53 protein-coding genes and 1 pseudogene (2 of these 54 cut by a window edge) are annotated in these 57,671 nt (G+C 67.2%); 47 read left to right on the top strand and 7 right to left on the bottom strand.

Annotation, left to right across the window (positions count from 1 at the left end):
• Positions 1 to 75, bottom strand: the 5' end (the start) of a protein-coding gene (locus R4P95_RS09500; RefSeq protein ID WP_213571945.1) for a WS/DGAT/MGAT family O-acyltransferase. The gene continues 1,332 nt to the left of window position 1, outside the view; 75 of the gene's 1,407 nt are visible here — the first part of the coding sequence; its start codon is at positions 73 to 75; the stop codon falls past the left edge of the window.
• A 255-nt stretch (positions 76 to 330) separates the two neighbouring features.
• On the bottom strand, positions 331 to 831 hold the full coding sequence (locus tag R4P95_RS09505; RefSeq protein WP_213571946.1) for a hemerythrin domain-containing protein: 501 nt from the start codon (positions 829 to 831) through the stop codon (positions 331 to 333).
• Between the two features lie 139 nt (positions 832 to 970).
• On the opposite strand from R4P95_RS09505, the gene R4P95_RS09510 reads away from it, so the two are divergent.
• Positions 971 to 2,014 carry an Rv2578c family radical SAM protein gene (locus R4P95_RS09510; RefSeq protein WP_317745007.1) on the top strand — a complete coding sequence of 348 codons (1,044 nt, stop codon included), beginning with the start codon at positions 971 to 973 and terminating at the stop codon, positions 2,012 to 2,014.
• Here R4P95_RS09510 and R4P95_RS09515 read toward each other — a convergent pair.
• Both R4P95_RS09515 and R4P95_RS09520 read right to left on the bottom strand, forming a co-directional pair.
• Positions 2,001 to 2,456 carry a PPOX class F420-dependent oxidoreductase gene (locus R4P95_RS09515; protein WP_213571948.1) on the bottom strand — a complete coding sequence of 152 codons (456 nt, stop codon included), beginning with the start codon at positions 2,454 to 2,456 and terminating at the stop codon, positions 2,001 to 2,003. The two genes, R4P95_RS09510 and R4P95_RS09515, sit on opposite strands and share 14 nt — an antisense overlap.
• A gap of 63 nt (positions 2,457 to 2,519) precedes the next feature.
• Positions 2,520 to 3,449 carry a neutral zinc metallopeptidase gene (locus R4P95_RS09520; RefSeq protein ID WP_317745006.1) on the bottom strand — a complete coding sequence of 310 codons (930 nt, stop codon included), beginning with the start codon at positions 3,447 to 3,449 and terminating at the stop codon, positions 2,520 to 2,522.
• 144 nt (positions 3,450 to 3,593) lie between these two features.
• Between R4P95_RS09520 and aspS the strand changes: the two genes are divergently transcribed.
• The 14 genes from aspS (at position 3,594) to aroB (ending at position 22,300) form a co-directional block, all read left to right on the top strand.
• The gene (gene aspS / locus R4P95_RS09525; protein ID WP_250773434.1) at positions 3,594 to 5,420 is read left to right on the top strand and encodes an aspartate--tRNA ligase; all 1,827 of its coding nucleotides are present in this window, start codon (positions 3,594 to 3,596) and stop codon (positions 5,418 to 5,420) included.
• A gap of 40 nt (positions 5,421 to 5,460) precedes the next feature.
• Entirely contained in the window at positions 5,461 to 6,432 is a 972-nt protein-coding gene (locus tag R4P95_RS09530; protein WP_213571951.1) for a DUF389 domain-containing protein, read from the top strand.
• Positions 6,429 to 9,029 carry a circularly permuted type 2 ATP-grasp protein gene (locus R4P95_RS09535; RefSeq protein WP_317745005.1) on the top strand — a complete coding sequence of 867 codons (2,601 nt, stop codon included), beginning with the start codon at positions 6,429 to 6,431 and terminating at the stop codon, positions 9,027 to 9,029. The genes R4P95_RS09530 and R4P95_RS09535 overlap by 4 nt, the downstream gene beginning before the upstream one ends.
• Positions 9,026 to 9,976 carry a transglutaminase N-terminal domain-containing protein gene (locus tag R4P95_RS09540; RefSeq protein WP_213571953.1) on the top strand — a complete coding sequence of 317 codons (951 nt, stop codon included), beginning with the start codon at positions 9,026 to 9,028 and terminating at the stop codon, positions 9,974 to 9,976. The genes R4P95_RS09535 and R4P95_RS09540 overlap by 4 nt, the downstream gene beginning before the upstream one ends.
• 65 nt (positions 9,977 to 10,041) lie before the next feature.
• Positions 10,042 to 11,217, top strand: coding sequence for a phosphotransferase family protein (locus R4P95_RS09545; protein WP_159922713.1), 1,176 nt, complete (start codon positions 10,042 to 10,044; stop codon positions 11,215 to 11,217).
• A gap of 57 nt (positions 11,218 to 11,274) precedes the next feature.
• Positions 11,275 to 12,708 (top strand): replication-associated recombination protein A, encoded by a 1,434-nt coding sequence (locus R4P95_RS09550; protein WP_159922711.1) that lies wholly within the window; start codon positions 11,275 to 11,277, stop codon positions 12,706 to 12,708.
• 85 nt (positions 12,709 to 12,793) lie between these two features.
• Positions 12,794 to 15,466, top strand: coding sequence for an alanine--tRNA ligase (gene alaS / locus R4P95_RS09555; protein WP_317745004.1), 2,673 nt, complete (start codon positions 12,794 to 12,796; stop codon positions 15,464 to 15,466).
• A gap of 2 nt (positions 15,467 to 15,468) precedes the next feature.
• Positions 15,469 to 16,008: a Holliday junction resolvase RuvX gene (ruvX, locus tag R4P95_RS09560; protein WP_109330305.1), complete on the top strand. Its 540-nt coding sequence runs from the start codon at positions 15,469 to 15,471 to the stop codon at positions 16,006 to 16,008.
• Positions 16,005 to 17,768, top strand: a complete 1,764-nt coding sequence (locus R4P95_RS09565; protein WP_317745003.1) for an endolytic transglycosylase MltG — start codon at positions 16,005 to 16,007, stop codon at positions 17,766 to 17,768. Before ruvX ends, R4P95_RS09565 begins: the two co-directional genes overlap by 4 nt.
• A gap of 1 nt (position 17,769) precedes the next feature.
• Positions 17,770 to 18,585, top strand: a complete 816-nt coding sequence (locus tag R4P95_RS09570) for a shikimate dehydrogenase (protein ID WP_374434552.1) — start codon at positions 17,770 to 17,772, stop codon at positions 18,583 to 18,585.
• Between the two features lie 90 nt (positions 18,586 to 18,675).
• Entirely contained in the window at positions 18,676 to 19,323 is a 648-nt protein-coding gene (locus tag R4P95_RS09575; RefSeq protein ID WP_213571958.1) for an A24 family peptidase, read from the top strand.
• A gap of 76 nt (positions 19,324 to 19,399) precedes the next feature.
• Entirely contained in the window at positions 19,400 to 20,587 is a 1,188-nt protein-coding gene (aroC, locus tag R4P95_RS09580; protein ID WP_317745002.1) for a chorismate synthase, read from the top strand.
• A 38-nt stretch (positions 20,588 to 20,625) separates the two neighbouring features.
• Positions 20,626 to 21,132, top strand: a complete 507-nt coding sequence (locus tag R4P95_RS09585) for a shikimate kinase (RefSeq protein WP_109330295.1) — start codon at positions 20,626 to 20,628, stop codon at positions 21,130 to 21,132.
• A gap of 61 nt (positions 21,133 to 21,193) precedes the next feature.
• Positions 21,194 to 22,300 carry a 3-dehydroquinate synthase gene (gene aroB, locus R4P95_RS09590; protein ID WP_109330293.1) on the top strand — a complete coding sequence of 369 codons (1,107 nt, stop codon included), beginning with the start codon at positions 21,194 to 21,196 and terminating at the stop codon, positions 22,298 to 22,300.
• 106 nt (positions 22,301 to 22,406) lie between these two features.
• Here aroB and R4P95_RS09595 read toward each other — a convergent pair whose 3' ends face one another.
• Positions 22,407 to 23,144 (bottom strand): B-4DMT family transporter, encoded by a 738-nt coding sequence (locus R4P95_RS09595; RefSeq protein ID WP_317745001.1) that lies wholly within the window; start codon positions 23,142 to 23,144, stop codon positions 22,407 to 22,409.
• 160 nt (positions 23,145 to 23,304) lie between these two features.
• On the opposite strand from R4P95_RS09595, the gene R4P95_RS09600 reads away from it, so the two are divergent.
• The 18 genes from R4P95_RS09600 to R4P95_RS09685 all read left to right on the top strand — a co-directional run bounded on the left by R4P95_RS09600 (position 23,305) and on the right by R4P95_RS09685 (position 42,486).
• Entirely contained in the window at positions 23,305 to 24,408 is a 1,104-nt protein-coding gene (locus tag R4P95_RS09600) for an aminopeptidase P family protein (protein ID WP_213571961.1), read from the top strand.
• Between the two features lie 34 nt (positions 24,409 to 24,442).
• Positions 24,443 to 25,006: an elongation factor P gene (efp, locus tag R4P95_RS09605; protein WP_109330289.1), complete on the top strand. Its 564-nt coding sequence runs from the start codon at positions 24,443 to 24,445 to the stop codon at positions 25,004 to 25,006.
• A complete protein-coding gene (nusB, locus tag R4P95_RS09610; protein WP_213571962.1) occupies positions 25,007 to 25,516 on the top strand; it encodes a transcription antitermination factor NusB in 510 nt (169 codons plus the stop codon). It abuts the gene before it with no gap.
• A gap of 163 nt (positions 25,517 to 25,679) precedes the next feature.
• Entirely contained in the window at positions 25,680 to 26,309 is a 630-nt protein-coding gene (gene pyrR, locus R4P95_RS09615; protein WP_213571963.1) for a bifunctional pyr operon transcriptional regulator/uracil phosphoribosyltransferase PyrR, read from the top strand.
• A complete protein-coding gene (locus tag R4P95_RS09620; RefSeq protein WP_159922689.1) occupies positions 26,310 to 27,254 on the top strand; it encodes an aspartate carbamoyltransferase catalytic subunit in 945 nt (314 codons plus the stop codon). It abuts the gene before it with no gap.
• Positions 27,251 to 28,597, top strand: coding sequence for a dihydroorotase (locus R4P95_RS09625; RefSeq protein WP_317745000.1), 1,347 nt, complete (start codon positions 27,251 to 27,253; stop codon positions 28,595 to 28,597). The genes R4P95_RS09620 and R4P95_RS09625 overlap by 4 nt, the downstream gene beginning before the upstream one ends.
• Positions 28,597 to 29,157, top strand: coding sequence for a transporter (locus R4P95_RS09630; RefSeq protein ID WP_317744999.1), 561 nt, complete (start codon positions 28,597 to 28,599; stop codon positions 29,155 to 29,157). Before R4P95_RS09625 ends, R4P95_RS09630 begins: the two co-directional genes overlap by 1 nt.
• Positions 29,154 to 30,314, top strand: a complete 1,161-nt coding sequence (carA, locus tag R4P95_RS09635; protein WP_159922683.1) for a glutamine-hydrolyzing carbamoyl-phosphate synthase small subunit — start codon at positions 29,154 to 29,156, stop codon at positions 30,312 to 30,314. The genes R4P95_RS09630 and carA overlap by 4 nt, the downstream gene beginning before the upstream one ends.
• A complete protein-coding gene (gene carB, locus R4P95_RS09640) occupies positions 30,314 to 33,682 on the top strand; it encodes a carbamoyl-phosphate synthase large subunit (protein WP_317744998.1) in 3,369 nt (1,122 codons plus the stop codon). The genes carA and carB overlap by 1 nt, the downstream gene beginning before the upstream one ends.
• Positions 33,679 to 34,518 carry an orotidine-5'-phosphate decarboxylase gene (pyrF, locus tag R4P95_RS09645; RefSeq protein ID WP_317744997.1) on the top strand — a complete coding sequence of 280 codons (840 nt, stop codon included), beginning with the start codon at positions 33,679 to 33,681 and terminating at the stop codon, positions 34,516 to 34,518. The genes carB and pyrF overlap by 4 nt, the downstream gene beginning before the upstream one ends.
• 126 nt (positions 34,519 to 34,644) lie before the next feature.
• Positions 34,645 to 34,965: an integration host factor, actinobacterial type gene (mihF, locus tag R4P95_RS09650; protein ID WP_005262298.1), complete on the top strand. Its 321-nt coding sequence runs from the start codon at positions 34,645 to 34,647 to the stop codon at positions 34,963 to 34,965.
• Positions 34,966 to 34,973: 8 nt separating this feature from the next.
• Positions 34,974 to 35,588 (top strand): guanylate kinase, encoded by a 615-nt coding sequence (gene gmk, locus R4P95_RS09655; protein WP_109330271.1) that lies wholly within the window; start codon positions 34,974 to 34,976, stop codon positions 35,586 to 35,588.
• Positions 35,589 to 35,637: 49 nt separating this feature from the next.
• Positions 35,638 to 35,943: a DNA-directed RNA polymerase subunit omega gene (gene rpoZ / locus R4P95_RS09660; protein ID WP_213571968.1), complete on the top strand. Its 306-nt coding sequence runs from the start codon at positions 35,638 to 35,640 to the stop codon at positions 35,941 to 35,943.
• Between the two features lie 14 nt (positions 35,944 to 35,957).
• Positions 35,958 to 37,256 carry a bifunctional phosphopantothenoylcysteine decarboxylase/phosphopantothenate--cysteine ligase CoaBC gene (gene coaBC, locus R4P95_RS09665; RefSeq protein ID WP_397517652.1) on the top strand — a complete coding sequence of 433 codons (1,299 nt, stop codon included), beginning with the start codon at positions 35,958 to 35,960 and terminating at the stop codon, positions 37,254 to 37,256.
• Between the two features lie 134 nt (positions 37,257 to 37,390).
• Positions 37,391 to 38,605: a methionine adenosyltransferase gene (gene metK, locus R4P95_RS09670; RefSeq protein ID WP_109330265.1), complete on the top strand. Its 1,215-nt coding sequence runs from the start codon at positions 37,391 to 37,393 to the stop codon at positions 38,603 to 38,605.
• A gap of 100 nt (positions 38,606 to 38,705) precedes the next feature.
• Positions 38,706 to 40,670, top strand: a complete 1,965-nt coding sequence (locus R4P95_RS09675; RefSeq protein WP_397517651.1) for a primosomal protein N' — start codon at positions 38,706 to 38,708, stop codon at positions 40,668 to 40,670.
• Positions 40,671 to 40,756: 86 nt separating this feature from the next.
• Positions 40,757 to 41,413: a PadR family transcriptional regulator gene (locus tag R4P95_RS09680; protein ID WP_213571970.1), complete on the top strand. Its 657-nt coding sequence runs from the start codon at positions 40,757 to 40,759 to the stop codon at positions 41,411 to 41,413.
• Positions 41,414 to 41,508: 95 nt separating this feature from the next.
• Positions 41,509 to 42,486: an esterase/lipase family protein gene (locus R4P95_RS09685; RefSeq protein ID WP_317744995.1), complete on the top strand. Its 978-nt coding sequence runs from the start codon at positions 41,509 to 41,511 to the stop codon at positions 42,484 to 42,486.
• A 34-nt stretch (positions 42,487 to 42,520) separates the two neighbouring features.
• Here the strand turns inward: R4P95_RS09685 and R4P95_RS09690 are convergent.
• Positions 42,521 to 42,688, bottom strand: a pseudogene (locus R4P95_RS09690) (RNA polymerase subunit sigma-24); the annotation flags it as partial.
• Positions 42,689 to 42,861: 173 nt separating this feature from the next.
• Here R4P95_RS09690 and fmt point away from each other — a divergent pair.
• From fmt to R4P95_RS09705, 3 genes are all read left to right on the top strand, one after another.
• A complete protein-coding gene (gene fmt / locus R4P95_RS09695) occupies positions 42,862 to 43,785 on the top strand; it encodes a methionyl-tRNA formyltransferase (protein WP_213571972.1) in 924 nt (307 codons plus the stop codon).
• Positions 43,782 to 45,215 carry an RsmB/NOP family class I SAM-dependent RNA methyltransferase gene (locus tag R4P95_RS09700; protein ID WP_317744994.1) on the top strand — a complete coding sequence of 478 codons (1,434 nt, stop codon included), beginning with the start codon at positions 43,782 to 43,784 and terminating at the stop codon, positions 45,213 to 45,215. The genes fmt and R4P95_RS09700 overlap by 4 nt, the downstream gene beginning before the upstream one ends.
• 112 nt (positions 45,216 to 45,327) lie before the next feature.
• Positions 45,328 to 46,185 carry a mycofactocin-coupled SDR family oxidoreductase gene (locus R4P95_RS09705; protein ID WP_159922667.1) on the top strand — a complete coding sequence of 286 codons (858 nt, stop codon included), beginning with the start codon at positions 45,328 to 45,330 and terminating at the stop codon, positions 46,183 to 46,185.
• A gap of 39 nt (positions 46,186 to 46,224) precedes the next feature.
• Here R4P95_RS09705 and R4P95_RS09710 read toward each other — a convergent pair whose 3' ends face one another.
• The gene (locus R4P95_RS09710; RefSeq protein ID WP_213571974.1) at positions 46,225 to 46,587 is read right to left on the bottom strand and encodes an MmcQ/YjbR family DNA-binding protein; all 363 of its coding nucleotides are present in this window, start codon (positions 46,585 to 46,587) and stop codon (positions 46,225 to 46,227) included.
• Between the two features lie 101 nt (positions 46,588 to 46,688).
• Here R4P95_RS09710 and rpe point away from each other — a divergent pair, with 101 nt between their 5' ends.
• The 11 genes from rpe to gap form a co-directional block, all read left to right on the top strand.
• Complete coding sequence (gene rpe / locus R4P95_RS09715; protein ID WP_109335134.1) at positions 46,689 to 47,372, top strand: ribulose-phosphate 3-epimerase; 684 nt, start codon at positions 46,689 to 46,691, stop codon at positions 47,370 to 47,372.
• A gap of 21 nt (positions 47,373 to 47,393) precedes the next feature.
• Entirely contained in the window at positions 47,394 to 48,449 is a 1,056-nt protein-coding gene (gene ribD, locus R4P95_RS09720) for a bifunctional diaminohydroxyphosphoribosylaminopyrimidine deaminase/5-amino-6-(5-phosphoribosylamino)uracil reductase RibD (RefSeq protein ID WP_317745131.1), read from the top strand.
• Between the two features lie 37 nt (positions 48,450 to 48,486).
• Positions 48,487 to 49,095, top strand: a complete 609-nt coding sequence (locus tag R4P95_RS09725; RefSeq protein ID WP_317744993.1) for a riboflavin synthase — start codon at positions 48,487 to 48,489, stop codon at positions 49,093 to 49,095.
• Between the two features lie 80 nt (positions 49,096 to 49,175).
• Positions 49,176 to 50,429: a bifunctional 3,4-dihydroxy-2-butanone-4-phosphate synthase/GTP cyclohydrolase II gene (locus tag R4P95_RS09730; protein ID WP_109335132.1), complete on the top strand. Its 1,254-nt coding sequence runs from the start codon at positions 49,176 to 49,178 to the stop codon at positions 50,427 to 50,429.
• Positions 50,426 to 50,923: a 6,7-dimethyl-8-ribityllumazine synthase gene (ribH, locus tag R4P95_RS09735; RefSeq protein WP_213571976.1), complete on the top strand. Its 498-nt coding sequence runs from the start codon at positions 50,426 to 50,428 to the stop codon at positions 50,921 to 50,923. Before R4P95_RS09730 ends, ribH begins: the two co-directional genes overlap by 4 nt.
• The gene (locus tag R4P95_RS09740) at positions 50,920 to 51,372 is read left to right on the top strand and encodes a PH domain-containing protein (protein ID WP_109330248.1); all 453 of its coding nucleotides are present in this window, start codon (positions 50,920 to 50,922) and stop codon (positions 51,370 to 51,372) included. The genes ribH and R4P95_RS09740 overlap by 4 nt, the downstream gene beginning before the upstream one ends.
• 65 nt (positions 51,373 to 51,437) lie before the next feature.
• On the top strand, positions 51,438 to 53,645 hold the full coding sequence (gene uvrC / locus R4P95_RS09745; RefSeq protein WP_249353721.1) for an excinuclease ABC subunit UvrC: 2,208 nt from the start codon (positions 51,438 to 51,440) through the stop codon (positions 53,643 to 53,645).
• 44 nt (positions 53,646 to 53,689) lie between these two features.
• Positions 53,690 to 54,556, top strand: coding sequence for an RNase adapter RapZ (gene rapZ, locus R4P95_RS09750; protein WP_213577963.1), 867 nt, complete (start codon positions 53,690 to 53,692; stop codon positions 54,554 to 54,556).
• Entirely contained in the window at positions 54,553 to 55,578 is a 1,026-nt protein-coding gene (locus R4P95_RS09755; protein WP_213571977.1) for a uridine diphosphate-N-acetylglucosamine-binding protein YvcK, read from the top strand. Before rapZ ends, R4P95_RS09755 begins: the two co-directional genes overlap by 4 nt.
• Positions 55,575 to 56,552, top strand: a complete 978-nt coding sequence (gene whiA / locus R4P95_RS09760; RefSeq protein WP_201453625.1) for a DNA-binding protein WhiA — start codon at positions 55,575 to 55,577, stop codon at positions 56,550 to 56,552. The genes R4P95_RS09755 and whiA overlap by 4 nt, the downstream gene beginning before the upstream one ends.
• A 190-nt stretch (positions 56,553 to 56,742) precedes the next feature.
• A protein-coding gene (gene gap / locus R4P95_RS09765) for a type I glyceraldehyde-3-phosphate dehydrogenase (protein WP_109330240.1) crosses the window boundary here: on the top strand, positions 56,743 to 57,671 show its 5' portion. The gene runs 91 nt beyond the window's last position; only the first 929 of its 1,020 coding nucleotides appear in the window; its start codon is at positions 56,743 to 56,745; its stop codon lies off the right edge, out of view.

The following is a 57,671-nucleotide window of genomic DNA, read 5'->3' on the forward strand; positions in this document are numbered from 1 at the left end:
GCCCACATGCATCGGATGCTCCCGCGACTCGCCGAGCAGGAACAGTGAATCGGTCGGCGACATCGGCAGCAGCATGCGGGGTGTCCTTCCTTCCCGAACGGCGGATCCGCACTGCCACTGCGGTGTCTCCGGGCGGGGTGGCTTCGGTTTCCGGTAGCCGGCTTGTTCGGTAACGTTCAGGTGTGGTTTACGTCACAAATCGGCATCCGGATCAGTTCTACAGGAAGGTGCTGTCCGCGCGCTACCCGGCAGACGTCCAGCGGGTCACTGCGAGAGGACGCTCGTGGAGTCGCCGGAGGTCTCCCCATCACTTCAGGTCCACCAGGTGCATCACTTGATGACGGCGTCCACCGTCTTCTTCAACGCCGACGGTTGTGCAGGCGAATGGGGTGCCTTTTCCTTCAATTCCAGCAGTCGCGCACCCATTTCCTGAAGTTGCTTACGCCCCAGCTCTTCCCGCACCTTCGGGAACCACTCCTGCTCCTCTTCCTCGATGTGGTGCTCGACATTCTCGATGAGGACGGTGGTCTTCGCGTCGAATCGTTCGTTGTCGGGCTTCATGGCCGCCAGCTCCGTTACGAGAACGTCGGCGACGTGGTGCTCCTCGAACGACTCCAAGATGTCGTCCTCGAGGTCTGGGGCGAGTTTGCGTACCTCTGGGTACATGCACTCGTTCTCGAGGTAGGTGTGCACGGTCAGCGCCTCGATGATCTGGTCGACGATCCGGCCCTTCTCCGCTTCGGCGTCGGGGCCGGCGCTGCGGAACTCGCGGAAAAGTTTTCGGATTGCCTTGTGGTCGTTGCGCAGGAGGACGATCGCGTCGGTGGACATGGTTACCTCGCAAGGGGTGTGGTCGACGCTCCCGCGAGTACCCCGAGTGGAACATCTTCACGCGCTACCGGACGCCGGCTTCGCCCTTGTCACGCCGGTTGGACTTGACACCCGTTAGAACACATGTTCGCATGTACGCATGAGGTGGGATGGGCAGGCGCTCGATGCGGACGACGGCGCGTTGCCCGGGCTCGAGCGGGCAGGCCTGGTGCGTAGCGTGCAGACGCCCGAGTTCGAAGGCATCACCTTTCACGAAGTGCTCTGCAAGAGTGCGCTCAACAAGACGCCCGAGGAGTCCCAGCTCCCGTTCCGCTACACGGTCAACGCTTTTCGGGGATGTTCGCATTCGTGTCGTTACTGCTTTGCCCGGCCCACCCACGAGTACCTCGACCTCGATGCCGGCCGGGATTTCGACAGTCAGATCGTGGTGAAGACGAATGTCGCGGCGGTGCTCCGAAAAGAACTGAGCCGTAAGTCGTGGAAGCAGGAGCACGTGGCGTTGGGTACCAACACCGACCCGTATCAGCGGGCCGAGGGCCGGTACCGACTCATGCCGGGAATCATCCGGGCACTGACCGAGTCGGCCACACCCTTCTCGATCCTGACGAAGGGAACGCTTCTGCGGCGCGACCTTCCGCTCCTGACACTGGCTGCACAGCAGGTCGCGGTGAGTATCGGCGTGTCGCTGGCCATCCACGACGCCGACCTGCAGAAGTCGATCGAACCTGGCACTCCGTCGCCCAGGGCGCGCCTCGATCTGATCCGGGCGATCACGGATGCGGGCATGACGTGCAATGTGATGGTCGCCCCGGTCATCCCGTTCCTGACGGACTCGGCACGGCACCTCGACGGTTTACTCGAGGCCATCGCGCAGGCAGGAGCGTCGAAAGTCACGGTGCTGCCGATGCACCTGCGGGGAAGTACCAAGGGCTGGTTCATGAACTGGCTCTCCACCGAACATCCCGCACTGATACGGCAGTACCGGCAGTTGTACGGTCGATCTGCCTATGTGCCGGCCGAGTACAAGTCGTGGCTGAAGGCGCGCGTCGACCCGCTCGTCGAGCGTCACGGTCTGGCCGGTCGCGCGCAACATCGTGACGCCGGAGCGGCAGGTCGGGAAGAGGCCGCGCGCCGCGAACTCGTACGAGCCGGCGGTACCGGACCGACTCTCACTCTGTTCTGATCGCAATTCCCTCGGGGTCCTCGTCGGGCGGCAGGTGAACCGTGCGTCTCGGTTCATACCATTCGGTCCCAACGGGTTCGCCGACCATGTTCCAGCTCCAGGAGATCGTCGGCGTAATGCGGGCATACATGCCGGGGCCGACGATGCCCACCCGCTCGATCGGCTGCTCCGCGATACCGTAAACCCGAATGCATCGGGCGATGAACGGTTCGATCGACTCGAGGTCGTCGACCACCAAGGCGACCTTGACGTTGCCCGCGCGGAGGTTGCGGAACTTACGCGTTCTGGTCACGGCCCGCCCGGAACCGCCGATCCAGAAGTATGTCCCGTCGAACTCGAAGGCAAGCGGAACCACGTCGGGCTGCCCGTCGGGGCAGACAGTGGAGAACCGTGCGACGGGTTGTGAGCGGAGGTAGGCGACCTCTTGGTCCGTGAACGACACGGCGTCTCCTTTCGCGTAGCGAGCCTAGTTTCCCTTGCGCGGGAACGCGAGCCGCCGGGAGTCTCAGCGCAGGGCGGGTGGGCTGTTCAGATCGCGGGCGGAGTAGGTGTCGCAGGCATCGACCTGGCCTGTCCGGTACCCGGTGACAAACCATTTCTGTCGTTGCTCGGAGGAGCCGTGCGTCCAACCTTCGGGATTGACCCGGCCGCCCGCGGACTGCTGGATCCGGTCGTCACCCACCGACGAGGCCGCGGACAGCGCGTCCTGGATGTCGGTGTCGGTGAGGGTGTTCAGAAACGGCGGTCCGCCGTTGGGCCCGGGAAGTGTGTCGGCGTAGTGGGCCCACACGCCGGCGTAGCAATCGGCCTGCAATTCGGTGCGGACCGCGGCCGAGTCGGCTCCGCGTGGATCGGTCTGCGCCCGGCCGATGTCGCCCAGCTGATTCTGAATATGGTGTCCCACCTCGTGCGCCACGACGTATTCCTGAGCGAGGGGTCCGGCACTCGACCCGAAGCGATCGACGAGGAGTTGGAAGAAGCTGGTGTCGAAGTACGCCGTCGAGTCTGCCGGGCAGTAGAACGGCCCCACCTCGCTGGTGGCGTTTCCGCACCCGGTGTTCACCGCGCCGGAGAACAGCACCACCTCGGGCGGGATGTAGTCGGTTCCCGTTTGTGCACCGAGTTCCTGCCCCCACACGGAGTCGAGACTGCCGACCGTGAACACCACCCGGCAATCCACGTCGCGGTTGGCGTCCGCACCCGTCTCACAACCTTCGAGGCTGGCACCGGGACTCTGGGCGGACGGGTCGGCGGCACCGCTCAGTCCACCGAGCAGGGATCCGGGGTCGCCGCCGAGCAGCAGAGCGAGAACCAGCACGATCAGGCCCCCGGCTCCGCCGCCCATCGCGAACTTGCCGCCGAGGCCACCTCCTCCGCCGCCGCCCCCGACCGAGACCCGGCCGGAGTCCATGCGGGCGCCCTCGTTGAAGGTCATGTGTCGTCGCTTTCTCTCCGAGTGTCGCGGTACGGGTAGCTCGAGCATTGCACGTGAAGCGGGTATGAGTTTCCGCTCACGCACAGTGTCTCCGTAGGATCGCAGCCAAAGAAGTAGCTTGCCCCACGTTTCGAAAGGAATCCCGTGCTGCGCACACATCTCGCCGGTTCATTGCGAGCCGAGCACGCCCAGCAGACCGTTACCCTCACCGGTTGGGTCGCCAGGCGTCGTGATCACGGCGGGGTGATCTTCATCGACCTGCGTGATGCCTCGGGCGTGTCGCAGGTGGTGTTCCGTGAGGGAGCTGCTGCCGACCAGGCGCATCGACTGCGCGCGGAATACTGCGTGAAGGTCACCGGCATCGTCGAGGTCCGGCCCGAGGGCAACCAGAATTTCGAGATTCCCACGGGGGCCATCGAGGTCAACGTCACCGACCTCGAGGTTCTCAACGAGAGCGCGCCGCTACCGTTCCAGCTCGACGACCAGGCCGGAGAAGAAGCGCGCCTGAAGTACCGCTACCTGGACCTGCGCCGGGAGGGCCCGGGCCACGCCATCCGGCTGCGCTCGAAGGTCAATGCCGCTGCCCGCTCCGTTCTCGCGCACCACGAGTTCGTCGAGGTCGAGACGCCCACGCTGACGCGGTCGACGCCGGAAGGTGCACGCGACTTTCTCGTCCCCGCCCGACTGCAGCCGGGTAGCTTCTACGCGTTGCCGCAGAGCCCGCAGCTGTTCAAGCAGCTGCTGATGGTCGGTGGCATCGAGCGGTACTACCAGATCGCGCGGTGCTACCGCGACGAGGACTTCCGCGCGGATCGTCAGCCGGAGTTCACCCAGCTCGATATCGAGATGAGCTTCGTCAACCAGGACGACGTGATCCTGCTGGCCGAGGAAGTCCTGACCGCACTGTGGAAGCTCGTCGGCCACGAGATCAAGACCCCGATCGCACGGATGACGTACGCCGAGGCGATGCGGCGGTTCGGTTCGGACAAGCCGGACCTGCGTTTCGGTATCGAACTCGTCGAATGCATGGAGTTCTTCAAGGACACCACCTTCCGGGTGTTCCAGGCGGAGTACGTGGGCGCCGTGGTCATGCCCGGTGGTGCCGCCCAGCCCCGGCGTCAGCTCGACGGATGGCAGGAGTGGGCGAAGCAGCGCGGCGCCAAGGGGCTCGCGTACGTGCTCGTCGGCGAGGACGGCGCCCTCACCGGTCCGGTCGCGAAGAACCTCACCGACACCGAACGCGCCGGGCTCTGCGACCACGTCGGCGCGAAGCCCGGAGACTGCATCTTCTTCGCAGCGGGAGCCACCAAGCCGATGCGTGCGCTGCTCGGCGCGGCGCGGGGAGAGATCGCCCGCAAGCAGAACCTGATCGACCCCGACGCCTGGGCCTTCGTGTGGGTCGTGGACGCGCCGCTGTTCGAACCGACCGCCGACGCGACCGCCAGCGGCGACGTCGCCCTCGGCTACAGCGCGTGGACGGCGGTACACCACGCCTTCACCTCGCCGAAGCCCGAATCGATCGACACGTTCGACACCGACCCCGGTTCGGCACTCGCGTACGCATACGACATCGTCTGCAACGGAAACGAGATCGGCGGCGGCAGTATCCGTATTCACCGCAAGGACATTCAGGAACGAGTGTTCAAGGTGATGGGAATCTCGCACGAGGAGGCCGAGGAGAAGTTCGGCTTCCTCCTCGACGCGTTCGCGTTCGGTGCACCGCCGCACGGTGGCATCGCGTTCGGCTGGGACCGCATCACGGCCCTGCTCGCCGGAGTCGACTCGATCCGTGAGGTGATCGCATTCCCGAAGTCGGGCGGCGGCGTCGATCCCCTGACGGAGGCTCCCGCCCCGATCACCGCGCAGCAGCGCAAGGAGTCGGGTGTGGACGCCAAGCCGGAGCCGAAGGGCGGCGCCGGCGCACAGGCCGGCGCAGCGCCGGTGGCGAAGGACGCGGTCGCCGGCACCTAGATCGATCGACGGGGACCGACGCGGACACCAGGGGGACGCCATGCTGCATCTACGGGTGATCTGCCCCGCCGAGCACACCGACGATGTTCTCGGTGTGCTCGCCGCGGAGCCCGGGGCCACCCACGTGGTGGTCCTGCGCGGTGCGGCGATCGACCCGGCCGGTGACGTGGTCCAAGCAGATGTGGCCCGCGAGGCGGCCAACGAGGTGATCGACGCGCTCGAAGCGCTGGACATCCAGCACACGGGCGCGATCACCTTGGGACCGGTCGAGACGGTCCTGTCCACGGCCGCACGGAAGGCAGAGAAAGCGGCTCCCGGCGATCCGGCCGACAGCGTCGTGTGGGAGGAACTTGTCAGCCGCACCCGTGAGGAGTCGACCCTCAACGGAACCTTCCTCGCCTTCTTGACGATCGCGTGTCTGCTCGCGTCGGTAGGAGTCGTGACCGACTCACCGATCACGATCGTCGGTGCCATGGTGGTGGGACCGGAGTTCGGTCCGTTGGCAGCACTCGCCGTGGCTCTGGCACGGCGCAAACCCGGTCTCGCACGACGCTCCTTGTTCGCGCTGCTCCTCGGCTTTCCCTTCGCCATGGCTGCCACCTTGGTTGCCACGCTGGTGATGGAACGGATCGGGTGGATGGCTCTCGACAGCCTCGACGCCCAGGATCAGGTCGACTACATCTACAAGGTCGGACCCCTGTCGCTGGTGGTCGCCGTCCTCGCGGGGGCAGCCGGGATGCTCGCGCTCGTGTCCGCGAAGTCCGCGGCACTCGTCGGTGTCTTCATCTCGGTCACCACCGTGCCGGCGGCGGGTTTCGCCGTCGTCGCCGTGACGGTCGGCGAGTGGCGCATCGCCGCACTGTCCGCACTGCAACTGGGCATCAACATGGTCGGAATCGTGGTGGCCGGGGTGCTGGTCCTCGCGCTGCGGTTGCGAGCCGGTAACGGAGCCGATCGCCTGCTCGCCGAGGCACGGAAAGACCGCGTCCACCAAGTCCGGAGACTCCGGTGACCGCGGCGCCGCACCGAGGCCAGGAAAACGACGAACTGTTCGACGCCGACGGGAAGGTCCGTGCGCCGTGGTCCGAACTGGGTGACGGCGTCCTCGGCGCGGACAGCGGCTCCGTGCGCCGGTTGCAGTCCCGCATCCGGCTCCTCGTCGACAACCACGGCATCACCTACAAGCCCCTCGACGGATCGGACCTCGCCACCGGCCCGTCTCGGTGGGAGATCGACGCGATACCGCTTCTCCTCGCGGCCGACGAATGGGAGCACCTCGAAGCGGGATTCCTCCAGCGTTCGCGGCTTCTCGATGCCGTCCTCGCCGACCTGTACGGGCCGATGACGCTCCTGCGGAGTGGTGCCGTGCCCGCCCGCCTCGTGTTCGGTCATCCCGGATATCTTCGGCCTGCGCACGGCATGTCGATCCCGGGTCGGCACCAGTTGTTCTTCCACGGTCTCGACGTCGGCCGCGGCACGGACGGCAATTTCCACGCTGTTCGCGACCACACCCAGTCTCCGGGCGGGGCCGGCTACGCGATGGCGAACCGCCGAGTGATCGCCCGAGCGGTTCCGGGTATCTACGAGACCGTGGGCCCCCGGCCGTTGTCCTCGTTCGCCCAGTCGATGCGGCTCGCGGCAATCGACGCGGCGCCCGCCGGCTCGGAAGACCCGCTCGTGGTCGTGCTCAGTCCGCACACCAGGTCGGGTGCCGCGTTCGACCAGGCCTACCTGGCGACCGTCCTCGGGTTCCCACTCGTGGAGAGCGCCGACCTGGTGGTCCGTGAGGGCCGCGTCTGGATGCGGTCACTGGGCCGGTTGGAACAGGTCGACGTCATCATCCGGCGGGTCGACGCCGAACTCGCCGACCCCCTCGATCTGCGCCCCGGCTCCCGGTCCGGCGTCGTCGGCCTCGTCGAGGTGCTGCGTCGGGGAGCAGTGACCGTTGTGAACACCCTCGGCAGCGGAGTCCTGGAGAATCCGGCACTCACCCGCCTACTGCCGGCACTCTCGCGGCAACTGCTCGACGAGGATCTGTTGTTGCCGTCCGTGCCGACGTTCTGGGGAGGTGACCGCTCCGAACTCACGCACCTCCTGGCCAACGTTTCATCGATGGTGCTCCGCGCGGTCCGCGGCGGGCCGCCCGTCGTCCCCTCCGCACTCGATGATGTCCGGCGCGCGGAGTTTCTCGAACAGGTACGCGCGGATCCCGGCAACTGGGTGGGGCAGATCATCCCCGACTCGTCGTATGCGCCGTCGGCCGGCGCCGGGGGAGAGGTCACTCTCTCACCCGTCGGCGTCCGGTTGTTCTCCGTGGCTCAACGGGTGGGCTACGTACCCATGTCCGGCGGCCTGGGAACGACCCTGATTCCGGGTGCCGAGCGCTGGGATCGCCGGCATGCGGGAGCCAAGGACGTCTGGGTGCGCTTCGCGCCGCGGCTCGGCCCGGCAGATACCGGTGAGGGCGCAGCCCGTGACGTCGAGTCGCTGCCCACCTACGCAGCAACCTCGTCCGATCTGCTGGCCTCGCCCCGCGCGCTGTCCGAACTCTTCTCGATAGGGCGATGCGCGGAGCGGGCCGAGGGTTCGGCACGGCTGATGATCGCCGTGGGGGAGAAGTACCGCGACTATCGGCTCCGCCCGTGGCTGCCGGGAGCCGGGTGTCTTCCCATTCTCCTCGACGCCGTCCTCACCGTCGCGGAGCAGGGAAATGCACCGGGGGAAGGGGGTGCGCCGGCACGGTCGGTGAACGCTCCCGACGGAACTGCGGGCTCCGATCCCACTGCGGATCTCCAGCAAGTGCGGGCGGAACTGCGGTCTCTCACCGTCGATCCCGACCGCGACGGATCACTCGCTCGAGCCGTCCGGGACGTGGAGCATGCCGCGCGGGCGGTACGCGGCCAGTTGTCGAACGACATCTGGGCCGTGCTGAGCACCGTGGAACGCGCTCTCGGTGAGGTCTCCGACGAGTCGATCGACGATGGCTCCCGGCTTTTCGAGGCGCAATCCGCAGTGCTCGGCGGCATGCTGGCGCTGTCCGGTGTCTCAGCGGAATCGCTGGTCCGCGACACCGGCTGGCACATCATGGACATCGGCAAGCGGATCGAACGGGCCTCTACCCTCACCACCCTGGTGGCGTCCACGATGGGGCGGAAGCGTGATCCCGCGACCGAACGAGCGTTGATCGAATCACTTCTGATCGCCACCGAGAGCTCGGTGGTGTACCGCCGGCGGAATCGAAGTATCCGCCCTGCCGCGGTGGCCGAGTTGCTGCTGTTCGACATCGGCAACCCCCGCTCGCTCGTCTTCCAGCTCGAGGCGCTGCGGACCGATCTGGCGGCCTTACCCGACGCCTCCGGATCCTCGCCGGCGGAGCGGCTCGCCGAGGACATGCTCAACACAGTTCGACGTGTCGACCCTGCCCGGCTCCAGCGCATCGACGACACCGGAGTACGCACCGAAGTGGGCGAACTGACCACCGAGATCGTCGGACTTCTCGGCCGGTTGTCCGAGGTCATGTCGAAGGGGCCGTTGTCGTTGCCTGGCGGTATGCAACCGCTGTGGGGTAGCACGGCCTCGTGGACGGTCGCGGGGGAAGTTCCCGCATGATCGACCCGTCGCCCCCGGCTGATTCGACCAGCGAGCGCCCCGTACTCCGGCGATACCGGATCACCCACCGCACTACCTACACCTATTCGGAGCCGGTGTCGTCGTCCTACGGCCGCTGCTACCTGCTTCCGCGCGACACCGAGGATCAGCGCTGTGTCCGATCGGCCGTCGACATCTCGCCCGCGCCCGCCGATCGGTCGGTGGGTGTAGACGTGTATGGCAATCGCGACCTCTACTTCCAGGTGAGCGCAGCGCACGAGGAGCTGATCGTCACCGCCGAGTCCGAAGTCGAGGTGTACGGGCCGGAACCGCACCGGCTCGTCAGTGCACCCGCGAACTCGCGGTGGGAGCTGTCCCGGCCGGTGGGGACGGACGGGGCGTTGGCGCAGGACTTCGTGCTGGACGTGCAGCCGGCCGAGATCAGTGACGGCGTGCGCGACTACGCGGCCGTGAGCTTCCCGCCGGAACGTCCGCTCCTCGACGCTGTCCTCGACCTCACCAGCCGCATCCACCGCGATTTCCAGTACAGATCGGGGTCGACGTCCGTGTCCACCCGGGTCACCGAGGTGCTCGAGAAGCGGTCCGGGGTATGCCAGGATTTCGCTCGGCTCGCCATCGCCTGTCTGCGCTCACACGGGCTCGCCGCCCGGTATGTGTCGGGATATCTGGAAACGCAGCCGCCGCCCGGTCAGGAAAGACTGATCGGGGTCGACGCCACCCACGCGTGGGCCGCCGTGTGGATGCCCGGCGACCGTTGGCTGGCTTTCGACCCGACCAACGATCAACTCGTCGACGAGCGCTACACGCTGGTGGCGTGGGGCCGGGACTACGCGGATGTGCCGCCGCTGCGCGGAGTCATATACACCGAGGCACGAAACAGCACCATTGCGGTGTCGGTTGACGTGGCACCCCTCCATCCGCTCGCGCCCGATCAGCCGAAATGCTGAAATTCACCGAGGCTTCCGGCGGAGGACTCGATGATCCGTGTCACTAGCAGGTAAGTTGGACCGCGATGACTGCAATACTGGCCGACCCCGTTTCCGAGGTAGTTGCCGCAGCCGAGAAGCTGCTCACGCGTCGTACCGGGGCACCCGTGACACTGGTAGACCCCGTCGACCTCGGCGGTAGTGGTCGTACCATCGTGCTCCGCGTACGCGTGGCCGAGAATCCGTTCTCCCTTCCGCGGACGTTGGTGATCAAGCAACTGCGTGAGGACGTCGGCGTGTCCGGCTCACGGACGGTCGATCCCGACGACCTGTCGGGCGACAGCAGTAGCGCGTTCCTCCGTGAAGCCGTGTCGTATCAATTCGCCACTGCACTGGCGACCGACAGCAGGCCGGGCGCCGAACTGCTCGCCTCCGACCTCGAGGCGCGACTCCTCGTTCTCAGCGACCTCGGTGACGCCTCGCCGATCAGTGCCCTGCTCGAGCATTCCGACGCCGATACGGTCACCAACACTTTGATGGCCATGGCACAGGCGCTGGGCCGTATGCACGCGGCCACGGTGGGACGCGAAGAGGACTTCACCGCCCTCCTTCGCCGCGCCGAGGTGGCGCACTGTGACGACACCGTCGCCGAGCAGGTTCACCGCGCGGTTCCCGAGGTGCCCCGCCTTCTCTCCCGGATCCTGGGTGTCGACGTGTCCGCGGACATGACGGCGCAGGTGGCGCGCGCCGCGAAGCTGTTCGACAGTGGCCGATTCCGGGCGTTCAGCCCCTCGGACCTGTGCCCGGACAACATCATGGTCAACGACGAGGGTGTTCGTTTCCTGGACTACGAGTGGGGTGGCTTCCGCGACGCGATGCTCGACATCGCGTATGCACTGGTCTCCTTCCCCGGTTGCCTCTGCACCGTGGAACTGTCCGACGAGCGGACGCAGGCCATGATCGAGGCCTGGCGCGCCGAGGTCGTGGGGATGTGGCCCGCGCTCGCCGACGACAACGTGCTGGCCACCCGCATGGTCGAAGCGCAGCTCATTTGGGTGTGGGTCAGCACGTATCTGTTCCTTCCGGAGAATCACAGTCGCATCGCCGCCGTGCGCGAGCATCACCTGTCGGTTCCGCGGTCCGAAGCCCTGACGCAGCGCTGGGACAGGTTGGCCCGAAGCGCCGACCACGCCGGGAACACGGTGGTCGCCCACCACGCCCGCCTCGTTGCCGACAAGCTTCGAGGTTTGTCTGTCGGGTGACGCCGACCGGCAGACCGGAGTGGGTTTCCGCGACGCGTTCCGAGTAGCGTCGAACTTGTGAGCGATCTTTTCGGTTCGGAGTTGGGCGAGGACGAGTCGGCCGGACTGTTCGAGACTGTGCGGCCCGAGGTGGAACCCGCGCCGAAATCCGGTCCCGGACACGTGGCTGTCAACCCTCACGCACCACTCGCGGTGCGGATGCGCCCGCGCACTCTCGGTGAGGTGGTCGGACAGCAGCACCTCCTGGGGCCCGGAGCGCCGCTACGGCGTCTGGTCGAGGGTTCCGGAGCAGCGTCGGTGCTGCTGTACGGCCCTCCCGGTACCGGCAAGACAACCTTGGCCTCACTCATCTCGGGGGCGACGGGCCGCCGATTCGAGGCGTTGTCCGCGCTGTCCGCGGGTGTGAAGGAAGTGCGCGGCGTCATCGAACTCGCGCGGCGGCGCCTCCTCGCGGGGGAACAGACGGTGTTGTTCATCGACGAGGTACACCGGTTCTCGAAAACCCAGCAGGACGCCCTGCTCGCTGCCGTGGAGAACCGGATCGTGCTCCTCGTTGCCGCGACCACCGAAAACCCGTCCTTCTCGGTCGTGTCACCTCTGCTGTCCCGGTCGTTGGTGCTGCAACTGCAGTCGTTGACGCCCGGCGATATCGAGGAACTCCTCGAGCGGGCGCGCACCGACGAGCGTGGATTCGGCGGTGAGATCGAGATCGCGGGCGATGCCTTGGATCATCTGGTCCGATTGGCGGCGGGCGATGCGCGTCGAGCGCTGACGGCGCTCGAGGCGGCCGCAGGGGCTGCCCTCGACCAGGCAGGCGATGCGGATCGGCCGATTCTGCTCGACCTCGCCACGGTAGAGGCCAGCGTCGACAAGGCGGCGGTCCGCTACGACCGCGACGGTGACCAGCACTACGACGTCATCAGTGCCTTCATCAAATCGATCCGTGGCTCCGACGTCGATGCCGCACTGCATTACCTCGCGCGGATGCTGACCGCGGGGGAAGACCCGCGCTTCATCGCGCGTCGGCTGGTGGTCCACGCGAGTGAAGACATCGGGATGGCCGATCCGACCGCACTGCAGACTGCCACCGCGGCCGCCCAGGCCGTGCAGCTGATCGGCATGCCCGAGGCACGCCTTGCGCTCGCCCAGGCGACCATCCACCTCGCCACCGCACCGAAGTCGGGGGCGGTGATCGCTGCGCTCGGAGCGGCGATGGCCGATGTCGCCGCGGGCAACGCAGGCCTGGTGCCCCCGCATCTGCGCGACGGGCACTACGCGGGTGCGGCGAAACTCGGCAACGCCGTCGGATATCGCTATCCCCACGACCACCCGGACGGCGTGCTGCCCCAGCAATATCCGCCGGACGAACTGGTCGGCGTCGACTACTACCAACCCACCACGCACGGTGGTGAGCGCGACATTGCGGCCCGGGTCGACAAGTTGCGTGCCATCGTCCGTGGCAAGACCCGTCCGGGTGGCCGGTTAAGCTGATTGTTGCCGAACTGCCGGGCTCCCGTGTGCCCGGCAGGACAGCACCCCGCAGTTGCCCTCGAGACAGACAATAAGGATCACTGACGTGCAGACCCACGAGATTCGCCGGCGCTTCCTCGACCATTTCGTCAAGGCAGGCCACACCGAGGTAGCCAGCGCCTCGCTGATTCTCGACGATCCGAACCTGCTGTTCGTCAACGCGGGAATGGTCCAGTTCGTGCCGTTCTTCCTGGGCCAGCAGACGCCGCCGTACTCGACGGCGACCAGTGTGCAGAAATGTGTGCGCACCCTCGACATCGAAAACGTGGGCATCACGACCCGGCACAACACGTTCTTCCAGATGGCCGGGAACTTCTCCTTCGGCGACTACTTCAAGCGGGAAGCGATCAAGCACGCCTGGGCGTTGCTGACCGGCAGCGTCGACGACGGCGGCTACGGATTCGATCCCGAGCGGATCTGGGTCACCGTCTACCTCGACGACGACGAGGCCCGCGACATCTGGCGCGACGAGGTCGGCGTTCCCGAGGCGCGGATCCAGCGCCGAGGCATGGCAGACAACTACTGGTCCATGGGCATCCCCGGGCCGTGCGGGCCCTGCTCGGAGATCTACTACGACCGCGGCCCCGAGTTTGGCAAGGAAGGCGGCCCGGAGGCCGACGAAGACCGCTACATCGAGATCTGGAATCTCGTGTTCATGCAGAACGAGCGCGGACTCGGCATCAGCAAGGACAATTTCGAGATCCTCGGCCCGCTGCCGAAGCAGAACATCGACACGGGCATGGGAGTCGAGCGCGTCGCGTTCCTGCTGCAGGGTGTCGACAATGTGTATGAAACCGACCTCGTGCGCCCCGTGATCGCGAAGGCCGAGGAGTTGTCGGGCCGCAGGTACGGCGTCAATCACGACGACGACGTCCGGTTCCGGGTGATCGCCGATCACGCGCGTACGGCGGCCATGCTCATCGCGGACGGTGTGAATCCGGGCAACGACGGACGCGGGTACGTGCTGCGCCGACTGCTGCGGCGCATCGTGCGTTCGGCGAAGTTGCTCGGTGCCGACAAGCCGAGCATGCGTGAGTTCATCACCGTCGTACGCGACACGATGGCCCCCTCGTACCCGGTCCTCGACAGCGACTTCGGCCGCATCGAGACGGTCGCGGTCGGCGAGGAGACCGCGTTCCTCAAGACCCTCACCTCGGGGTCCAAGTTGTTCGAGGGTGCCGCCGAGTCCGTGAAGGCTTCCGGGAAGTCGGTCATCGGCGGCGATCAAGCCTTTGCGCTGCACGACACCTACGGCTTCCCCATCGACCTCACCCTCGAGATGGCGGCCGAGGCTGGATTGTCGGTCGACGAAGAGGGATTCCGCACGCTGATGGCGGAGCAGCGTCAGCGTGCCAAGGACGACGCCCAGGCACGCAAGCACGCGCACGCCGACCTGACCGTCTACAAGGAACTTCTCGACCGCGGTCCCACCGAGTTCACCGGTTTCCACGAACTGGTGTCCGAGGCGCGTGTCCTCGCCCTGATCTCCAACGGGCAGCGCGTTCCCGTCGCCGCCACCGGCCAGGACGTCGAGGTCATTCTCGACCGCAGCCCGCTGTACGCGGAAGCGGGCGGCCAGATCGCAGACCTGGGCGCGTTGACCGGGCCGGGACTGCGGGTGAAGGTCAACGACGTCCAGAAAATCGCGAAGAAGCTGTGGGTCCACAAGGTCACCGTCCAGGAAGGCGAGATCACCGAAGGCGACGTCGTTCTGGCGCAGGTCGATGCCGGGTGGCGTAAGGGTGCCACCCAGGGTCACTCCGGTACGCACATGGTCCACGCCGCCCTCCGACAGGTTCTGGGGCCCAACGCCGTTCAGGCCGGTTCCTTGAACAAGCCCGGATATCTGCGGTTCGACTTCTCGTGGCAGGGTGCGCTAACCGAGTCGCAGAAGCAGGACATCGAGGTCGTGGCGAACGAGGCCGTGGCCGCCGACTACGCGGTCAACACGTTCGTCACCGACCTCGACAAGGCAAAGGCGATGGGCGCCATGGCCTTGTTCGGCGAGAACTACGGCGACGAGGTACGTGTCGTGGAGATCGGTGGACCGTTCTCCATGGAGCTGTGTGGCGGAACACACGTGGGAACCTCGGCGCAGATCGGCAACGTGACCCTCCTCGGTGAGCAGTCCGTCGGCTCGGGTGTGCGGCGTGTGGAGGCCTACGTCGGGCTGGACTCGTACCGCTACCTGGCCAAGGAACGGGCGCTGCTCGCCGGACTGTCGTCCTCGCTGAAGGTGCCCTCCGAAGAGGTGCCTGCCCGTGTCGAGGCCTTGGTCGAACGGCTTCGCGTTGCGGAGAAGGAGCTCGAACAGGCTCGGGCACAAGCAGTTCTGGCCTCCGCAGGAACCTACCTCGACAAGGCTCAGCGCGTGGGACCGGTGCTGCTGGTGGCGGACTCGGCTCCCGCCGGTGTCGGTGGCAACGACCTCCGGAGTCTCGTCACCGACATTCGCGGACGGTTCGGCACGCAGCCGGCTGTCGTCGCCCTGTTCGGCGATGCCGACGGCAAGGTTCCGTTCGTTGTCGCCGTCAACAAGGCGGCGCAGGAACTCGGAGTCGCGGCCGGTGACCTCGTGAAGGAGTTCGGCCCCCTGATCGGGGGTCGCGGCGGCGGCAAAGCGGACATGGCCCAGGGGTCCGGCTCGGACAACACCGGCATCGCGGCGGCGCTCGATGCGGTCCGAGGGGCCGTGGCGGACAAGGTAGGGAACCAGTAGCGGTGCATCGCGCGGAACAGGGCGGTCCGGATCGACCGGGCGTCGACGACCCTGGGCGCGGTCGACGCATCGGTATCGACGTGGGGAGCGTCCGGATCGGAGTCGCCTCGAGCGACCCCGACGGGGTTCTCGCCACCCCGGTCGAAACGGTTCCCCGGTCGAAGGAACGCGGCCCCGACGCGCCGGATATCCGGCGCATTGCCGACATAGTCGAGGAATACGAGGCCGTGGAGGTTATCGTCGGTCTGCCGCAGACCTTGCGGGGCGAACGAGGCAAGGCGGCCTCGATCGCTACTGTGTTCGCGAAGCGATTGCGAAGGGCGGTGGATCCGATCCCGGTGCGGATGGCGGACGAGCGTCTGACCACCGTCACCGCCACGCGGGCGCTTCGCGAGAGCGGTGTCAGTGCGAGAAGCCAGCGTACGGTGATCGACCAGGCCGCGGCGGTGGCGATCTTGCAGGGGTGGTTGGACGAGCGGAGCAGGTCGGTGAATGCAGGGGATTCAGTCGGGGACAGGCAGCAACCGGAGGCGGGCCAGTGAGCAATCATCGGCGGCCGGCAGGGGAACAGCCTGGTTTCGACTATCCTCCCCGTGAACCGCGGCGGCACCGCTATCTCGACGAGGACGAACCCGTCGAGTACGAGTCCGGCCCCGAGCGCGCTGATTTCCCGGACCGTGCCGAAGCGGCCGAACTCGGTTACCACCGCACCGGCTACACCGATTCCGCGCTCGATGATCGCGTGTACGGCCACCACCAGCCCGGTCCCGACTACCTCGCGCGCCAGGATGCGGCCCACTCGGAACCTGCGCACCACGAGCCCGTGCATCGCTACCGTGAGGACCCCCTCGACGAGCCCGCCCATGAACACACGTACGACCGGTCCGCGTACGACGAAGCTGCGTATGACCAGGCTGCGTATGACCAGGCTGCGTATGACGAGCGCGCGTATGACGAGCACGAAGTTCACGAAACCGAGTACGACGGCCTTCCGGTCGACGACCATGTCTCCGTCGAGGGGCGACATGACGCACCGTACAACAGAGCCGACGCCGCGTTCGACGAGGCCGAAACACAGGTCATCGCCGCCATTCCCGTCGAGCGTCCCGCCCCGCCGTCGCGCGTGCACGAGCGACGCGAGCAGAAGTCCCGCGGCCGGGCACGCAGGGGCAAGATCCTCGGAGCGCTGGCGGCCGCAGTCGTTCTTGTCGTCTTGGCGGGAATGGTCTTCGTCGGCGGCACGCTCTTTTTCGGTGGCCCGGACGCCCCGGCCGACTACCCGGGTCCGGGCGGACCCGAAGTCGTAGTCCAGGTCCATGCGGGGGACACCGCGGAGGAGATCGCGACCACGCTGGCCGAGCGAGACGTGGTGGCCAGCGGATCGGCCTTCTTCAACGCCGCGGTCCAGAACACTGCGATGAATTCGGTGCAGCCCGGTTTCTACAGTCTCTCGACACAGATCCCTGCCGTGGATGCCGTCCGAGAACTCGTCGATCCGGCGTCGCGTGTGGGCCAGATGATCATTTCGGAGGGCCGTCAGCTCCACGACACCACCGACGTGCAGACGGGTGCAGTGAAGAAGGGGATCTACACCCTCATCTCGGAGGCAAGCTGCCTGGGCGAAGCCGGGCAGGAACGGTGCATCAGCTACGACGAACTCAACAACGCCGGTGCGGGCGACATCGGCGCACTCGGGGTACCGGACTGGGCCAGAGATGCCGTCGCCGGCGTACCCGACCGGGACCGGCAGCTCGAGGGTCTCATCGCCGCCGGCAGCTGGGATTTCGATCCGACGGCCGGTGCTGCCGAGATCCTACGGAAGCTCGTGACCGAGAGCGCGGCGAGCTACGAGGAGACGGGCATCCTCACCGCGGGAAACGTGGTGGGCCTTTCCCCCTACCGGATGCTCATCGCTGCGTCGCTGGTGGAGCGGGAGGCGATGCCCGAAGACTTCGCGAAGGTGGCGCGTGTCATCTTGAACCGCCTGGCAGTCAACCAGGCGCTGCAGTTCGACTCGACGGTCAACTATGCGCTCGACACGACGGAGTTGGCCACCACCGATGCGGATCGGGCGACGGTCACCCCGTGGAATACCTACGCCAGCCCCGGTTTGCCGGCCACCCCGATCTCGTCGCCGAGTATCGCGGCCCTGCAGGCCGTCGAATCCCCGGAGCCGGGGGACTGGATCTATTTCGTGACCGTGGACGCGAAGGGGACGACGCTGTTCACCAAGAGTTATGAGGAGCACTTGTCCAACATCGACCAGGCGCTGAACAACGGGATCCTCGACAGTGGACGGTGACGTGAGGTCGGCACGCAAGGCTGCTGTCCTGGGAAGCCCGATCGCCCACTCGCGGTCTCCGCAGCTGCATCTCGCGGCGTATCGGGCGCTGGGACTGACCGACTGGACCTACGAGCGCATCGAGTGCGACGGGGAACGTCTTCCGGGTCTCGTGTCCGGTCTCGGCCCGGAGTGGGTGGGCCTGTCGGTCACGATGCCGGGCAAGATTGCGGCGCTCGACTTCGCCACCGAGCGGACCGAGCGCGCGGTGACGATCGGCTCCGCCAACACGCTGGTTCGCATTGAGGGCGGATGGCGTGCGGACTGCACCGATGTGGACGGCGTCCGGGGTGCTTTGACCGCGGGCGGGATCGGCACGATTGCCGGAGCCGACGCCGTGGTCGTGGGCGCGGGTGGGACGGCGAGGCCGGCGCTGGTGGCACTCGCCGACATGGGTGTGAAGAGCGTCACCGTGGTGGCCCGGAACGAGGGTCGGGCCGCGGGCGCGCTGGCCTGTGCCGAGGCGATCGGTCTCGAGGTTCGACTCCTCGGCTTCGACAGCCGCGAACTTGCCGCGCGGTGCGCCGGAGCGGCCGCCCTCGTCAGCACCGTGCCGTCCGCCGCAATCATCGACTGTGCGGATGTCCTCGGACAGGCGCCGTTCGTGCTGGACGCGATCTACGACCCGTGGCCGACGCCGTTGGCCGCCGCAGTAGAGGCTGCCGGTGGAACGGTGGTCGGCGGGTTGTCGATGCTTCTCCACCAGGCCTTCGGGCAAGTGGAGCAGTTTACCGGCCGGCCTGCGCCGAGAGAGGCGATGGCGGCCGCATTGGGCTAGTTGTCCACAGGCCCGGTTTTCTCCACAAGCCAGGGAGTTTCTGCACGTCGCCGACGACGAGGCTTGGCGAGCACCGGTCACGCTGTGTCCATGTGGTGGCTCATCTCGGTCGGCGTACTCGCCGGCGCAGGCGCAGGATGGTGCGCGCGGCGTACGGCGACGAGGTTCGTCGGCGGCGCGGCCGTGCGACGCGGATGGTGTGAAAGTTCGTGCGCTGCGGGCGTGGCGGTCGCGGTGTGGTGCGGATCCTCGGGCCGGGAACCGGAACCCGCGTTGGTACCTGCCGCTGTCCTGCTGGGATGGTGGTGCGTCAGCCTCGCCGCTACGGACTGGTGTGCACGCAGATTGCCGAACATCCTGACTCTGCCCGGATTCGCGGTGGTCGTCGTTCTTGCGGGTATTACCGGTCAGGCGCCGGCCGCAGTGATCGGGGGTGTACTGCTCGCGGCGGCGTATCTCCTTCTGTATCTCTGCGCGCCCGGATCGCTGGGGGCGGGTGACGTCAAGCTCGCGCTGGGTGTGGGCGCGCTGGCCGCACTGGGTGGGGGAGGAGCCTGGGTGTGGGCCGCCCTCCTGGCACCGGCGTTCACGGCCGCTGCGGGGTGCGTCGCACTGGTCAGGGCACGTTCGCGGCCTTCGCGCCCGGAGTCGGACGCGGCATCTCCGACGAGTGTTCCCCACGGGCCGGCCATGTGCGCCGCGACCGTCCTCGCGCTGCTGGCCACGCACCTTCCGTGAGCACCGCCTTCGGTCCGCGCCGGGTTGGGAGGACCACCGTCACTGCGGGTCGCGGCGACGTGGAAGGATATTGGTCGTGCTGCGCTGGATAACTGCCGGAGAATCCCATGGTCCCGCCCTCGTTGCGATGCTCGAGGGAATGGTTGCGGGCGTCGAAGTGACGTCCCAGGACATCTCGACTCAACTCGCGCGACGGCGTCTCGGTTACGGGCGCGGCGCACGCATGAAGTTCGAGGCCGACAAGGTCACCATCGTCGGAGGTGTGCGCCACGGTCGGACGCTCGGCGGGCCGATCGCGGTCGAGGTGGGCAACACCGAGTGGCCCAAGTGGGAAACCATCATGTCCGCCGATCCGGTGGATCCCGACCTGCTCGCCGATCAGGCGCGGAACGCACCCCTCACCCGCCCGCGACCCGGGCACGCCGACTACTCCGGCATGCTCAAGTACGGTTTCGACGACGCCCGTCCCGTTCTCGAACGGGCGAGCGCGCGTGAAACCGCGGCGCGCGTCGCGGCTGCGACCTTCGCCCGCAACTTCCTCCGCCAGGTATTCGGCGTCGAGGTGCTCTCACACGTCATTTCCATCGGTGCGTCCGATCCGTACGTCGGTGTCGAGCCGACGGCGTTCGACGTCGCGGCCATCGATGCCAGCCCGGTGCGCGCATTCGACAAGGCGGCCGAAGAATCGATGATCGCCGAGATCGAGGCGGCCAAGCGCGACGGCGACACCCTCGGCGGGGTCGTCGAGGTGGTCGTGCACGGGCTCCCCGTGGGTCTCGGCTCGTTCATCAGTGGCGCGGATCGTCTCGACGCCCGCCTCGCATCGGCGCTCATGGGCATTCAGGCGATCAAGGGTGTCGAGGTCGGCGACGGTTTCGAGACCGCCCGCCGCCGCGGCAGCCAGGCCCACGACGAGATGCGCCCGGGTCCCGATGGCATTCTGCGATCCACCAATCGCGCCGGCGGGCTCGAAGGCGGCATGACCAACGGTGAGGCACTGCGCGTCCGCGCCGCGATGAAGCCGATCTCGACCGTTCCCCGCGCCCTTTCCACCGTCGACATGTCGACGGGTGAAGAAGCCGTCGCGATTCATCAGCGCTCCGACGTATGTGCCGTGCCCGCCGCAGGTGTCGTGGCGGAGGCCATGGTCGCGCTGGTTGTGGCCCAGGCTGCACTCGAGAAGTTCGGCGGCGACTCCATTGCCGAGACGGCCGCGAACTTCGAGCGTTACGCCTCCGGTGTCGCCGCGCGGCTCGCGCGATGACCGCCGCGTCCGCCGTCGAAACGAGGCGGTGACGGGCCGTGGCACCGAAAGCTGTGCTCGTCGGCCCCCCGGGAGCGGGTAAGTCGACCATCGGCCGACGTCTTGCGCAGGCCCTCGACCTGCCGCTGTTCGACACCGATGCGGCGGTCGAGGAGGAAGCGGGGCGCACCATCGCGGAGATCTTCGTCGAAGACGGCGAGCCCGCATTCCGCGCCCTCGAGGAGGAGATCGTCCGCAAGGCGATCGAGAGTTCCGAGGGTATCGTCTCGCTCGGAGGCGGCTCGATACTGTCCGAGCGCACTCGGGCACTCCTGAAGGGCCACACGGTGATCTACCTGGAGATCAGCGTGGGTGAGGGCCTGAAACGGACAGGAACGAGCACTGCACGCCCCCTGCTCGCCGGTGGCGACCCCCGCGAAAAGTACGCCGAGTTGATGCGCAAACGTCGGCCGTTGTATCGCGAGGTGGCGTCCATTCGGATACGAACGGACGGACGTAGCCCAGCGCGGGTGGTGCAGCAGTTGGTCGCGAAGCTTGCCGGATGAGGTGCGACCCCGGCGGAACAGGTGATCCGAGAACATCGGACGAGACGGAGCGGAGCAGACAGTGACCGAACCGGTACGTGTACAGGTGCAGACGGCACACCCCTACCCGGTGATCATCGGGCGCGGTCTGCTCGGTGAGCTGGTGGACGAGCTCGCCGGAACCAGGACGGTGGCGATCTTCCATCAGCCGCCGCTGGCCGAAACGGCGGAGGCAGTGCGAGCGGCACTCGCCGAGAAGGGCATCGACGCTCACCGGATCGAAATTCCGGACGCCGAGGACGGTAAAGATCTGGCCGTGGCCGGCTTTTGCTGGGAGGTGCTCGGCCGGATCGGACTCACCCGCAGTGACGCCGTCGTCTCCCTGGGCGGCGGCGCGGCCACCGACCTCGCCGGATTCGTCGCAGCCACCTGGATGCGCGGAGTGCGGGTGGTCCATGTGCCGACGACCTTGCTCGCCATGGTCGACGCCGCGGTCGGCGGAAAGACAGGAATCAACACCGAGGCGGGCAAGAACCTTGTCGGTTCGTTCCACGAGCCGTCGGCCGTGCTCATCGACCTCGTGACACTGGAGACCGTGCCCCGCAACGAGATCGTCGCCGGGATGGCGGAGGTCATCAAGACCGGATTCATCGCCGACCCCGTGATCCTCGACCTCATCGAGAGTGACCCCGAGGCGGCGCTCGACCCGACCGGGTCCGTGCTGCCGGAACTGATCAAGCGTTCGGTGGAGGTGAAGGCCAAAGTTGTGGCGGCCGATCTCCGCGAATCCGATCTGCGGGAAATCCTCAACTACGGGCACACGCTGGGTCATGCGATCGAGCGGCGCGAGCGCTACCGCTGGCGTCACGGCGCCGCGGTGTCGGTCGGACTGGTGTTCGCGGCCGAGCTCGGCCGTCTGGCCGGCCGGCTCGACGACGAGACCGCCGATCGGCACCGCCGGATCCTCGAACTGGTCGGACTCCCCACGACGTACGACGCGGACGCGTTCGGTCAGCTGGTCGAGGGAATGCAGACCGACAAGAAGAACCGCGCCGGCGTGCTGCGGTTCGTGGTTCTCGACGGACTGGCAAAGCCCGGACGTCTGGAGGGCCCCGACCCGTCCTTGCTCGTCGCGGCGTACTCGGCCGTCGCCCGCGAGGAGACCGCCGGCGGCGCAGTACTTCTCTGACCCAGAAACACGACACTTCTCTGACGCCGAGGCACGCCGCGGCGGAGGCGAGCACCCGCTCACCTCCGCCGCGGCGGCGCCTTCGGACCAGACCGACCCGTGCGGTCTACTCGCCGCGTTTCGGCTCTTCGGGGTTGCGCTTGCCGAGGTCGACGGGTTCCTGCCAGGTGGTGTCCTGCCCCTCGCCGGCATCGAGGTCCGAGGTGTCCTGGCGGTAGTTGTGTACCGGTTCGAAAACCGCGGTGTCGGCATCGGGATCGGCGTAACCGGTCTGGTCGTGCGTTCCGTCCGGATAGTGCTGCCCATAGCCGTTGTCGTCGGCGACAGCAGCGGCTGCCGTACCTCCCGCTGCTGCGCCTACCGCCGATCCGGCGCCCCTCCGGGCATCTCGGTCGCCGCCACGCCCCTGCGATGCCTTCTTGGCGTCACGCCCGGCAAAGAAACGGCCCAGGAAGACGGCCAGCATGGCCGGAACGAAGATGAGCAGGACAGTGAAGGCGGCACCGGAGGTGATTTCGAAGAAGAACGAGTTCTGCGTGACGTTGAGGGAGGGCAACAGATCGGCCAGCCAGCTGCCGACCCCCGCAACGATGCCGCCGAGCAACGCTGCCTTCAGCCACAGCATGGTGAGGTCGGCACCCTGGTCGGGGTCCGGGTTGCGATGCCGGTCCCGGATGCCGTCGATACCCGCCCAGATCAACGCCACCAACACCACGACCAGGAGCGCCACCCACCTCAGGATCGAACCTTGGAGGGGCCACTGTGTGATCGCCGCACCGAGCAACACACGAACCAAAATATGTATCAGGGCCATCCCGAGGCCGCGTACCACCCACGCATTCATGGGCACAGCGTAACGAGAAGGTTTTCCGGCGTGTGGTCTAACCCACAGACGCGCTGTCTGCAACCTGTTCTCACCGCCGATGGTGGTCGATTTCGGCGCCGTCGCGCGGGTCGTGTCCCTCGTCAGCGGGGCGGGTGGCAATGCCGGTACGTTTGCTCTCATGCCTGCTGATCATGGTTCGCGGCGCGCGGCACTGCGCGCGGCGCTCGCCGCCCGCGATCTCGACGCACTTCTCGTGACGGATCTGGTGAACGTGCGGTACCTCACCGGCTTCACCGGGTCCAATGCCGCAGTGCTCGTCGACGCGGCGGACGCCGACGGCGCCGAGGAACGCACGGTGATCTGCACGGACGGGCGCTACCTCACCCAGGTGGCCGAGCAGGTACCCGACCTCCGGGCCGAAATCGCCCGCGCCAGCGCCGCCCACCTCGTCGAGTCGGTCGCCCGCCGGACGGCGTCGTCGCTCGCCTTCGAAAGTCATGTCGTCACGGTGGACGAGTTCGCAGCGTGGTCGCTGCTCGCCCCGGATACGCGTCTGGAACCGGTTCCCGGGCTGGTGGAGGAGCTACGCATGGTGAAGGACGACTATGAAGTGGAGTTGCTCCGGGCCGCGTGCACTGCCGCCGACGCCGCGCTCGCCGACCTTCTCGAGCGTGGCGGACTCCGGCCGGGACGCACCGAGAAAGAGGTGGGGCGCGAGCTCGAGGCTTTGATGCTCGATCACGGTGCCGACGGCATCTCATTCGAGACGATCGTCGCGGCGGGTGCCCATTCCGCAATTCCCCACCACCGTCCCACCTCGGCGGTGCTGCAGCGCGGCGACTTCGTCAAACTGGATTTCGGGGCCGAGGTCGGCGGCTACCACTCGGACATGACGCGCACGTACATCCTCGAACAGGCAGCCGACTGGCAACGGGAGGTGTACGCCCTGGTCGCCCGCTCGCAGGCGGCCGGATGTGCCGCCCTGCGGCCGGGCGCCGAGGTCACCGCCGTCGACGCGGCAGCCCGCAGCGTGATCGAGGAAGCAGGCTACGGAGAGCTGTTCCTGCACGGGCTCGGGCACGGCGTCGGCCTGCAAATCCACGAAGCACCCGGAATCGGCAAGCTGGGCACCGGTACACTTCTGGACGGTGCGGCGGTGACCGTCGAGCCGGGCGTGTATTTCTCCGGGCGCGGAGGCGTGCGGATCGAGGACACGCTCGTGGTTCGGGAGCAGGGTCCGGAGCTACTCACCCTCACCACCAAAGACCTGACTGTCGTGTAGACGGTTTCGACCTTATCGAGGAGACGCGAAGCAAGTGGCTTCCACTAGTGATTTCAAGAACGGCCTGGTCCTGCAGATCGAGGGCCAGCTGTGGACGATTATCGAGTTCCAGCACGTCAAGCCGGGCAAGGGCCCCGCATTCGTGCGAACCAAGCTGAAGAACGTGCTGTCGGGCAAGGTCGTCGACAAGACCTTCAACGCCGGCGTCAAGGTCGAGACTGCCACCGTCGACCGACGCGACATGACGTACCTCTACCACGACGGCAGCGACTACATCTTCATGGACGGTGACACCTACGACCAGATCTCGATCAACGAGGCGACAGTCGGCGACGGTGCACGCTTCATGCTCGAGAACATGGCGGTCCAGGTTGCCGTGCACGAGGACGTCCCGCTTTTCGTCGAACTGCCCGTCACGGTGGAGCTCGAGGTCAAGCACACCGATCCGGGTCTGCAGGGCGACCGCTCCACCGGTGGAACCAAGCCCGCCACCCTCGAGACCGGTGCCGAAATTCAGGTGCCGCTGTTCATCAACACCGGCGACAAGTTGAAGGTCGATTCCCGCGACGGCAACTACCTCGGGCGTGTGAATTCCTGAGTGTCCGGTACCCATAAGAAGCTCGGCGCACGGCACAAGGCCCGTAAGCGCGCCGTCGACTTCCTCTTCGAAGCGGAAGCGCGCGACCTCGACCCGGTCGATCTCGCGACCGAGCGGGCGGACATGTCCGGCAAGGACGAGTCCGTTGCGCCCGTCGCCCCGTACACCGTCACCGTGGTCACCGGCGTGGCCGAAAACCTCGACCGGATCGATGCGGTGATCTCCTCGCACCTGCAGGACTGGACGCTCGAGCGGCTACCGGCGGTGGACCGGGCGATTCTGCGGATCGCCGTGTGGGAGCTGTTCCATGCCACCGATGTCCCGCCGGTCGTGGCGGTGGACGAAGCGGTCGAGTTGGCCAAACAGCTTTCCACCGACGACTCGCCGGGATTCGTCAACGGCGTCCTCGGCCAGGTCGTGCTGGTTGCCCCGCAGGTGCGGTCCGCTGCCGCGGCCACCTCCCGGCGTGCCGAATCAGGAAGCGACGAGCCGGAAGATCCGCGTTCGTAGGTCCATCTGCCTCACTCCGGTCCCGCGGCGTACCTCAGGCCGAGTGGCGCGCGGGAACCGGAGGCCGGGGTCCCGGCCTGGCGCAACTCGGCGCGCTGCTAAGCTGGCCGCGTCAGGCATCCTTTAACGATCCGTCCAGTGAGGCGGAGAAGGAGGTCGTTGTATGCGCGTGCCCGAAGGGTCCCGCCCTGCCGAGGAACCGGCAGACGCAACACCGAAGTCGTCACCGGCAGTCGAGCCCGCGCGTGAGTTGTTGTCCGCAGCGGATGTAGGCCGCACCATTGCGCGTATCGCGCATCAGATCATCGAGAAGACCGCGATCGACGCCGCCGACGGTGAAGCGCCTCGCGTCGTCCTCATCGGGATACCCACCCGCGGCACGACCCTGGCGGCGCGTCTCGCCGCAAAGATCGAAGAATTCTCCGGCGTGCGCCCGCCGGTCGGTTCACTCGACATCACCCTCTACCGCGACGACCTGCGCACCAAGCCGCACCGCCCCCTCGAGCGGACCTCCGTCCCCGAGGGCGGTGTCGACAACGCGCTGGTGGTGCTGGTCGACGACGTGCTGTTTTCAGGTCGCACCGTCCGATCGGCTCTCGACGCCCTGCGTGACCTGGGACGGCCACGCGCAGTTCAGCTCGCGGTCCTCGTCGACCGCGGCCATCGGGAGCTGCCGTTGCGCGCCGACTACGTGGGGAAGAACGTGCCGACCGCCCGAACCGAGGACGTCAAGGTTCTCCTGGGCGAACACGACGGCCGTGACGCGGTCATGATCTCCGGGGGAAAGAGCTAAGTGAAGCACCTGTTGTCGATTGCGGACCTGACCCGAGGATCGGCGGTCGAGCTTCTCGACGAGGCGGAGCGCTTCGAACAGGCCCTCCTCGGGCGCGAGGTCCACAAGCTGCCGACCCTGCGCGGCCGCACCGTCATGACCGTGTTCTTCGAGAACTCGACACGGACCCGGGTGTCCTTCGAGGTCGCGGGCAAGTGGATGAGCGCGGATGTCATCAATGTCAGCGCCTCGAGCTCGTCGGTCTCGAAGGGCGAATCGCTGCGTGATACGGCGATGACGTTGCGTGCCGCGGGCGCCGACGCGCTGATCGTGCGCCATCCGGCTTCGGGCGCCGCTCACCAGATCGCCTCGTGGACGGCCGGCCAGGACGACGGCGGACCGGCGATCATCAACGCGGGGGACGGCACCCATGAGCATCCCACCCAGGCGCTGCTCGACGCACTGACGCTGCGGCAGCGCCTCGGGGACATCGAGGGCAAGCGCATCGCCATCGTGGGCGACATCCTGCACAGCCGGGTGGCCAGGTCCAACGCGCTGCTGCTGTCGATGCTCGGTGCCGAGGTCGTTCTCGTGGCACCGCCCACGCTGCTCCCGGTCGGTGCCTCGTCCTGGCCGGTCACGGTGGCCCACTCGTTCGACGCCGAACTCCCCGGGCTCGATGCGGTCCTGATGTTGCGCGTGCAGGCGGAACGGATGAACGGGGGATTCTTCCCGTCCCAGCGTGAGTACTCGATCAATTACGGACTGTCCGAGAAGCGCCTCGCTCTGCTCCCGGAGCATGCCGTCGTGCTGCACCCGGGCCCGATGCTGCGCGGTATGGAAATCGCCTCCGCAGTCGCGGACTCCCCGAGAGCCGCTGTGCTGCAACAGGTCACCAACGGAGTGCACATGCGTATGGCCGTGCTGTTCCGACTGCTTGTCGGTGCAGAGGAAGTTGCCGGATGAGCAACTCGACAGGAACAGGAGAGACAGTGCTCATCAAGAACGCGTTGCTGTACGGCGAGGGCGAACCCACCGATGTGCTGCTCGACGACGGACTCGTCGCTGCCATCGGCGCGGACGCCGCGAAGTCCGCTGCTGCAGAAACCGAGGTCATCGATGCGGCCGGCCAGATTCTGCTGCCCGGATTCGTCGATTTGCACACACATTTGCGTGAGCCGGGCCGCGAGGACACCGAAACCATCGATTCCGGTTCGGCTGCGGCTGCGCTCGGCGGGTACACGGCAGTGTTCGCCATGGCCAACACCAGCCCCGTCGCCGACTCGGTGGTCGTCACCGACCACGTGTGGCGCCGCGGGCAGGAAGTCGGGCTCGTCGACGTGCATCCGGTCGGGGCCGTCACCGTCGGGCTCGAGGGGAAGCAACTCGCCGAGATGGCGACGATGGCCGCAGGATCCGGCCGGGTCCGGATGTTCTCGGACGACGGTCATTGCGTCTACGACCCACTGCTCATGCGCCGCGCCCTCGAGTACTCGAGCTCGCTCGGTGTGCTCATCGCCCAGCACGCGGAAGAACCCCGGCTGACCGTCGGTGCCGTCGCCCACGAAGGCCCGACCGCGGCCCGGCTGGGCCTGGCCGGCTGGCCTCGTGCAGCCGAGGAATCGATCGTCGCCCGTGATGCGCTGCTCGCCCGGGATGCCGGCGCCCGTGTCCACATCTGCCATGCCTCCACCGCCGGAACGGTCGAGTTGGTGAAATGGGCGCGAGGGCAGGGCATTTCGATCACCGCCGAGGTGACGCCGCATCATTTGCTCCTCGACGACTCACGCCTCGAAACGTATGACGCCGTCAACAAGGTGAACCCGCCGCTGCGCGAAGCCAGTGATGTCGCCGCGTTGCGCGCCGGTCTCGCCGAGGGGGTCATCGACTGCGTCGCCACCGATCACGCCCCGCACGCCGAGCAGGACAAGTGCTGCGAATTCGCCGCGGCTCGTCCCGGCATGCTGGGTCTGGAGACGGCGTTGTCGATCGTCGCGATGACCATGGTCCGGCCGGGCCTCCTCGACTGGCGTGGGGTGGCCCGGGTGATGAGCGAACGTCCCGCAGAGATCGTCGGACTCGACGACCAGGGGCGGCCCATCGCCGTCGGTGAACCGGCCAACCTGGTGCTGGTCGATCCGGATACCGAATGGACGGTGCACGGGCCCGCACTCGCCAGCGTGGCGTCCAACACGCCGTACGAGTCGATGACGCTGCCGGCGCGGGTCACCACCACCATCCTCCGGGGCCGGGTCACCGCGCGGAACGGTGACGTCCGCATTCCCGTACGCGGCGGCGGAGGACAGTGATGGAGAGAATCCTCTGGATCGTCGGCCTGGCCGCCTTCTGGGCGCTGGCGATCTACCTCATGTACGTCGGATGGCGTGGCCGGGCCCGTCGGCAGGCCGACCGCATCGGTCAGCTGCCGTCCGTTCCCGCCCACCTGGGTGCGCAGACGATCGCGCCGGCCACCGGACTCTACGTCGGCAGCACGCTTGCACCCAGCTGGCAGGACCGAATTGCGGTCGGGGACCTCGGGTTCCGGGCCACCGGTGAAATTTCGAGGTACCACTCCGGCATCCGGCTCGAAAGGGACGGCGCCTCGGCGATCTGGATTCCGCAGGACGCGATTCGTGCGGTGCGCACGGAGCGCGGCCTCGCCGGCAAGGTCATGAGCAAGGACGGACTCCTGGTGATCCGATGGGCACTGCCGTCCGGCACCGAGATCGACACCGGATTCCGCAGCGACGACAAGTCCGTCTACCCCGTCTGGGTCAACTCGGGCGAGTCGGGCGGCACCACAGACAGTGAAGATTCAGCGAATGCGGCGAGCTCTGGCGAGGTCGAGCAGAACGGAGAGAACGCATGAGCGGCTATGACACCGACTCGGCAGTACTGGTCCTCGAGGACGGTCGGATCTTTCGCGGCACCACGTTCGGTGCCGTCGGGCAGACACTGGGCGAGGCCGTCTTCAGCACCGGCATGACCGGCTACCAGGAGACACTGACCGACCCCAGCTATCACCGCCAGATCGTGGTGGCCACGGCGCCGCAGATCGGCAACACCGGCTGGAACGACGAAGACGACGAGTCCGTCGGTCCCACCGGCAGCAGTGCGGAAGCGAAAATCTGGGTAGCCGGTTACGTGGTCCGCGATCCTGCGCGCCGCACCTCGAGCTGGCGCGCGACCGGGTCGCTACAGGACGAACTGGTGAAGCAGGGTGTCGTGGGGATCGCCGGCATCGACACCCGCGCCCTCGTGCGTCACCTGCGCACCCGGGGGTCGATGCGGGCCGGAGTGTTCTCCGGAGATGCGCTCGCCGAACCGGAGGTGTTGCTGGAGCGGGTGAAGAGCCAGCCGTCGATGCTCGGCGCCGATCTCGCGGGTGAGGTCAGCACCACCAGCGGGTATGTCGTCGAGCCGACCGGGGGCGAGGCCCGCTTCACGGTCGCCGCGATCGACTTGGGTATCAAGACCAACACCCCGCGCATGTTCGCCGAGCGGGGTATCCGCGTACACGTTCTGCCGTCCGACGCGACGCTCGAGCAGATCCTCGACCTGAAGGCCGACGGCGTGTTCCTCTCGAACGGTCCGGGCGACCCGGCCACCGCGGACGGCGCCGTACATCTCACGAAGGAAGTAATCGGGCAGGGCCTGCCCCTGTTCGGTATCTGCTTCGGCAATCAGATCCTGGGCCGCGCGCTGGGCCTCGGCACCTACAAGATGAAATTCGGTCACCGCGGAATCAACGTCCCGGTGATCGAACACGAAACCGGACGCATCGCGATCACCGCACAGAATCACGGGTTCGCGCTCGAAGGGGAGGCCGGGCAGGAATTCGACACGCCCTTCGGCAGGGCGGTGATCAGCCATACCTGCGCCAACGACGGCGCCGTCGAAGGAGTCCGTCTGCTCGACGGCTCGGCCTTCTCGGTGCAGTATCACCCTGAGGCCGCCGCCGGCCCGCACGATGCTGCTTACCTGTTCGACCGATTCACCAGCCTGCTCGAGGGAGTCAAGAAGTAATGCCACGCCGTTCAGATCTCTCCCACATCCTGGTGATCGGCTCCGGCCCGATCGTCATCGGCCAGGCCTGCGAGTTCGACTACTCCGGTACGCAGGCATGCCGGGTGCTGCGCGAAGAGGGCCTGCGGGTCAGCCTCGTCAACTCGAACCCGGCCACCATCATGACGGACCCCGAGTTCGCCGACTCCACCTACGTGGAGCCGATCACGGCGGAGTTCGTCGAGAAGGTCATCGCTCTCGAGGCCGCGAACGGTCACCCCATCGACGCGGTTCTCGCGACCCTCGGTGGTCAGACCGCGCTCAACACCGCAGTGGCCCTGCACGAGCAGGGGATCCTCGAGAAGTACGACGTCGAACTGATCGGCGCCGACTTCGAAGCGATCCAACGCGGCGAGGACCGCCAGAAATTCAAGGACATCGTCGCCAAGGTCGGTGGCGAGTCGGCCCGGTCCCGGGTCTGCTACACGATGGACGAGGTCCGCGACACGGTGGCCGAACTCGGCTTCCCGGTGGTGGTCCGGCCGTCGTTCACCATGGGTGGCCTGGGGTCCGGCATGGCGTACGACGACGAGGACCTCGCCCGCATCGCCGGTGGCGGACTGGCCGCGTCGCCCACCGCCAACGTGCTCATCGAGGAATCGATCCTCGGGTGGAAGGAATACGAACTCGAGCTCATGCGCGACGGCCGCGACAACGTGGTCATCGTCTGCTCCATCGAGAACGTCGATCCCGTCGGCGTGCACACCGGTGACTCGGTGACCGTCGCTCCCGCGATGACTCTCACCGACCGCGAGTACCAGGCGATGCGCGACCTGTCGATCGACATCCTGCGCGAGGTCGGCGTTGACACCGGTGGTTGCAACATTCAGTTCGCGATGGACCCGGCCGACGGCCGCCTCGTCGTCATCGAGATGAATCCGCGGGTGTCGCGGTCGAGTGCTCTGGCGTCCAAGGCGACGGGCTTCCCGATCGCGAAGATCGCGGCAAAGCTCGCCATCGGCTACACCCTCGACGAGATCGTCAACGACATCACCAAGGAAACCCCGGCGTGCTTCGAACCCACGCTCGACTACGTGGTGGTGAAGGCTCCCCGCTTCGCATTCGAGAAGTTCCCCGGTGCCGACGCGACTCTCACCACCACGATGAAGTCGGTCGGTGAGGCCATGTCGATCGGCCGCAACTTCACCGAGGCGCTCGGTAAGGTCATGCGCTCGCTGGAGACGAAGCAGACAGGATTCTGGACCGGGCCGCAGGTGGCCACCGAGAACCTGGAGACGCTGCTCGCCGAGCTCGCCGTGCCGCACGAGGGCAGGCTGTACGGCATCGAGAAGGCCATGAGTCTCGGTGCCACCCTCGAGCAGTTGTTCGACGCCACGGGAATCGATCCCTGGTTCCTCGACCAGATGTTGCAGATCCACGAGCTCGGTAGCGAGCTGCGCGAGGTCGACGAGGTGGACGAGCGCGTGCTGCGGCGCGTCAAGCACCACGGGTTCTCCGACCGGCAGGTTGCGGCGCTTCGCCCCGAGCTGGGTGACGAAGATTCCGTTCGGGCGCTGCGCGAGCAGTGGAACATCCACCCCGTCTACAAGACCGTGGATACCTGTGCAGCCGAGTTCGAGGCGAAGACGCCGTACCACTACTCCACCTACGAGCTCGATCCGGAGGCCGAGTCGGAGGTGGCTCCGCAGACGGAGCGTCCGAAGGTCCTCATCCTCGGTTCAGGCCCCAACCGCATCGGTCAGGGCATCGAGTTCGACTATTCCTGTGTCCACGCGGCCCTGACGTTGTCCGAGGCCGGTTACGAGACGGTGATGGTCAACTGCAACCCGGAGACCGTCTCCACCGACTACGACACCGCCGACCGGCTGTACTTCGAGCCGCTCACGTTCGAGGACGTGCTCGAGGTGTACCGGGCGGAGTCGCTGTCCGGCACCGTCGCCGGCGTGATCGTGCAGCTCGGCGGACAGACACCGCTGGGTCTGGCGAAACGGCTCAAAGCCGCAGGAGTGCCCATCGTCGGGACCAGCCCCGAGGCCATCGACCTCGCCGAGGACCGTGGCGAATTCGGCAAGGTACTGGTAGAGGCGGGATTGCCGGCGCCCAAGTTCGGAACGGCAACCACGTTCACCGGTGCCCGCGACATCGCCGCCGGTATCGGATACCCGGTGCTCGTGCGACCGTCTTACGTGCTCGGTGGCCGCGGCATGGAAATCGTCTACGACGAGGCCTCGCTCGAGAGCTACATCTCCCGCGCCACCGAAATATCCGACGACCGGCCCGTACTGGTCGACCGGTTCCTGGAAGACGCCATCGAGATCGACGTCGACGCGCTCTGCGACGGGAACGAGGTGTACATCGGGGGAGTGATGGAACACATCGAGGAAGCCGGCATTCACTCCGGCGACTCGGCGTGCGCCCTGCCCCCGATCACCCTCGGTCGCGCTGACCTCGAGAACGTCCGCCGTTCGACGGAGGCGCTCGCGAAGGGTATCGGCGTCAAGGGGTTGCTCAATGTGCAGTACGCCCTCAAGGACGACATCCTGTACGTCCTCGAAGCCAACCCCCGTGCCAGCCGGACCGTGCCGTTCGTGTCGAAGGCCACGGCCGTGCAACTGGCCAAGGCTTGCGCACGCGTCATGCTCGGCGAGACCATCGCGGAGTTGCGGGAAACCGGACTCCTTCCGGCCACCGGTGACGGTGGTTTCACCCCGGCGGACGCACCCGTCGCCGTCAAGGAGGCCGTTCTTCCGTTCAACCGGTTCCGACGCGCCGACGGCACCGGGGTGGACACACTGCTGAGTCCCGAGATGAAGTCGACGGGCGAGGTCATGGGTATCGACGCCGACTTCGGCACCGCGTTCGCCAAGAGCCAGACAGCTGCGTACGGGTCACTCCCCATCTCCGGGTCGGTGTTCGTCTCGGTCGCGAACAAGGACAAGCGGTCGCTGATCTTCCCGGTCAAGCGGCTGGCCGACCTGGGTTTCCGAATTCTCGCGACCGAGGGCACCGCGGCGGTCCTGCGCCGCAACGGCATCGTCTGCGAGGACGTGCACAAGCACTCCGGCGAGCCCCTGGAGGAGGGCGCCCGCACCATCGTCGACCAGATTCGTGACGGTGAGGTCGACATGGTGATCAACACCCCGTACGGCAACTCCGGGCCCCGGGTGGACGGGTACGAGATCCGTAGCGCGGCCGTCGGCGTGAACATCCCCTGCGTCACCACCGTGCAGGGCGCGTCCGCTGCGGTCCAGGGCATCGAGGCCGCGATCCGCGGCGACATCGGCGTTCAGTCGCTGCAGGCGTTGCATGCCCGGCTGCGCTCACCGGCCCCGTTCGAGGGTTCCGACACGGGTTCGCTCACCTCGTGACGGACCGGCACCACGACCTGGCGTGGGGTGCTCGGCTGAGGGCCGCGGTCGAGCACCGCGGCCGCCTGTGCGTCGGCATCGACCCGCACCCGGGGTTGCTCGAGGCGTGGGACCTTCCCGTCGATGCGGAGGGGCTCGAGGCCTTTGCCGAGATCTGCGTGGAGGCCTTCGTCGGTGAGGTGGCCGTCGTGAAGCCCCAGGTGGCGTTCTTCGAAGCGTACGGCTCGGCCGGGTACGCGGTGCTCGAACGCACCATCTGTGTTCTCCGGGAGGCCGGGACGCTCGTCGTCGCGGATGCGAAACGGGGTGACATCGGGTCGACGATGGCCGCCTACGCGCAGTCGTGGCTCGGCCCGGACTCGGCGCTGTCTTCCGATGCGGTGACGGTCTCGCCCTATCTGGGGTTCGGTGCGCTCGAACCGGCCCTCTCGCTGGCGGCGGAGCAGGGCCGCGGGCTGTTCGTGCTTGCTCGCACCTCGAATCCCGAGGGCGGGGAGTTGCAGGGTGCTGACGTTGCCGGGGGCGTGTCGGTGGCACAGTCCGTGGTGAATGCGGCGGCCGAGCACAATGCGGCAGAATCCGACCTGGTCGGGCTGGTCGTCGGTGCGACACGCGGACACGGTCTGGATTTGTCGAATTTTTCTGGACCAATTCTGGCGCCGGGACTGGGTGCCCAGGGTGCCACAGCACGTGACCTTGCGGACATTTTTCCCGATTCCCGGAAGTTGCTGCTGCCGAACAGTTCTCGCGGTATTCTCCGTGAGGGTCCGTCGGTGACGGCCCTGCGTGCGGCCGCTGTGAAGGTTCGTGACGAGGTCGAGTCCGCACTCTCATAGCCCACCGGAATCCGGCTTTGACCTCGGGGGGTGGGTTCGCAATCGGCGCCGGGCGTGAGTACGGTCGCTATCGCTGCTGGTTATCCAGTGGTTTGGACTATTTGCCAACGACGAGACGGAGGAACCGTGGCCCTTCCCCAGTTGACTGATGAGCAGCGCGCTGCTGCTTTGGAGAAGGCAGCTGCTGCCCGTAAAGCCAGGGCTGAGCTCAAGGAGCGCCTGAAGCGTGGCGGCACCGACCTCAAGCAGGTTCTCAAGGACGCCGAGGACGACGAGATCTTGGGCAAGATGAAGGTGTCGGCGTTGCTCGAGGCACTGCCCAAGGTGGGCAAGGTCAAGGCGCAGGAGATCATGACCGAGCTGGAGATCGCTCCGACCCGTCGCCTCCGTGGCCTCGGCGATCGGCAGCGTAAGGCCCTGCTCGCCAGGTTCGACTTCGAGGCCTGAGCGCGACAGTGGTAGCTGACGCTCGAGTGTCAGAAAGAAAGACCGCAGTGCGGAGGGGTCGGCTGGTTGTCCTGGCCGGCCCCTCGGCTGTCGGTAAGTCCAGCGTGGTGCGATTGTTGCGGGAACGGCTGCCGGAGCTCGTCTTCAGCGTGTCCGCGACGACACGTGACCCACGCCCGGGCGAGGTGGACGGTAAGGATTACCGCTTCACCTCTCGCGACGAATTCCAGCGGATGATCGAGTCGGGCGAGCTGCTCGAGTGGGCGGAGATCCACGGTGGCCTCCAGCTGTCGGGGACCCCAGCCGAACCGGTCCGCCGTGCCATCGAGCAGGGAAAACCGGTGCTGGTCGAGGTCGATCTCGCCGGTGCCCGGGCAGTGCGGGCTGCGATGCCGGAGGCGCTTCTGGTCTTCATGGCCCCGCCCAGTTGGGAAGCACTTGTCGAGCGCTTGACCGGCCGGGGCACCGAATCGCCGGAAGTGGTGGAGCGTCGTCTCGCCACCGCGAAGGTCGAGCTCGAGGCTCAGGACGAGTTCGACGAGGTCATCGTCAACGAGGATGTCAGCCGATCGTGCGACGAGTTGGTATCCTTGTTGGTTGGACCCCGGGAACAGTCCGGGTAGACCACTAGTTCTCACATCCACTAGCCAGAACTATTTCAGGAGATACCGAGTGAGCAGCACCCCCGCAGCCGCGTCCGCAACCCCCAGCCATGGCGCCCTGCCTGCCTATGACACACCGCTCGGAATCACGAATCCTCCGATCGACGAGCTGCTCGCACGCACCTCGTCGAAGTACGCGCTGGTCATTTACTCGGCCAAGCGTGCCCGGCAGATCAACGATTACTACAACCAGCTCGGTGACGGCATCCTCGAGTACGTCGGCCCCCTGGTGGAGCCGGGCCTGCAGGAAAAGCCCTTGTCCATCGCGCTGCGTGAGATCCACTCCGATCTGCTCGAGCACACCGAAGGCGAGTGAGCGGAGGAACTGCCGTGCCCGACAAGGCGGCGAGCCCCGGGCTCGAAACGGGTCTCTCCGAATCTGCCCCCTCCGTAGTCGCACGCAAGCGAATCGTCGTCGGTGTCGGCGGCGGTATCGCGGCGTACAAGAGCTGCGCGATCATCCGCGCGTTCACTGAGAGCGGCCACCACGTGCGCGTCATCCCGACGGAGTCCGCCCTCGAGTTCGTGGGCCGGGCGACGTTCGAGGCGCTGTCCGGCAATCCGGTGCACACCGGAGTATTCGCCGACGTTCCGCAGGTGCCGCACGTCCGCCTGGGGCAGGAAGCGGACCTCGTGGTCATCGCGCCTGCCACCGCGGATCTGATGGCCCGTGCCGTCGCCGGGCGGGCCGACGACCTGCTCACCGCGACGTTGCTCACTGCACGATGTCCGGTGGTGTTCGCGCCCGCGATGCATACCGAGATGTGGGAGCATCCCGCCACGGTGTCCAATGTGGCAACCCTGCGCTTGCGTGGGGCCACGGTGATCGAGCCGGCATCCGGTCGCCTGACGGGCAAGGACACCGGCGCCGGCCGACTGCCCGAACCGGATGAGATCGTCGGGCTCGCCTCGTTGCTCCTCGAGCGGCCCGACGCGTTGCCGCGCGATCTCGAAGGGCGTCGGATCCTCGTCTCGGCCGGTGGCACCCGGGAACCGCTCGATCCGGTCCGTTTCCTCGGCAATCGCAGCTCCGGGAAGCAGGGCTATGCCATCGCCCGTCTCGCGGTGCAGCGCGGCGCCGACGTCACGCTGGTGTCCGGATACACCGCAGGCCTCGCTGATCCGGCCGCCGTCGACGTCGTTCACGTGCGCACGGCCGAGGACATGCGTGCTGCCGTCGCCAAACACGCACCCGAGTTCGATGCGGTCGTGATGGCGGCCGCGGTCGCCGACTTCCGTCCGTCCACCACGGTGGCCAGCAAGATCAAGAAGGGCGCCGGAGAGCCCGACGCGATCGCACTGACCAAGAACGAGGACATTCTGGCCGGTCTGGTGCAGTCCCGGGCCGAAGGCGAGATCCCGTCGGCCACCGTGATCGTCGGTTTCGCCGCCGAAACCGGTGACGCGGACGGAGACGTCCTCACCTATGCGCGCGCGAAGCTCGCCCGGAAGGGATGCGACCTCCTGGTCGTCAACGCCGTCGGGGAGGGCAAAGCCTTCGAGGTCGACCACAACGACGGATGGCTACTCGGCGCGGACGGTTCGGAGTCCGCCCTCGAGCACGGCTCGAAGGCACTGATGGCGAGCCGGGTGCTCGATGCCGTCGAGCAACTGTTCCGGGCCCGTTGAGGACGGATCCTCGGTTGTTTCGGTGAGCGTAAAGGTGTCACTCACACCGGGGTGCCGCTAGGGTCGTTCGCGATGGTACATAGCTAAGCTGTTTCCAAGCGCTGTCCAGAAGACAACTGTCGAGAGGGAATTCTGTGAGCCAGTCCGGTAGTCGGCTATTCACCAGTGAGTCTGTGACCGAGGGGCACCCGGACAAGATTTGTGATGCGATCAGCGACTCCATCCTCGACGCCCTCCTCACGGACGACCCACGCGCCCGGGTCGCAGTCGAGACCCTGGTTACCACAGGACAGGTCCACGTCGCCGGCGAGGTGACCACCACCGCCTACGCCGACATACCCAAGATCGTGCGCGACACCGTGCTCGAGATCGGGTACGACTCGTCGGCGAAGGGTTTCGACGGCAATTCCTGCGGCGTCAACGTAGCGATCGGTGCGCAGTCCCCGGAGATCGCGCAGGGCGTCGACCATTCACACGAAGCCCGGACCGGTGGCCTGACCGACGACGACATCGACCGGCAAGGGGCCGGCGACCAGGGACTGATGTTCGGGTTCGCCACCACGGACACCCCGGAACTGATGCCGCTGCCGATCGCGCTGGCTCACCGGCTCTCCCGTCGCCTTACCGAGGTCCGTAAGTCCGGCGTCCTGCCGTACCTGCGACCGGACGGAAAGACGCAGGTCACGATCGAGTACGACGGGGACAAGCCCGTCCGCCTCGACACCGTAGTCATCTCTACGCAGCACGCTGCCGACATCGATCTCGACAACCTCCTCACACCGGATCTGCGGGAGAAGGTTCTCGGATCGGTGCTCGCCGACCTCCGGATGCCGGAGCTCGACACGTCGAACATTCGACTTCTCGTCAATCCGACGGGCAAGTTCGTCCTCGGTGGCCCGATGGGTGATGCCGGGCTGACCGGGCGGAAGATCATCGTCGACACCTATGGCGGTATGGCCCGTCATGGTGGTGGCGCGTTCTCCGGCAAGGACCCGTCGAAGGTGGACCGGTCTGCCGCCTACGCCATGCGCTGGGTGGCCAAGAACGCAGTCGCGGCAGGTCTCGCGGATCGCATCGAGGTTCAGGTGGCGTACGCGATCGGAAAGGCTGCGCCGGTCGGGCTGTTCGTGGAGACATTCGGAACCGAGAAGACCGATCCGGTGCGGATCCAACAGGCGATCACCGAAACCTTCGACCTGCGTCCGGGCGCCATCATCCGCGACCTCGACCTGCTGCGCCCTATCTACGCACAGACTGCCGCGTACGGTCACTTCGGCCGCACCGACATCGATCTTCCCTGGGAGAGCGTCGATCGGGCGGAGAAGCTGCGCGCAGCTGCAGGTCTCTGATCGGTAGCCGCCCTGCTGCGGGCGCCGTCCCGGTGGAGGGCAGGCTGTGACGTCAGCCAAGCTTGCGGCGGAGGTCGATCCGGTGGCGCGGGTGCTGCCGATGCTGCCGCTCCCGCACCTCGACCGCGAGTTCGACTATCTCGTTCCTCGCGAGCTCGACGAGCAGGCTCAACCGGGTGTGCGGGTGCGCATCCGATTTGCGGGGCGTCTCGTGGACGGTTTCGTGGTTTCCCGTACGGCGACCAGCGATCACCAGGGACGCTTCGGCTGGCTCGAACGGGTGATCTCTCCGGAGCGAGTACTCACTCCGGAGATCACCCGGCTCGTGGAACTCGTTGCCGCTCGGTACGCAGGTACCCGAGCGGATGTGCTGCGTCTGGCCGTTCCGCCGCGGCACGCCCGGGCAGAAGCGGAGGGCGCGCCGGAATCCGCTCCGACACCGGAACACGCCGTCGACCGAGAAGCGTGGGCCCAGTACGTTCACGGTGAGGCGTTCCTGTCCGCCCTTGCGGAGCAGCGGAGTCCGCGGGCCGTCTGGCAGGCGCTGCCCGGCGAGGACTGGCCGGCACGGCTGGCCGAACTGTCGGCAATCGCCGCCGGCGCCGACACCAGCACGGTCATCGTGGTGCCCGATCAGCGCGATCTGGATCGGGTGGTTGCGGCTGTAAAGTCCCTGCTGGGCAGTAACCGGGTCGTCGGTCTCGCCGCGGGTCTCGGCCCCGCGCTGCGGTACCGGCGTTGGCTTGCCGCCCTTCGGGGGACCGCCAAAGTGGTCGTGGGCACCCGCAGTTCCGTGTTCGCGCCGACGCCTCGGACAGGTTTGATCGTCATCTGGGACGACGGCGACGACAGTCACTCCGAGCCGCGGGCGCCCTACCCCCACGCTCGCGAGGTGGCGCTCCTGCGGGCGTACGCCGCCGGGAGCGCAATGGTGGTGGCCGGGCATGCCCGCACCGCCGAGGGGCAGGCCCTCGTCGACTCCGGATGGGCACACGACCTGGTCGCGTCCCGCGACGTGGTCCGGGCCCGCGCCCCCAAGATCACCGCCCTCGCTGACAGCGATCATGCGCTCGCCAGAGACCCGGGAGCCCGCGCTGCCCGCCTGCCTGCCATTGCCTTCGCCGCGGCACGCGAGGCGCTCGGTGCAGGCAGGGGAGTGCTGGTCCAGGTGCCCCGCCGTGGGTATGTCCCGAGTCTCGCGTGCGGCAAATGCCGCGCTCCTGCCCGCTGCAGACGGTGCAACGGGCCCTTGGCGCTTCCGTCGGCCGCCGGTCCGGACGGGGCGGGCACACCGGCATGCCGATGGTGCGGGGTCGCGGACGCCGCGCACCGCTGTCACGCCTGCGGCGCCCGAGCGCTGCGGGCCGTGGTGGTAGGAGCAGGCCGGACGGCGGAGGAACTCGGGCGAGCGTTTCCCGGTGTACCGGTCCGGATGTCCGGGGGAAGCGACGTCATCGATGTCGTCGAGCCGGGGCCGGCGCTGGTGGTCTCCACCGTCGGCGCCGAACCGGTGATGACCGGCGGATACGGCGCCGCACTGCTCCTGGACGGCTGGGCGTTGCTCGGACGTCCGGATCTCCGAGCGGCTGAGGAGACCCTGCGGCGCTGGATGACGGCTTCGGCCCTCGTGAAGCCGTTCGGTGACGGTGGCCAGGTGGTCGTTGTCGCCGATTCAGGTATTCCGACAGTGCAAGCACTGGTCCGATGGGATCCGGTCGGTCACGCCCGCGCGCAGTACGAAGAACGGGCAGAAGTCGGGTTTCCGCCGGCGATTCATCTGGCGGCCGTCGACGGCAGCGCAAAGGCTGTCGCGGAGCTCCTGGAACTGGCCGACCTTCCTGATAACGCGGAGTTGTTGGGCCCTGTGGAACTGCCGGAGGGGGCCCGCTTGCCTGTCGCCGGTGATTCGCCGGAGCCGGCCGATGTCGAGCGGATGCTGGTGCGCGTACCCCGTGGTGAGGGAAAACCGTTGGCGGAGGCGCTGTCTGCAGCTCAGGCGGTCCGCAGTGCCCGGCGGGAATCGCATCCGGTGCGAGTCCAGATCGACCCCATCCACATCGGCTGATGCCAATGCACTCATCCCCTATGGTTGCGCGAGGGCTTTTGACGATATATCGTTGATGCATCACCGATAAGCCTGAGGAGGCTGACATGCAGAACTTTGATTTCGGACACCGCGGTTCCCGCAGGGACCGATTCGCGCACCAGCGGACGGGCCGCCCAGAGGGCGCGCACCGTCACGGGCACCGTCGCGGCCCGTTCGGTCCGGACGGAGATCCCGGATTCGGTCCGGGTATGGCGTTCGGCCGAGGCCGGGGCCGCGGTGGCAGGGGGCGACGCGGTGATGTCCGTTCGGCGATCCTCCTGCTGCTCGCGGAGGAACCGATGCACGGGTACGAGCTCATCCAGCAGATCGTCGACCGGAGTGGTGGGGTGTGGAAGCCCAGCCCCGGATCGATTTACCCCGCACTGTCGCAGCTCGAGGACGAGGGGCTCGTTCTCATCGAGAAGGTCGCGGGACGCAAGACCGCTCGTCTGACCGAGGAAGGGAAGGCGTTCGTCGAGGCGAACACCGCAGAGCTCGGCACCCCCTGGGACGACGTCCGCGAGAGTGTCGGCCGGCCGGCCGAAGACCTGCGCGGCCTGATCGGGCAGCTCATGGGCGCGGCAGGGCAGGTTGCCGCTGTGGGAAATGAGGATCAGATCCGGCGAGCCGGAGAAATTCTCACCGAAACCCGGCGTGCGTTGTACCGGCTTCTCGCGGAGGACGAACAGGACTCCGGCGACACGAAGAGCGCCGACTCCTAGCGACACACCGCGCGTAGGGTCCCACTCTCGTCGCGACACCACGGGCACACTCTGGGAAAGTTCACAGGGAATATCCGCGGTGTCGGGGAGAGATCATGAACCTTCGAGGTGTTGTCACGGTCGCTGCTTGTGTTGCCTTGCTGTTTTCCGCCGGGCCGACCACAGCCCAGGCCGAAGACGTTCAGGCGTCGGGACTCGAAGTGCCCGCGGGTGTCGGGGTCCCGCAGAGCGCGCGCAGCGCGGCCGCCGCGTACGCGGAAGCGCATCCGGGCAGCGCTCCCGCCGGATCGAACGATTTCTCCTGTACGCCCGCGCCCGAGCATCCCGAGCCCGTCGTTCTCGCGCATGGCACCGACGCCAGCGCCTACACCGACTGGGCGGCGTTGTCTCCCTTGCTCGCGGCGGACGGATACTGCGTCTTCGCCCTCAATTACGGCGGCAAACCCGGCGCCGACACGTACGGCACCGAAGACATCGTCGACAGTGCCGGAGAATTCGGCCGATTCGTCGCTCAGGTCCGCGAGTCGACGGGTGCGGAAAAAGTCGACGTGGTCGGATACTCGCAAGGAGCGAATGTCAGCAGGTACTACGTGAACAAGCTCGGTGGTGCGCGCTTCGTCGACCAGTGGGTAGGGCTCGCTTCGCCCAGTTACGGCGGTGTGATGTTCGGGCTCGCCCCGATGTTCCAGGCGCTCCCCGGTGGGCCGGACGTGGTCACCGAGCTCACCTCTGTGGCGGTCGGTCAGCAGATGCAGGGGTCGCCGTTCATGACCGAACTGAATGCCGGCGGCGACACGGTTCCCGGTGTCTCCTACACCACCGTCAGCTCGCGCTACGACGAAATGATCCAGCCGTATTCCAACATGGCGCTGCACGGCGACGGGGCGGTGAACCTCGTCATCCAGGACCTGTGTCCGCAGGACGGGTCGGGGCATTTCCGGGCACCGTACGATTCGTTCGCGTTGGATCTCATCCGAACGGCTCTGGACCCCAACGCCATTCCGAATGCGCGATGCGAGTTCGTTCCGATCGGCGCGGACATTCCCCAGGTAGTCGTCGACAGCAACTTCTGAAATCGCAGACGCGAGTGTGGCCTGTCGCCGGGGATCACCGGCGGCCTTGCGCGTTGAGTCGTGCCGCCTGTCGCGTGAGGTGGTCGCGTTCGGCGAGGCTGGACGCCGATCGGGCAGCGTCCGCGTAGAGCCGTGCAGCGGTCACCGGGTCACCATCCCGCTCGTGGAGGTATGCCGCGACGGCGGCGTACCGGGGCAGGCGTGCCGCGACATTTCCTGGAGCCCGCCGGTTTGTCGTGGTTGCGCATCGCAGTGTCATCGTGAGGCGCGCGACTCCCTAGACTGGTCGTCACACCGTCGACCCAAGGGGAGCTTTTTCGTGAGTATCGTTTCGGCCCGCACCGCGGTCCGTCGTCAGCTGTGTGGGTCGCCGACGTGCGCCTAGTCTTCGCCGGTACACCCGAACCCGCTGTGCCGTCTCTCGAGCGACTCATCCGTTCCGCCCGTCACGAGGTGGTCGCCGTGATCACGCGGCCGGACGCGGTGGCCGGGCGAGGGCGGAAGGTAGTCCGATCGCCGATCGGTGCCCTTGCGGACGCGCACGGTATCGAGGTGCTCACGCCCGAGCGACCCTCCGATCCGGAGTTCCTCGCGCGACTGACCGACCTGGCACCCGAGTGTGCTCCCGTCGTCGCCTACGGTGCGTTGCTTCCGCAGAAGGTGCTGGACATTCCGGCCCTCGGCTGGGTCAACCTGCACTTCTCGCTGCTGCCCGCCTGGCGGGGTGCGGCGCCGGTGCAGGCGGCGATCGCCTCCGGCGACGACATGACGGGCGCCAGCGCCTTCCGGCTCGAGGCTGGAATGGACACGGGACCGGTGTACGGGGTCGTGACCGAGCGAATCCGCGCTACCGATACCGCAGGTGACCTTCTCGGCCGATTGGCCGACAGCGGGGCGGTTCTCCTCGAATCCGTTCTCGACGGACTGGCGGACGGCACGATCACCGCGGTTCCGCAGCCAGGGGACGGCGTCTCGTATGCACCCAAGGTGACGGTGGAGGAAGCCCGAATCCGTTGGGACAGAACAGCTGTGGTGATCGATCGGCATGTCCGCTCGGTGACACCCGCACCGGGAGCATGGACGACGATCGGGGACGTTCGCGTCAAGGTCGGCCCGCTCACCCTCACCGACGACAGGCTCGAGCCCGGAGAAATCTCCGTGACCAAGAGCGACTTCCTCGTCGGAACCTCCACGGTGGCAGTCCGGCTGGACCGGATCCAACCTCAAGGAAAAAAACAGATGTCCGCTCTCGACTGGGCGCGGGGCGCACGACTCGACGCGAAGGTACGGGCACAGTGAGCGACTCGAGAAGACCCGCACGCGGCAAGAGGGCAGGAACAGGCGCGAGCAACAATCGGCCGCGCCAGGCGCGTCGGCCCGATGCCGCCCAAGCGGGTCTGGATCAGCCTCGGCTCGCTGCGCGTGACGTGTTGCGGGCAGTGCGTGAACGGGACGCCTACGCGAACCTGGTCCTCCCCGGACTGCTGCGGGAACGGCGACTCGACGGCCGGGACGCCGCGCTGGCCACCGAATTGGCCTACGGTGCGGCGCGAGCGCGGGGACTGCTGGACGCGGTCATCGCGGACTGTGCGGGCCGCCCGATCGAGGAGGTCGACGGCCCGCTGTTGGATGTGCTCCAGCTGGGCGCCTACCAGCTTCTCCGTACGCGGGTGGCCCCGCACGCCGCCGTCGCAACCTCTGTCGACCTCGTCCGCGCAGAGGCGGGTCCGGGCAAGGCCGGGTTCGTCAACGCCGTGTTGCGCAGGGTGTCGGAGCGGTCGGAAGCGGAGTGGGTGGAGCGGTTGGCGCCGTCCGACCCGATCGGGCGGCTGGCCTTCCAGCATGCGCACCCGGCCTGGATCGCGCAGGTGTTCGCGGATGCGCTGGGGCCCGACGCCGGCGAACTCGAGGATGTCCTGATCGCCGACGATTCCCGTCCGGCCGTTCACCTCGTCGCGCGTCCGGGTGAGATTTCGGCGGAAGAACTGGCTCTGGTCACCGGGGGAGAGGTCGGCCGGTACTCGCCGTATGCGGTGTATCTCGACGGTGGCGACCCGGGCCAGCTCGACGCTGTGCGCGAGGGTTTGGCCGGTGTGCAGGACGAGGGTAGTCAGCTGGTGGCCCGAGCACTCGCCCTGGCCCCACTCGAGGGAGCGGACGGCGGGCGCTGGCTCGATCTCTGTGCCGGACCCGGTGGTAAAGCCGCGCTGCTCGGCGCACTCGCAGGTATCGAGGGCGGGCGACTCGATGCGGTGGAGCCGGTGGCGCACCGCGCCGACCTCATTCGTAAGACGACGCGGGAACTCCCGGTCGACGTGCATGTCGCGGACGGGCGCGATCCCGGGCTTGCCGGTGGTTACGACCGGATCCTGGTCGACGCGCCGTGCACCGGTCTCGGTGCCCTGCGGCGCCGCCCCGAGGCACGCTGGCGTCGGCAGCCGTCCGATGTGGCCGGTCTGGCGAAACTGCAGCGGGAACTGCTCGCCTCGGCGCTGGGGTTGGTGCGCCCGGGTGGTGTCGTCGTGTATTCCACGTGTTCTCCGCACCTGTCGGAGACAGTGGCGGTGGTGGCGGATGCGGTACGCCGCTATGGCGCGACAGCGCTCGACACGAGGGCGCTGGTCCCGGGCGTTCCGGGACTCGGTGACGGTACGAGTGTGCAGCTGTGGCCGCACCGCCACGGCACCGACGCGATGTTCCTCGCTGCGCTGCGGAAGCCGATGGAGTGACCGTAATCAGACGCTCGTTCAGATAACTAGAACCTGTTCCCATTCGTGCTAAAACGTGTTCTACTTTTCTCGCGACGAAGGTCGTCTGTCACAAGCGAGTGGAGGACTCACGATGAATCGGGTAGCGGGGAAAGTAGTTCTGATCACCGGCGCAGCACGGGGGCAGGGTCGCAGTCATGCCGTCCACCTCGCCGACGAGGGCGCCGACATCATCGCCTTCGACCTCTGCGAGGACATTGCATCGAACGGGTATCCCCTCGCGACGCCGGCCGATCTGGAAGAGACCGGGAAGCTCGTCGAGAAGGCGGGACGTCGCGTGGTCACGGCGAAGGTCGACGTGCGTGATCGCGCGGCGCTGAAACGGGAACTCGACGCCGCCGTCGCCAGACTCGGGCGGCTCGACGTGGTGGTGGCCAACGCGGGTATCGCCCCACTCGGCAACGATGTGCCGGTCGAAGGATTCGTGGACGCATTCGACGTCGACTTCGTGGGTGTGGTCAACACCATCCACGTCGCTCTGCCGCATCTCGGTGGTGGCGCGTCGATCATCGCCACCGGTTCGGTGGCCGGCCTCGTCCCCCAGACCGGCCTCAACGGTCAGCAGGCTCTCCAGGGGCCGGGCGGAGACGGATACGGTCTGGCCAAGAAGATGCTGCAGACATACACGCATTCGCTGGCGCTCACCCTGGGCCCGAAGTCCATCCGCGTCAACGCCATCCATCCCACCAACTGCAACACGGACATGCTCCAGAGCCCGCCGATGTTCCGCACGTTCCGGCCCGACCTCGAGAACCCGACGGCCGAAGACGCGAAGGTGACGTTCCCCTTCATGCAGGCGATGCCGACGCCGTGGGTGGAGCCCGAGGATATTTCCCACGCGGTGGTATACCTCTCGTCCGACGAGTCGCGGTTCGTCACCGGACAGCAGCTCCGGGTCGACGCGGGAGCGGGTCTCAAGCTGGGGGTCTGAGTCTGCGTACCGGATTTCGCGCCTGCGGCGCACCGCGCCCTACGATCGCCGCGGACTTGGCGATCGGGGACGGTCGGCCTGCTTGCGGAGCTGAGCAGAGGCCTTGATCCGCCAGGCATCCTGCAGAAGCTCGGTGAGTTGGTCGAGGTCGACCTCGGCGAGACGGACCAGAATCGCGCCGTACCCGTCGTAGTGGGGGGTGGTGTAGAAGGCGTTTCCCTCCTCGAGGAGAGCGGCCTTCTCGTCGAGACCGCACACCACCATGAGCCCGCCGTCGGACTCCGTGCGGTGTCTCGCGATCAGCTTGCCCGCCACCTTCAGCGCCGGGGTCCGGTAGGACGTGCTTTCCTCCACTGCGGGAAGTGACCGCCCGATGTCCACCACGTCCGCCCAGGTCGCCATGCCCCCAAGTATGACGGAATCGTGACGGCGGGCGACGACGTTTCTCGCGGGGTCCGACCGTGTGGTCCGAGACGTTTCCGCGTGCGACTAAACTCCGGCGCGTGGCAACCCCGATGATCGCACCGTCCATCCTGTCTGCAGATTTTGCTCGTCTCGCCGAGGAGGCGACCGCGGTCGCCGGTGCCGACTGGCTTCACGTCGACGTGATGGACGCGCATTTCGTCCCGAACCTCACGCTCGGTCTTCCCGTGGTGAAGAGCCTGCTCGCGGCGACGGACATTCCGCTCGACTGCCACCTCATGATCGACGACCCGGGACGCTGGGCACCGCCCTACGCCGAAGCCGGCGCACACAATGTGACCTTCCACGCCGAAGCCACCGACGACCCGCGGTCGGTGGCCCGCGACATTCGGGCGGCCGGCGCGAAAGCCGGACTCAGTGTGAAGCCGGGAACGCCGATCGAGCCCTACCTGGAAATTCTGAAAGATTTCGACACACTTCTCGTCATGAGTGTGGAGCCCGGATTCGGCGGACAGTCCTTCATCCCGGAGGTGTTGTCCAAGGCGAAGGCCGTACGCCGTCTGGTCGACTCGGGCGAGCTGACGCTGATCGTGGAGATCGACGGCGGCATCAACGCCGACACTGTCGAGGCCGCCGCCGAGGCGGGAGTCGACTGCTTCGTCGCCGGGTCCGCCGTCTACGGCGCCTCCGATCCCGCCGAAGCGGTGCAGGCGCTCCGAGCCAGTGCGGCCAAAGCCTCTCCGCACCTGAGCATCTCGCGGTAACGGCCCAGCCGCGCCGTGAACGTGCCCCACGAGAATTCCGCCGCAGACCTCGACGCCGCGATGCTGATCGCCATCGGCGCCGCGGAGTCGGCGCGTGGTTTCACCAGCCCAAACCCCGCGGTCGGTGCTGTCGTGCTCGACGCCGGCGGGCGTATCGCCGGGGTGGGAATGACCCAGCCCCCGGGCGGTCCACACGCCGAGGTCGTGGCGTTGCGGGAGGCGGGTGACGCGGCGCGCGGAGGCACGGTCGTGGTCACTCTGGAACCGTGTAACCACCACGGCCGCACGGGGCCCTGCTCCACCGCGCTGATCGAGGCTGGGGTCGTGGCCGTCCACTATGCGGTGGCCGATCCCAACCCCGAGGCAGCCGGTGGCGCCGAAACTCTCGCGGCCGCCGGCGTCGCCGTCGCCTCCGGACTGCGCGCCCAGGAAGTCGAGCGCGGGCCGCTCCGGGCCTGGCTGCACCGGCAACGCACCGGCCGGCCGCACATCACCTGGAAATACGCGGCGACCCTCGATGGCCGTAGTGCCGCAGCCGATGGAACCAGCAAGTGGATCACCGGTCCCGACGCCCGGGCGCGGGTCCACGCCGACCGCGCGAAGCTCGATGCGATCGTGGTCGGCACGGGGACCGTGCTCGCCGACGACCCCCGGCTGACGGCTCGGCTGCCCGACGGGTCCCTCGCGGCCCACCAACCGCTGCGCGTGGTCGTGGGCCGGAGCGAGCTTCCGCCGCGCGCTCGGGTTCTCGACGACTCGGCGCCCACGCTGCTGCTCCGCACTCACGATGTGAACGACGTCGTCGCCGCCCTCGCCGAGTACACCGACGTTCTGCTCGAAGGCGGGCCCCGGTTGGCGGGTGCCTTCCTTGCCGCAGGCCGGGTCGACCGGATCCAGGCCTACCTCGCTCCGCTGGTACTCGGTGCCGGCAGGCCTGCGGTGTCGGAGGCGGGGGTGTCCACGATCGACGGCGCACTGCGGTTCCACCACGAGTCCGTCGAAACAATCGGCCCCGATTTGTTGTTGAGTTTGATTCCGGCACCGCCGGAGCACCCGGCCTTGTCCAGCAAGCCCTGAATATCACTGTCAGCCCTGAAAACGAGGAGTAGCCACCGTGTTCACCGGAATCGTCGAAGAATTGGGTGAGGTCGTCGCCAAGGAAGAGCTGGCTGACGCCGCACGGTTCACCGTGCGCGGTCCGGTGGTCACTTCCGATGCGTCGCACGGAGACTCGATTGCCGTGAACGGCGTGTGCCTCACCGTCGTGGAAGTGCTCGCCGACGGGTCGTTCACGGCCGACGTCATGCAGGAGACCTTGAACCGGTCGAGTCTGCAGAAGATCGATGTCGGGAGCCGGGTCAACCTCGAGCGGGCGGCAGCGCTGAACAGCAGGCTCGGCGGTCACCTCGTTCAGGGGCACGTCGACGGTACCGGTCACATCATCAGCCGGAGCCCGTCCGACAACTGGGAAGTGGTGCGGATCGCTCTGCCCGACGCGATCTCGAAGTATGTAGTGGAGAAGGGATCGATCACGGTCGACGGGGTATCGCTGACCGTGTCGGCGCTCGGCGGGGAGCGCGGCGACGAGTATTTCGAAATCTCGCTGATCCCCACCACGCTGAACCTGACCACACTGGGAGGGGCGCCGGTCGGCACACCCGTCAATCTGGAGGTCGACGTGATCGCCAAGTATGTGGAGCGCCTGCAAGCCGCCGGCCGCTGAGTCGTACTGTTGAGAAGCATCCGACGGATGCGATTGCTGTATTCGAAGATGCGTAAGTCAAGACTTTGGAGACCGAGCACGTGACCAGGTTCGACAGTATCGAGCGCGCCGTTGCGGATATCGCCGCAGGCAAGGCTGTCGTCGTCGTCGACGACGAAGACCGGGAGAACGAGGGAGACCTCATCTTCGCGGCGGAGAAGGCCACCCCCGAGTTGGTTGCCTTCATGGTTCGATACACCTCCGGCTACCTGTGTGTGCCCCTCGACGGTGCGGACTGCGATCGGCTGGGTCTGCCCCCGATGTACGCCACCAATCAGGACAAGCACGGCACGGCGTACACGGTGACCGTCGACGCCCGTGAGGGCATCGGAACCGGGATCTCCGCATCCGACCGCGCCGCCACCATGCGGTTGCTCGCCGACCCGTCCAGCGGAGCCCAGGACTTCACCCGTCCCGGCCACGTCGTGCCGCTGCGCGCCAAGGAGGGCGGGGTGCTGCGCCGCCCCGGCCACACCGAGGCCGCCGTCGACCTGGCCCGGATGGCCGACCTCCGGCCGGCGGGCGTGATCTGCGAGATCGTCAGCCAGAAGGACGAGGGCCACATGGCCCAGACCGACGAGTTGCGGGTCTTCGCCGACGACCACAATCTCGCGCTGATCTCCATCGCCGATCTCATCGCATGGCGCCGCAAACACGAAAAGCATGTCGAACGGGTCGCGGCCGCACGGATCCCCACCCGGCACGGCGAGTTCACCGCCGTCGGATACCGGAGCATCTACGACGACGTCGAGCACGTCGCGCTCGTCCGCGGCGACCTGCCGGGTCCCGACGGCGACGGCAGCGACGTCCTCGTGCGGGTGCACTCGGAGTGCCTCACCGGTGACGTGTTCGGGTCACTGCGCTGCGACTGCGGTCCCCAGCTCGACGCGGCGCTCGACATGGTGGCGCAGGAAGGTCGCGGCGTGGTGCTCTACATGCGGGGGCACGAAGGTCGTGGCATCGGACTGATGCACAAGCTGCAGGCCTACCAGTTGCAGGACGCCGGGTCGGACACCGTCGACGCCAACCTCGAGCTGGGTCTGCCGGCAGATGCCCGCGACTATGGGATCGGTGCGCAGATCCTGGTCGATCTCGGCATCTCGTCGATGCGGTTGCTCACGAACAATCCGGCCAAGCGGGTCGGTCTCGACGGTTATGGCCTCCAGATCACCGAGCGTGTCTCGATGCCGCTGCGCGCGAACGCCGAGAACCTGACGTATCTGCGCACCAAGCGCGACCGGATGGGGCACGACCTGATCGGGCTCGACGACTTCGAAGCGGGAGAACTGCTGTGAGTGGGGAAGGTCTGCCCGACCTGCAACTCGGTGAGGCTCAGGACCTCGAGCTGGCGATCGTGGCGGGAAGCTGGCACGCGGAGATCTCGGAGGCGTTGATCGCCGGTGCACAGCGGGTCGCCGCGGACGCGAAGGTGAAGAAGGTCACCCTGGTGCGCGTGGCCGGTGCGATCGAACTGCCGGTGGTGGCCCAGGAACTGGCCCGCACTCATGACGCCGTGGTCGCCCTCGGTGTCGTGATCCGCGGCGGTACCCCGCACTTCGAGTACGTCTGCGACGCGGTGACCGCCGGCCTGACGAGGGTGTCCCTCGACGAGAGCACTCCCGTCGGCAACGGTGTTCTCACCACCGATACCGAACAGCAGGCGATCGACCGCAGCGGCCTGCCCGGTGCGGTGGAGGACAAGGGCGGGCAGGCGTGCGCTGCGGCGCTCGACACTGCGGTCACCCTGGCGCGCCTGCGCCGGGAACGAACGGAAGATGCGCTCGCATGACCTCCTCGGAAACCGAGTGGCAGTTCGTCTCGCGACCACGCAAGTCGAGTCGGTACGCGATCGGCGTGGCGATTCTCATGGTCGTCCTTCACGTGACGTTCGCCATTCTCCTGCGCGGTGACTCGACGGGCGTCTACTTCCGGCTCGCGGATCAGGTGGCCTTCGTCGGCATCGGGTGTCTGCTCGCCGGGGCGGTGCTTCTGCTCACACGTCCGCGGTTGCGCGTCGGCCCCCGCGGCATCGCTGTCCGCAACGTTCTGGGCGAACGGATCGTCGACTGGGACCTGTACGAGGGACTCTCGTTTCCCGACGGCGCGGCATGGGCGCGGATAGAACTCCCCGACGACGAATACGTTCCCGTGATGGCGATCCAGTCGAACGACCGCGACTACGCGGTGGACGCCGTGCACCGCTTCCGCGACCTCGTGTCGGAGTACGCACCGTCCTGACGGGCCGGCCTGTTACAGCCGTCGCGGATGCGGGGTTGGTCGGTGGCGCCGACTAACGTGGAGGGGTGCCCGATCCTTCGACATATCGCCCCGCGACCGGAACGATTCCGGTGGCGCCGGGGGTATACAAGTTCCGCGATCCGCACGGCCGGGTCATCTACGTGGGGAAGGCGAAGAGTCTTCGTTCGCGGTTGAACTCCTACTTCGCCGACGTCACGACGCTGCATCCGCGTACCCGTCAGATGGTCACCACTGCTGGCAGCGTCGAGTGGACCGTGGTGAGCACCGAGGTGGAGGCACTCCAGCTCGAATACAACTGGATCAAGGAATTCGATCCGCGGTTCAACGTCCGGTACCGCGACGACAAGACCTACCCGGTGCTCGCGGTCACGTTGAACGAGGAGTTCCCGCGGTTGTTCGTCTACCGCGGTCCGCGTCGTAAAGGGGTGCGGTATTTCGGTCCCTACTCCCACGCCTGGGCTATCCGCGAAACCCTGGATCTGCTGCTGCGCGTGTTCCCGGCCCGGACCTGTTCGGCCGGGGTGTTCAAGCGGCACAACCAGATTGGCAGGCCCTGTCTGCTCGGCTATATCGACAAGTGCTCGGCGCCCTGTGTGGGGCGCGTGTCGGCGGCGGAACACCGGCAGATCGTGGAGGACTTCTGCGACTTCCTGTCCGGCCGCACCGACAAGCTGGTCCGCGAGCTCGAGGCACGCATGCAGAAGGCGTCCGAAGAGCTGGACTTCGAGTTGGCGGCGCGGCTGCGTGACGATGTCGGCGCGCTACGGCGGGCACTCGAGAAGCAGGCGGTGGTGCTCGGCGACGGCACCGATGCCGACCTCGTCGCCTTCGCGACCGACGAACTCGAAGCGGCGGTCCAGGTGTTCCACGTGCGCGGGGGCCGGGTCCGCGGGCAGCGCGGCTGGGTGGTCGAGAAAGCTGGAGACGTCATCGACTGGGCAACGGTCGATTCCGAGGCAGGCTCGGACCTACCGCTTCTCGTCGAGCAGTTCCTCACTCAGTTCTACGGCGAGCAGGCGGCGTTGGCGGGCGGCGCCGACGGCGAGAGTGAAAGCAACGGCGTCCCGCGAGAGGTGCTCGTCCCGGTACTGCCACACGACACCGAGCAGGTGCAGGAGTGGCTGAGCGGGTTGCGTGGATCAGGAGTCCGGGTGCGAGTGCCGCAGCGCGGCGACAAGAAGGCCCTCGCCGAGACGGTGCAGCGCAATGCGCAGGAGGCGCTGGCGCAACACAAGCTGCGACGCGCTGGTGACTTCACCTCCCGGTCGGCTGCACTGCAGGGCATCCAGGAGGCTCTCGATCTGGATTCCGCGCCCCTGCGCATCGAGTGTGTCGACATCAGCCATGTGCAGGGCACGGACGTCGTGGCATCACTCGTCGTCTTCGAGGACGGCTTGCCCCGCAAGTCCGACTACCGCCACTACGCGATCAAGGAGGCCGCCGGCGATGGCCGCTCCGACGACGTCGCGAGCATCGCCGAGGTCACCCGTCGGCGTTTCCTGCGGCACAACCGCGACGTCGGTGTGCTGAGGGCGGAGGCCGAGGCGGCGGGTGAAGGCTCCGAAGGCGGCGATCTCGCACCCGAGGCGGCGATCGATCCTCAGACGGGGCGTCCGCGACGCTTTGCATACCCGCCCAACCTTTTCGTGGTGGACGGGGGTGCGCCGCAGGTGGCGGCCGCATCCGCTGTTCTCGAGGAACTCGGGATCACCGATGTCGCGGTGATCGGGCTTGCCAAGCGACTCGAAGAGGTCTGGGTACCCGGGGAGGAGGATCCGGTGATCCTGCCCCGGACCAGTGAGTCCCTGTATCTCCTGCAGAGGGTGCGGGACGAAGCGCACCGATTCGCCATCACCTTCCACCGCAGCAAGCGCTCGCGGCGGATGACGGCATCGGCGCTCGACTCCGTACGCGGTCTCGGCGATACCCGCCGCAAGGCGCTGGTCACCCATTTCGGCTCCGTCGCCCGCCTCAAGCAGGCCACTGTCGAGGAGATCACGGCGGTGCCCGGGATCGGCACGACCACGGCCAAGGCCGTCCTCAGCGCCCTCGGGGCCGGGGAACCGTCTGCGGCGGTGGCGGGAGTGGGGGATGATGAACCCGATCGCAACGGAACCGGCAGCACAGAAGAGAACGGCGCAGACATCCGGCACGACACGGCAGCACAGCAGGACCCGGCAGCAGAGCAGGAGCCGCCGGCACAGCGCGACACAGTAGGGCTACACGCTTCGCAACGGACAGGTGTCGAGTGAACGATCAGCACGCGCAGAGCGACCGTCCACCCACGGTTCGGCCGATGGACTTCCTTCTCGTCACCGGGCTATCGGGGGCGGGATTGCAAACCGCCGCGAAGGTTCTCGAAGACCTCGGGTGGTACGTCGCCGACAATCTGCCACCGGAACTGATCTCCCGCATGGTGGATCTGAGTCTGGAATCCGATTCGCGACTCGAACGCCTCGCGGTGGTCATCGACGTGCGCAGCAGGCTGTTCACCGGAGACCTCGGCTGGGTTCTCACCGAGCTGGAGTGCAAGCCGGTGCACACCCGGGTGCTGTACCTCGATGCGTCCGACGAGGTGTTGGTGCGCCGCTTCGAGCAGGTGCGGCGAAGTCATCCGCTGTCCGGGGGCGGCGCCCAGGGCACCCTGTCCGAGGGCATCGCCGCCGAGCGCGACCAACTCGCCAAGGTCAAGGCCGCCGCGGATCTGGTGATCGACACCTCGTCCCTCGCCGCGCACCAGCTGAGGCAGAAGATCGAAGACGCCTTCGGGGACGCCGAGCACCGAACGATGCAGGTGACGGTCCAGTCGTTCGGTTTCAAGTACGGTCTTCCGATGGACGCGGACCTGGTCTGCGACGTCCGGTTTCTTCCCAATCCGCACTGGATCCCCGAACTGCGTCCGCACACGGGACAGAGCCCGGACGTGCGGGACTACGTGTTGTCGCAGGACGGCGCGGACGACTATCTGACCACCTATCACCATCTGCTGGATCTGACGATCGCGGGATATCGTCGGGAGGGGAAGCGTTACATGACCATCGCGGTGGGTTGCACCGGCGGTAAGCATCGCAGTGTTGCGATGTCCGAGGCCTTGGCAGGCCGGCTCGGAAAGGACTCCGGGCTCGGCGTGCGTGTCGTTCACCGTGATCTGGGGCGCGAATGACGGCGGAGCACGCCTACCCCGCAGTGGTCGCGCTCGGCGGAGGTCATGGGCTTTTCGCCACGCTGAGTGCGGCGCGCCGGCTCAGCCGGAACGTCACCGCCGTCGTCACCGTCGCGGACGACGGGGGTTCGTCGGGTCGCCTGCGCGCGGAACTGGGCGTCATCCCGCCCGGAGATCTTCGGATGGCGCTGGCGGCGCTCGCAGCGGACGACCCGGACGTGCAGGACTGGACGGACACCATCCAGCACCGGTTCGGGGGTATCGGCGCTCTGGCCGGGCATTCGGTGGGAAATCTCATGCTGGCCGGCCTGACCGAAGTCCTCGGCGACCCCGTTGCCGCTTTGGACGAACTCGCCCGGCTGCTCCGCATCGACGGCCGGGTGCTGCCGATGTCGCCGATCGCCCTCGATATCGAAGCCGACGTGCAAGGCCTCGAGGCCGACCCGCGAGTCAGCCGCTGCATCCGCGGGCAGGTCGCGGTCGCGACCACCCCGGGCAAGGTGCGCCGCGTTCGGTTGCTGCCCGCGAACCCACCGGCATGTCCCGACGCGGTGCGAGCGATCGAGGCCGCCGACATGGTGGTCCTCGGTCCGGGATCGTGGTTTTCCAGTGTCATCCCGCACGTCCTGGTACCCGAACTTCTCGACACCCTGATCGCGACCGTCGCCCGGAAGGTGCTGGTGCTCAACCTCGCACCGGAGCCCGGTGAGACCGCAGGTTTCTCCACGGAACGGCACTTACACGTGCTGTCCCGGCACGCACCGGGGCTCACTGTCGACTTCGTGGTCGTCGATTCCGCGTCCGTCCCCCCGGGCCGGGAACGCGAGCATCTCGACCGCGCCGCGGAGCAGTTCCGGGCCCGCGTCGTCTACGCCGACGTGTCGGAACACGGCACCCACACGCACCATGCAGGCAAACTTGCGTCCGTTCTCGAACAGCTCTGGAGCGGCCCCGACCCGGGGTCTCGGGGGAGCGTTGTGGCCGGGACACCAGAGGAAAGGGAGAGCGCTTCGTGGCAATGACAGCAGAGGTCAAAGACGAACTCAGTCGTCTCGTCGTCACTCATGTGAGTTGCCGGAAGGCCGAGGTTTCGTCGCTGCTGCGGTTCGCCGGGGGATTGCACATCGTCGGTGGCCGTGTGGTGGTGGAGGCCGAAGTTGACCTCGGCTCCACGGCTCGGCGACTGCGCCGGGAAATTTTCGACCTGTTCACCTACAGCGCCGACGTCCATGTCCTCAGCGCCGGGGGACTCCGGAAGTCATCGCGGTACATCGTGCGTGTTGCGAAGGAGGGTGAGGCCCTCGCCCGTCAGACCGGGCTCCTCGACCTGCGGGGACGTCCGGTGCGCGGTCTGCCGGCCCAGGTCGTCGGCGGCAGTGTCGCCGATGCGGAGGCGGCCTGGCGAGGTGCGTTCCTCGCGCACGGCTCGCTCACCGAACCGGGACGATCCTCGGCACTCGAAGTCAGCTGCCCCGGTCCGGAGGCCGCGCTCGCGCTCGTCGGCGCTGCTCGCCGGCTCGGGATCTCGGCGAAAGCGCGAGAAGTCCGCGGCACCGACCGTGTCGTCATTCGTGACGGTGAGGCCATCGGGGCTCTGCTCACGCGGATGGGGGCGCAGGACACCCGCCTCGTGTGGGAAGAACGCCGGATGCGCCGTGAGGTTCGGGCCACCGCTAACCGGCTGGCCAACTTCGACGACGCGAACCTGCGGCGCTCCGCCCGTGCGGCAGTGGCAGCCGCAGCCCGCGTCGAGCGGGCCCTCCAGATTTTGGGCGACGAGGTGCCGGACCACCTGGCGGCGGCCGGGCATCTGCGCGTCGAGCACCGGCAGGCGTCGCTGGAAGAGCTCGGCCAGCTCGCCGACCCCCCGATGACGAAGGACGCTGTCGCAGGGCGGATTCGGCGTCTTTTGTCCATGGCGGACCGCAAAGCCAAGGAAACCGGGATCCCCGACACCGAGTCGGCGGTCACCGCAGACCTTCTCGACGACGCGTAAGCTGTCCGGCCCGCATGCCGGAGTGCGGGACTGTGCTGGGCGTGGGTGAAGTGCGCGCCGGGCGATCCTGAGCACTAGGGTAAGAAACACATCGACCGATGGACCCTCGCGCCCAGCCATGCACACATGGATTCGAGTGGTGCGGGAGCAGCAGAGCTGTACACCAGAATCATGCGCAAAGGAGCAGATTGTGACTGTCCGGGTAGGCGTAAACGGTTTCGGCCGTATCGGGCGTAACTTCTTCAGGGCGGTGGATGCGCAGAAGGCGCTCGGAACCACCGACATCGAGATTGTGGCGGTCAACGACCTCACGGACAACGCAACGCTCGCGCATCTCCTGAAGTACGACTCCATCCTGGGTCGTCTTCCGCACGACGTCTCGCTCGAAGGCGAAGACACGATCGTGGTCGGAAGCCAGAAGATCAAGGCTCTCGCGATCAAGGAAGGTCCCGCGGCACTTCCGTGGGGTGACCTGGGCGTCGACGTCGTCGTCGAGTCCACCGGTATCTTCACCGACGCCGCGAAGGCGAAGGGTCACCTCGACGCCGGCGCCAAGAAGGTCATCATCTCCGCCCCGGCCAAGGGCGAGGACATCACCATCGTGATGGGCGTCAACGACGACAAGTACGACGGCAGCCAGAACATCATCTCCAACGCCTCGTGCACCACCAACTGCCTCGGGCCCATCGCCAAGGTGCTCGACGACGAGTTCGGCATCGTCAAGGGCCTCATGACCACGGTCCACGCCTATACCCAGGACCAGAACCTGCAGGACGGCCCGCACAGCGACCTGCGTCGGGCCCGCGCCGCCGCTCTCAACGTGGTTCCCACCGGTACCGGTGCGGCCAAGGCCATCGGCCTCGTGCTCCCGCAGCTCCTCGGCAAGCTGGACGGCTACGCGCTGCGCGTGCCGATCCCCACGGGTTCGGTCACCGACCTGACCGCAAACCTGAAGAAGTCGGCGAGCGTCGAGGACATCAACGCCGCGATGAAGGCTGCGGCCGAGGGACCGCTCAAGGGCATCCTCAAGTACACCGACGCGCCGATCGTGTCCTCCGACATCGTCACCGATCCGCACTCCTCGATCTTCGATTCGGGACTCACCAAGGTCATCGAGGA

Source organism: Rhodococcus sp. IEGM 27 (assembly GCF_033142305.1).
Classification (GTDB): domain Bacteria; phylum Actinomycetota; class Actinomycetes; order Mycobacteriales; family Mycobacteriaceae; genus Rhodococcus_F; species Rhodococcus_F oxybenzonivorans.

Coding starts and splice junctions, on each gene's coding strand:
- R4P95_RS09710 (WP_213571974.1), bottom strand. CDS start 46,587: ATGGCGACCTGGGCGGACGTGGTGGACATCGGGCGGTCACTTCCCGCA.
- R4P95_RS09675 (WP_397517651.1), top strand. CDS start 38,706: ATGCTGCCGCTCCCGCACCTCGACCGCGAGTTCGACTATCTCGTTCCT.
- R4P95_RS09685 (WP_317744995.1), top strand. CDS start 41,509: ATGAACCTTCGAGGTGTTGTCACGGTCGCTGCTTGTGTTGCCTTGCTG.
- carB (WP_317744998.1), top strand. CDS start 30,314: ATGCCACGCCGTTCAGATCTCTCCCACATCCTGGTGATCGGCTCCGGC.
- pyrR (WP_213571963.1), top strand. CDS start 25,680: ATGCGCGTGCCCGAAGGGTCCCGCCCTGCCGAGGAACCGGCAGACGCA.
- carA (WP_159922683.1), top strand. CDS start 29,154: ATGAGCGGCTATGACACCGACTCGGCAGTACTGGTCCTCGAGGACGGT.
- R4P95_RS09575 (WP_213571958.1), top strand. CDS start 18,676: ATGTGGTGGCTCATCTCGGTCGGCGTACTCGCCGGCGCAGGCGCAGGA.
- R4P95_RS09510 (WP_317745007.1), top strand. CDS start 971: ATGAGGTGGGATGGGCAGGCGCTCGATGCGGACGACGGCGCGTTGCCC.
- R4P95_RS09755 (WP_213571977.1), top strand. CDS start 54,553: ATGACGGCGGAGCACGCCTACCCCGCAGTGGTCGCGCTCGGCGGAGGT.
- R4P95_RS09530 (WP_213571951.1), top strand. CDS start 5,461: ATGCTGCATCTACGGGTGATCTGCCCCGCCGAGCACACCGACGATGTT.
- R4P95_RS09630 (WP_317744999.1), top strand. CDS start 28,597: ATGGAGAGAATCCTCTGGATCGTCGGCCTGGCCGCCTTCTGGGCGCTG.
- R4P95_RS09595 (WP_317745001.1), bottom strand. CDS start 23,144: ATGAATGCGTGGGTGGTACGCGGCCTCGGGATGGCCCTGATACATATT.
- R4P95_RS09505 (WP_213571946.1), bottom strand. CDS start 831: ATGTCCACCGACGCGATCGTCCTCCTGCGCAACGACCACAAGGCAATC.
- R4P95_RS09680 (WP_213571970.1), top strand. CDS start 40,757: ATGCAGAACTTTGATTTCGGACACCGCGGTTCCCGCAGGGACCGATTC.
- R4P95_RS09545 (WP_159922713.1), top strand. CDS start 10,042: ATGACTGCAATACTGGCCGACCCCGTTTCCGAGGTAGTTGCCGCAGCC.
- whiA (WP_201453625.1), top strand. CDS start 55,575: ATGACAGCAGAGGTCAAAGACGAACTCAGTCGTCTCGTCGTCACTCAT.
- R4P95_RS09740 (WP_109330248.1), top strand. CDS start 50,920: ATGACCTCCTCGGAAACCGAGTGGCAGTTCGTCTCGCGACCACGCAAG.
- R4P95_RS09705 (WP_159922667.1), top strand. CDS start 45,328: ATGAATCGGGTAGCGGGGAAAGTAGTTCTGATCACCGGCGCAGCACGG.
- rapZ (WP_213577963.1), top strand. CDS start 53,690: ATGGACTTCCTTCTCGTCACCGGGCTATCGGGGGCGGGATTGCAAACC.
- R4P95_RS09625 (WP_317745000.1), top strand. CDS start 27,251: ATGAGCAACTCGACAGGAACAGGAGAGACAGTGCTCATCAAGAACGCG.
- R4P95_RS09520 (WP_317745006.1), bottom strand. CDS start 3,449: ATGACCTTCAACGAGGGCGCCCGCATGGACTCCGGCCGGGTCTCGGTC.
- R4P95_RS09540 (WP_213571953.1), top strand. CDS start 9,026: ATGATCGACCCGTCGCCCCCGGCTGATTCGACCAGCGAGCGCCCCGTA.
- R4P95_RS09600 (WP_213571961.1), top strand. CDS start 23,305: ATGCCTGCTGATCATGGTTCGCGGCGCGCGGCACTGCGCGCGGCGCTC.